This window comes from Clostridium cibarium (genome assembly GCF_014836335.1).
GTDB lineage: Bacteria > Bacillota > Clostridia > Clostridiales > Clostridiaceae > Clostridium > Clostridium cibarium.
On record NZ_JACSRA010000011.1, the window covers coordinates 1 to 57671 of the forward strand.

Here is a 57671-nt window from a genome sequence, read left to right on the forward strand (position 1 = left end):
TAAGCTAATGGTTGGCACTATCAACCCCCATATCGGACTTTCACCGACTAGTACGTGCCCATGCTGGGCACACATAATAAAGACCTGACCAAGTTAAATATGGTCAGGTCTTTTAAATATCATCAAGAACATTGTAAAATAAGCCACCTGTTATCAAACTTTTTATTCTTTAAAGCTCCCTCTTGTCACTTTCCAATCCATTTCCTAATCCTCCATTCTCGTATTAGATACTTTGCTATCTATCTCAAATGTAGCTCCGTCACTACTAGAGATAATATCTTCTGGAAGTTTAACATTTTTAGCACTTGGTCCAGTTAAATTAATTGTACTCTTTTTGGGCACCACAATCTTAACCTCTCCTACATTACTTTTAATATCATACTTATTACTTGAATCTAAGCTTTTTAAATTCAATTCAACTTCACCAACGTCAGAGATTATACTTCCTTGTTTTAAATCTCCTTTATATAATAGGTTTCCAACCTTTTCATCTAACTTTAACCTATCATAATCTCCTTCTAAATCAATATCTCCAACCTTACTTTCCATATCTAATGTAGTGATAGCATTTGGAATACTTATAGTAGCTTCAATATTTTTGCTTGTTATAAGTGATTCATCACCTTTTTCAGGACCTATTTTAAGAGTATTATCTTTAAATGTACATTTAATATTATCTAAAGCCTCCTGCAATAATTCTTCCTTACTCCCACCTACTGATTTTTTCATGCTGATTTTAATCTCATCAGAATCACTCTTTGTAATTTTTAATGCGCTACAGGTATTATCAACAATCAAGTTATCCCCATTGACCTTGTAAGTATATTCAGCACAGTCTTCTTTAGTATATGAATCCGTTTTATTAAAAGAATTTATGCTATTTTTACTGCATGAGATAAAAAAAATAGTAGATATGCTTACTATAACCCCAATTATTGCTCTATGTTTCATAAATTATCTCCTTGTTTTAAATTTATATCTTTAAAATACATTATCCCATATTTTTCAATATCAGTAAATATGTATAGACATCATAGAAATTTCTTTTATTTTTCTTATGCCCTCATCAAAATCATTTTTTCCTCCCTGTGCAGGATGTCTTACTTTCTCACAATTAACACCTAGCTTCTTAAGGCTTTCCTCTGCCTTATTTCCCATTGCAATTACCTTTTCAATATTAAACATTTCAATCATCTCAAGAAGAGGCTTTTCACCTATTAATAATTCTTTTTTTAAAGGCGTCCTATTACTTTCTTCATTTCCTTTTCTATAGGGATGAAAAGGGAAGGCATTCCATCCAAGCATCATTATGTCGTATTTTAAAAGAGTGTTCCATATTATTGTTGCCGTTGGTTCTTTAAGTAGCTTATCCTTTTCTAAAGGCAATCTATATCCCTTATCCTTCCCAAATAACTCTAGACCTTTCATATTATTCATAAGCAAATACTCACTTGTATATGGTACTCCAGTAATGAGAGAGCCCCTATATCCTGGAGCTTCCCCTACAAGTATTATTTTAGGTTTTAGCTTATGCATTTCCTTTAAATAAATTACTAAGTTATCTCTTCTTACAGAGTTCTCCTTGTACTTATATGAATATTGATTATGTACATTTGGCATAGCCTCCATAGTGGCTAGCTCTTCTACAAACTTCATTATCTTCTTAATCATTTCATCAATCCTTTTGCATTCTTCTAAGTTTAATTAATTCTTATATAGCTTTTCACACTTATTCATTAATTAAACTAAACTGTAAATTTGTTTTAACACGACTTCTATTCGTGTATAATTAAAATAAAAAACTACGGGAGGTAAAAAATGAAGATTGAGCATATTGCTATATACACTAAAGATATTGAAAGATTAAAGAAGTTTTATGTAGATTATTTCAATGGTACTGTTGGAGATAAATATTTTAACCCGACAAAAAATTTCGAGTCATACTTTATTAGTTTTGAATCTGGTGCTAGACTTGAAATTATGCATATGCCATCTATTCCTGATAATTTAAATAGTACTGAGGATCAATATATTGGTTTAATTCATATTGCTATTTCTGTAGGAAGTATTGAAAAAGTTAATGAACTTACTGATAAATTAAGAAATGCAGGGTATCAGGTAATAGATGAACCTCGCCATACTGGAGATGGTTATTATGAAAGTTGTATTTTAGATCCTGATGGAAACAGAATAGAAATAACAGAATAGTTTTACACTATTAAAAATACATCTAATTTACTAAAAACTTTATTGAAAGTTCTCATGTAAAATCTCAATACACAGCTTTAGCTTATTATTGACTAATAAAAAAATGATTAAATTATAAATTTTCTATGCCAAAACTATAATTACAGTATAAAATATACAAAAATGATATCTGATAAAATTATTAAAAAGGATAACTGTCTGTGCCTCGTATCACCATTTTCCAGATGTAGTTGCATTTGCAAAGGAAGTTAATCGTATATTAAAATCACATGGCAAGTTATATATAACTAAAATATATTATCCATTTATTGTTCGAGCAATTTGTAATCCATTTGTTCCTTTATCAAAGGCAGGAGATGTAAAATTTTATTCTTCTAAAGACATTATTAACAATTTCAAAGCATATGGCTTTAAGGAAACTAATGTAAAAATAAGTGGTCATATTCAAATTATTGAAATGATAAAGGATTAAACATTACTCAAACCCCAATATTTAACAATCACAAATTTTATCCATTAATTTTTATTTATCTAATTCCAAATAGTTTGTTTTTGAGCATAGCAAGTAAAGGATATAACTGCCTTATTCATAATTTTACTTATTTTTAAAATTTATGACACATTCTCCTCTAACTTATCTAAAAATGGAATAAGAGTAAGTTTGGGCAGATCCTTCGCTTGAAATATCTATGCCTACTATATATTCAGCCTCTCCCCCTATTTGAATATTATAGGCTGATTTTAGTTTCCTGTTTTTCATATGAATGAAAGTAGCGTCGTGATCGGTTTCTGAAAAACTATTTCATCCATCAAAAAGCGAATTCTCTTTTTATTGGCTAGTATTAAATTTATTTTCATATAGCTACTTTTCTTATTTATGTTATATCAAGCTTTTATAAAATACAACTTTAAAGGCAGAAAATATTTGGAATTAATAACCCTCAAAAATGTAAGTAATTATAATATAACTCATTAGAAGCTAATCTTATTTTAGGGGATAGTCTTTATGCATATTTACTGAAATAATTTATAAGAAATCCAAAGATACTAAAACAAATGAAGAAACGTACAAAAACTTTGTTTTTGTTACGAATATAAAATTTACTAAAAGAAATATCTTCAAAAATGTTAGAATCTTTTCGTAGAGACCTCCTAACTTCTGAAGATATATCACAATTAAATCAGCATATAAAAATACACCATTTATAACAATATAACTTTACCAAAGATTGTGATAAATTTAATCTTTAATGCTGACATATATTATTTAAGCCAAAATAATGATAACTAAAGTTATTCCTGGAAATTGTAATTTTCCCTATACTAAATCCATTCTAAAATAATGCTATGGCTTTTACTATTTACTAACTGCTCTTTAATAAATCTACTGAAATTTCTTTTTAATAATATAAATTCTTATAACTTTTATAATAAGAATAATACATTTTCTTTTTAACTTTATTACCCATTAATTACCACTCCTTACTCATTCTTTCGTTTTAATTATTATCATTTTTCATATTTTACTCTTGTAACCTTACTTCTTTAGCAATGTTAAAGTTTAATCCCTTAATAGAGAACATCAAAAACGGAAGCAAATATATTATAACTTCTGCTAAAAATAAGGTTATATTCAACTCTACCGAATAACCAATAGGTATTTTATTGTGTATATTATTAAGAAATAACTTCATTTCAAAAATCAATAAGTTTCCTAATCCACAGCCGAGAATTCCTCCTATCAATCCACCTGTTAACTGTTGAAATAACATCATCTTTCTAACGGCGCCTTTATTCATTCCTATTGACCTAAATACAGCAATATTTCTCTTTCTCTCATAGAAATTAATTATTGAATTACCTATAATAATTACAACTCCAATTATAATAGGTAATATTGAAATAACCTTTATTGTAATATACATAGCTTTAGAACTTTCAAAAGCATCGTTTAGTAAATCATTTGGTGTCTTAATAGTAGGATTGTACTTATTTAATAAACTTTTTAATTCTGCTTTATTATAATCATTATCATCAATAGTTTTAACATATAACTGATTGAAATAATTATTATCTAAATCTTCAATTAGATATTTATTGGACATTAATGCATAATTTCCATTATTAATAGCTGTTTCAAAAAAGCCTTTTACCCTATATGAGCATTCTTTATTATTTATTTTTAACACTAGCTCATCATTTTCCTCAACATCTAATTTATTTCTTAATGAATCTGATAACAATATCCATCTTTCTGAATCATTTTCTTTAATTAATTTTTTATCTACATCAAAATTTCTATAATCTAAATAGTCATCATTTACACCATCAATAGTAAATATAGATTTATCACCTCTATTTACCACATCTACATTATCTATACTTACTTGTTCATATACTGATTTTACATTACTTGACTCCTTTACCATTTTTGAAATTTTATCATCATTTTTATTAGTAGAAATAATATAATCACAATTGTAACTATCTTTTACTACTTCCACATTCTGCATTTGAATAGAAGATAATGAAGAATTAATCATTAATATTACGCCAATACTAATAGCCATTAATATACTATTACTAAAAAAGCTTTTAGTGTTTTTTATATTCTGTAATGATATATATCCTAAATTTTTAAAAGTAATTTTATATAACTTCTCAAAAATATACAATAATACCTTGGTGAATAAAGGTATTACTCCAATAAATGAAATAATTGATATTATTATGCTCACAATCAAAAATTTTATAGATACATTTGAAGGAATAAAAATAATAGTCATGAAATTGCCAACAAATATTATCATACTCAATATTGTAATTATTTTATGATGCTTTACTTTTTCATATTTCACAGCACTTGTACTTAATTCTTTTATAGATACTTTCATAGTCTTTCTAATTGAGTTTATAGAAACAACTATAGATATTACTAAAGTAAAAATCAACGCATATAAAAAATCTTTAAATCTCATATTAAAAACAGTGGATTTTAAATATTCTGGTTTCAACATATTACCTACAACATAGGTTAATATAGATCCAATACCACCGCCTATTATACTTCCTAATATTCCATAAATAGCACCTTCTAAAATAATCATCTTCTTTATATAACCTTTATTTGCGCCTACACTTCTTAAGATTCCTAAGGTCTTATATCTTTCATTAATAATAAACTTAAAGTTATTATATACAATCATAAAACACATTATTACTATTGAAATGCTGGTAACAATAAAAATCATTACCACTCCCTGCATCTTTTCATTAAATTCTTCTTTTGAAAAGGCTTCCTTAACATTCTGTTCTGGATATACTTCTTGTAGATTTGCTATGTCATTATTAATTCCATCTGTATTTTTAAGCTTTACATATATTAAATTAGATTTGCCATCACTTTTAGTAAGACTTTCAATTTTATTTCTAGGTATGAATACCTGATTATTATATGCTTGATCTGTATACATACTCTTAGGCAAAGCAGTATCATATACAGTAAAATCATATTGCTTCTCATTTATTTCCAAAGTAACTGTATCTCCAACATCATATCCATATTTGTTTGCAAAACCTTTACTTACGATAATGCTGTCATCTTTAAAATCATCTTGTGAATTATCATCAATATCTAATAATTCCATATCTTTAATGTCTTGAATTGACATTGCCCTTATAATCATCTGAGTAAACTCATCACCATATCTGTACACTCCATTTAATGCTGTAACACCTATTTGATAATCAATATTATCATAAAACTCCTGCTTTTCAAAAAATGGATTTTTAGCTCCTGCATCACTGCTAATAACAATATCGCTATTACCAGATAAAACCCTACTACTTTCTTCATAAGATTTCATAACAGTTCTTATAATTGATAAAGATGCTAAAAATAAAGCTGCTGCAAAACTAATACACATTAATGTTATTAACGTTCTGCCCTTATTTTTAAGGATATCTTTAATTATAATTTTTAGTTTTAGCATATTTCTTCAACTCCATTCATTTCTCCATCTTTTAAGAAGCAAATTTTAGTTCCATAAGAAGTTGATTCTTTAGAATGTGTTACTTGTACAATAGTCTTTTTTTCCTCCCTGTTAATTTTTCTTAGAAGTTCCATTATAGCTTTACCATTTTTACTATCCAAATTACCTATTGGTTCATCCAATAAAATAATATCAGGATTATTTATTAAGGAACGGCCAATTGCTACCCTCTGCTGTTCTCCTCCTGACAGCTCCATTGGAGTTCGATTTTTCTTATCAGATAATGATATTGCATCCAATATTTCATCAACTTTATTTTCATAATTCTTGACTTTCTTATTGTCTAAATAAATAGGTAATAGAATATTATCTTTAACTGATAAAGTAGGTACTAAATTATATGATTGAAAAACAAATCCTATATTTTTTCTCCTAATTTTACTTTTTTGATTATCATTTAATTTTGCAACATCTTTATTATCAATTATAATTTTCCCGCTACTTGGATCATCTAATATACCCATTATATATAGCAAACTGCTTTTTCCTGCTCCTGAAGGGCCCATTATTGATATAAATTCACCTTCATCTACCTTAAAATTAATATCTTTTAATATTTGATAATTTTGATTATTTTGTTTAACTTTCTTATTTAAATTTACAACTTCCAAAACTGTCTTCATTGTATTCTCCTACCTCTCATATGTCTATTTAATATAAACATCTTTTTTTGAATATCTCTATAAACACTTCTCCTAAATTTTCTATTTATACATGCAAATACTTTTACAATTAATGCTCCAATTATAGGACAAAGTATACCCAGCCATACCATAATTGTATACCTTGATACTTTTGCTGAATCATAACCAACTAAAATCATTTTATTAATATTGGGGAAAATTAATCCTAATAAACATCCTACCCCAAAAACAAATATTGCTACTCCTAAAAGCATCATTAATAAAATAAAAACCTGACATATTAAAGTGAAATATCCTCTAAATAAATTTAATATTCCTTTAGATATTGCATCTTTTATAAATTGTAAAAACTTATTCAACTTAATTTTATTTCCATTAATTAGTTCTTTATCTATGCTTTTATAATCCTTTGATATTTCATATGGATCTCCCAATGCAGCAACTACTTCATTTTCATCCTTTCCTGATTTAATAGCCAAACTAATATGCTCTTTAAATTCATCAATAACTTCTTTCCTTGTTTCTTCTGAAACCTTATTAATATCCAAAGCAATATTTAAATCATTCAAAAACTTTTTAGCATTCATTTTATACACCTCTCTTTAATATCAAATTAATATTTTTATTAAGTTCGTTCCACTCTTTTATCAGTTCTTTCAATCTAGAAATCCCATCTTCCGTTATTCTATAATATTTTCTAGTTGGTCCATAATTACTTTCAACTAAGTAGTTTTCTAAATAATTATTCAATTTTAACCTTTTTAATATGGGATATACGGTAGCTTCTGATACAGATATATATTTAATCAGTTCATTTATAAGTTCATATCCATAATAATCTTTTTCACTTAATATAGATAAAACGCAAATTTCTAAAGCTCCTTTTTTCAATTGAATATCCATTTATACCCTCCTACGCTTAGTCAGCTACTATGTATTATATAATAGCTACATAAAAATTATACCATATATTTCAATGTATGTAAATATTTTATACAAACACATAATATATAGGTATAATTCAGCATGTCCTGTAATATACAACATTTTCAGTTTCAGGGGTTGTCTTATTTCTTTTTATTCTTTTATTATATTTCGCATCACCCTAATCATTTTTATTGATATCATAACTGTTAAAATCAATTTTAAAGTATTAAAAAATTCTATACTTCCATATAATAAAAAGTATTTTATATTTTTATAAATTGAAAATATGCTATACCCAAACATTAAAATTAATGCACTTACAAAAGCTATCATAAAAATAGATAACCCTTTAATATACATATGCAAAAATTTTTTCTGCCTTTCATCTAAATTACTTTTTAAATTTTTATTTTCTTTTTTTATCCTAAACTTTGATAGTACTATATTCATAGAATACTTAAGTAAATTTTCTATTTCAAAATAATCAGCAAGAACCCAATAACCATCTAACTTTATGAAAGGAATCAAATTTGTCAGACAACAAATTCCAAATATCAAACATAAAAAAAATAAATTTCCAAACCCCAATATTATACTTATCAATGAAATTAAGGATAAGTAGATATATTGAAAATATAATCCTGCCAAATTAACAAAAACTCTCTTGTCTTTATTCAATTTCCAAACTTCATCTAAATCTATAAATAGTACAGGAGATGTAAAATAAAATCCGAAACCTATATTTCCTGGAGTAACACCAAAATATTTAGAGCAAAAGAAATGACCAAGTTCATGAATAAATACACTTAGATATAGTAATAATAATGGAATAATTATTGTACTAACTTTTTTTAATGACATAACTACATCATAAATCTTATTATTATCATAAAATTTTATAATTCCTATTAAATTAATTATCAATATAAGAGTACATGCACCTATACATATTTTTTTTTCAAACAATTTGTCTATAAATTTAAAACCAGCTATTTTCTTTGAGTCTATTAATTTAACTTTCCAAAACAAGAAACTTTTTTTTATATTTAAATTTTCATTTCCTTCAGCTATACCCATTTTATTAAATAAACTTCCATATAGCTCTATTAATTTTTTTGCAGAAATGTCTGTATTTAAAATATTAGATATATCATCATATGTATTTTTTCCATCCATAGCTTCTATAATATCTTTACACTCTTGAGTTATTTTATATTTTTTTACAGGTGTCATTAATATATAACTTTTTTCCTTCTTTTCACTTATCATAGATTCAATTGTAAAATTATTTTTTAAAATAGGTATTTTACTTTTATAACAATCCATTTTTATCTCCACTTAATATAGTTATTTCTATTGAAATGTAGTAAAGTACATTTCAATAGAAATAACATTTTTAGATTACAAATTAAAATTTATTCCCAATAACCTAAAGAACAAACTCTTCCAAATTCATCTCTTTCTTCTAATTCTTCTGCTAGTCTTTCTTCTAACTCTTCCATTTTTTCCATCTCTTTCACCTCCCCTTCTAATGTTTCCTCATTACTTTACTTGTACAATTTCTTAATATAAATGACTTATTATCTTACAAGTCCATTTTATATTGACATTAAGAAACTATTCCCAATAACCTAAAGGACAAACTCTTCCGAATTCGTCTCTTTCTTCTAGTTCTTCTGCTAGTCTTTCTTCTAACTCTTCCATTCTTTCCACTCTTCTCACCTCCTTTCAATGATTCTCCAACATTGTTTACTTAGATACTTCTTAACACCTCATCGAAAATTTCTGGATAATCGCCACATACTGCCTTATCAAATTCATTTTCAGTTCTAATATTATCTGCTGTACATCCTCCAGAACAATATAATGCATATTTACAATTTATACATTTATCCATATTAGAAACATACCTATTCTGCCATTTGATAATATTCTTATTTAATATAAAGCTATCATCCTCTATCTCTCCGTAGCAATAACTTGTACCCACTAAATCAAAGCAATTATAGATTTGTCCACTTGGATCAATCAGAATATTATTAGCATTACTGCTACAGCCTTCAGATTTAAATAATACTAATTTATTTTGATTTATATACTTGCTCATTTTACTTTTTATCTCAGAATATACTCCAACAATTTCTACAGGGTTTATACTTTTATCATTTAAACTTTTAATGTGGTTTAAAATGTCTACAACACTAGTTGAATTAGCTCTATTACATTCATTAATTGATGCAAAATAGTATCTAAAATTACTATAGCCTGTCCATCCTTTTTCCCTATAAAAATCAATTAGTTTAGGTATTTCATCCATATTATCTTTACTTATATTACTTCTAACACTAACCTTTATATTATTTTTTAATGCACATTTTATATTACTTACAATTTTATCAAATGTACCTTTTCTTCCAAGTAAATACCTGCTTTTATCGTGATATTCTTGTAACCCGTCCAAAGTAAACTGTAGGCAGTTGATTGTATCACGACCAAAAATACCCATAAATTTATCCAAGTCATAACCATTTGTTGAAATAGAAAATTTAAAGCCATACGTTTTACCTTTATTTAATATATATTTGATTATATTGCAATTCTTTGCCATTAAAGGCTCTCCTCCTAATATATATATATTAGGATCAACTCCTTTACCTAATTTATTAAGTGTTTTAAAAATTGAATCTATCGTTTCCTTGCTAATTATTTTTTCTCTATCCTTATTACAATTAGCATTACTTCTTTCAAAACAATATGGGCATCTAAAATTACAATCATAGGTTGGTAAAATTGATATAGTGTACCTTTTTAATGCATTCTTATGAAGTATATCAGCCATCCTCTTCATAATTTTCTTTTCATCTGTATCACTGCTACAAATATATCCCCTTTTAGCTAGGTATTCCTTCACTTTAAGCGGTTCTTGATTTAATAGTTTTTCATCTTTAGTTAATAGTACCTTTCCTATATTTTCATCAAAACAATCATATGATCCTGTACATCCATTAAGTATTGAATACTTTCCCTTAGAATTTACAACTATATTATATTTACTAAACTTAGTTTTCATTTTTCTCACCGTACCCTATAATTAATTTGCTTGATTTTAATAAAGAATCTATACAAAATATAGTAGTAAGAATTGAGCTTCTATATCTTAGCAACTGTTCACTGCTATCATTTTTACCTAATCCCATTTTAATAAATTCGCAACCATACCAATAGCCATTCTCATTTACTGTCTCTATTAAATAATTAGTGGCTCTTTCCAGAGAAGATTTTACTAATTCATTTAAATATCCAATATTAAGTAATGATAAAATAGAATATGAAGTTTCCAATGGATTTCCTACTCCATCTCCCCATGAACCATTCTCATTTTGTGACTCAATTAAAAAATTATGATATTTATTTATTACTTCATCATCTTTTACTAATTTAAATGTTTTTGATAAAACATATCCACAATAGTAATTTCCTACATACCAATTACTTTGCCAAGAACCATTTTCAAGCTGCTTAGAATAAACTTTTTTCAAGCACTTTTCTATTACTATTCTATATTTAACATAATCAAAATTATACAAAGCCCCTGCAAAATTTGCATTTACCTCAATCTCATTATCCATATTAAGCATATGCTCTATTCTTTTATAATCTAACTCATCTTCATAAATTATCCAGGTTTTAAAATAATCATCACCCCTATTGATTTTAAAAACTTTATCTAGAACTTTTTGTACTTCACAATTTAAGTCTGAATTATGACTTACACTGCAATTTACTCTTAGTATTTCTGAAAAAGTGTCTAAATCCGGACAATTCCCATACAGTCCCTCATTGTAAACCCAGCCACAATCGTACCTACTAGTTTTACTTTTAATTATATATTTGACTTCATTTTCAATTATTTTATCTAAATCTTTTAATTTATAATCTAATCCATTTTTCTTTATATCCAATAATAAATTAAGCAAAAGTGCTCTTTGGAAAATATCAGCTCCTAAAATTTTGCTTTCTTTATCTTTGTTTTTATTTAAATTTAACATCCAATGTTTAAGTTCAAGTAATTTATTATTATATTCACCAATAATAAAATCAATTGTGTTCTTTTTAATTGAAGATAAATTTTTTCTATTCTCTATATCTAATTTGTTTCTAAAAAAATAATTATATTCTGTTACTTTTTCCCCTTTTATCTGCATTAAATCAATCATTAATTTATTTATCTTTACTTGCAATAATCTTATATATCTCACCCATACATCATTTGTTTTTATGCATAAAATAGCATTTTCACAATAATTATTAGCAACATCTAATACATAAGTATCATACTTCTTGTTAACAATGGCTTTTAAAATAACTTTTTCATCTTTAATATCCTGAAGATTATTCTCTCTAATTACTTTATTTAATATCCATGAATATCTTCCATTTTTAAAATCATCTTTCCAATCCCTAAGATCATCGTATAATTGTAGCGCAACTGACATTGAATCTAGTGCTTTCTCAAAATCTTGTATTCCCTCTTTATTTTCTGTTAGACAGCCCATAACAGTAGGTATTATCTTTGCTAACGCCTGCTTTCCTTTTGATATAGTTTCAAACTGTTCCCAAGAATAGTTTTCTAGCTTACCAAACATATTTTCATGTTCCAATTTTACTGCTGTAACATATTCTTTATAATACTTGAAATAATAGTCCCATATTCTATTATCGCCCTTACATAACTCACTAAACTTCTTAGTAAAAATTTGATTTACCAAAGTTTTATTATGAAACAACTGTTCAGTTAATTCTATCTGTTCATCAAAAACTTTATCTGTATACAAGCAATAATCTAAGCATAAAACACTACATACACACAATTCAGATAACTTTTTTTCATCATAAAAATCAAATGATCTATTAAAAATAAAAGGGAATAAATAATATGATGACTTGCCTGCAAAATGCACTTCCTCATTTGTTATATCTTGTATACTCTTTCTTATACTTTCTAACTTTTCATATACTTCATCAATTTTCGTTTCTGCTTTTGTACCAAAGATATAATTTATTCCTTTATTCATAATATATTACCTACACTCCTTTTATTTATATCAATTTAGTCACTTAACAAATTTCTTTAATATTATAATTTAATATTTTCTTAAACCAAAAAGTAAAATCATCTGGTTTTTTCTCTACTTCTTTTAATAATTCTTTCATATTAATCCATGCAAATTCTTCTATTTCATCATCATTAACTATAACTATTCCATCATATATTCCTACAAAAATATGATCATATTCATTTTCATATAGATTATTATTTAAGCTTGTTTCATAACAAAATGTTGTTTTTTCAATAATTTCGCAATCAAATCCCAGTTCTTCCTTAAGTCTTCTATGTGCTGCATATTCAGTTGTTTCATTGATTCTAGGATGACTACAGCAGCTATTTGACCATAATCCTGGAGAATGATATTTATGTAAAGCTCTTTTTTGAATAAGCATTTCTCCTTTAGAATTGAATATAAATACCGAGAAAGCTCTATGTCTTAATCCTTTATGATGAGCTTCAATTTTCTCACATTTTCCAACAATATTATCTTTTTTATCAACCAAAATTACTTCTTCCATATCTATTCTTCCTTTTTCCACTCTTTACCATCAATATATCAAATAAGTAAATTTACATCAACCCCTTTATTTGTATATTTAGTTCTTTTTGTGCAATATTATATATTTTTACCACTTTATCGTTATAAGAATTTCATTTTATTATAACTATTAATATGCAAATATTTTTATTTACTTGTAATTTCTCTATCAATTCTTCTCATAATACTTTTTATTAAGTGAAGCCAATTTGCTGAACTTTAGATATAAAAAAAGAGCAAAAAAATCTGTTTATTATTCCAACAGATTTTTTGCTCTTTTAAAAACTACTTTTTTTGTTACTCTTATATTTATTAGTTAAATTATGCACAAAAAAGAGAATTCAATTTTAATGTTGAATTCTCTTTTTTTATCGGCTAGTATCGAATTTATTTTGATATAGCCCTTTTTTTAATAAGATTACTCCATTGCAACCTATGTGTTTTTAATGTGAAAAGATCAGATATCCTTAATGATATTATTATTTTTGCACCTGAAAATTATACCTTTTTTACAAATTCCGATTTTAAACTCATAGCTCCAAATCCATCAATCTTGCAATCAATATTATGATCTCCATCAACTAAACGTATATTTTTTACTTTTGTTCCCTTTTTTAAAGACGATGAGGCACCTTTTACTTTAAGATCCTTAATTATCATTACAGAATCACCATCATTTAAGATATTTCCATTTGCATCTTTAACAACATTTTCATTTTCATCGTTAATATCTTCTAATCCTGCAATCCATTGATGAGCGCACTCTGGACAAATTAGAAATCCTCCATCTTCATAAGTATATTCAGAATTACATTTTGGACAATTTGGTAAACTATTCATCAATATATTTCCTCCATTTGTTCTTTTAATTTTTCATCTAAAAGTTCTCTCAATTTTTAATAGGATTCTATAATAACATACTCTTCTCTTCTTAACAAACTATTCCTTACCATTTTTGCTAAAGCATCCTCTGAGCCCGCATTTTCCCAGCATATTCTGAAGAATATAAGAATACTACCATATATATTCTTCAGAATATGCTAATTTTTATTTATCAAATAACTGGCAGTTTTATTTCAAATATGGTTCTATTATTATCACTATAAGCTACTATTTCTCCATTATGTAATTCTATAATATTTTTCGTTATAGCTAGCCCTAATCCAGATCCCCCTATCTTACTATTTCTTGATTTTTCTATTCTATAAAATCTATCAAATATATAGGGCAAATCTATTGACGATATTGCTTCACCGTAATTTATTACTTGAACTACTGCCATATTCTCTTGTAATTTTGTTGTTACATCAACATAATAGCCTTCTTGTCCATACTTAATTGCATTAGTTAACAAATTTTCAAATGCCCTCACTAATTTTTCTGAATCTGCATTTACAATTAGCTTATCATCTGAAAATCTAACCCTTGACTCCATATCTGCGCTTTTAAATTGATATTCAAAATAAGCAACTACTTGCCCTAATAGATCCACTAAATTAATATGATTTTTATTTAGATTAATACTATTATTTTGCATTTTAGTAAGCTGAAATAAGTCATTTATAAGCACACTTAAACTCTTAGATTTTTCATATGCTATATTAGTATAATATCTAAGTTCAACTTCATCTTTATATTTATCACTATCGATAATTTCTAGATATCCCATTATAGAAGTTAAGGGAGTTCTTAAATCATGTGACACATTAGTTATTAATTCATTTTTAGTTTTTTGTGCTTTTCTTTCTTCCTTAGTTATTTCTTTGAGCTGTTTTGATATATTATTTATATTTTCTGATAAAGCTCTAATATCACCTTTGGCCCTAACATCTATTAACCTGTCTAAATCACCACCAGCCATTATTTCAGTTTGATTTATAATATCTACTAAGCTCTTAGTTTTTCTATATGTTATTAGAATATAAAATATGAAAAATGGGACTCCACCTAAAATTATATAAGTGAAATCTCCTAATATATCATATTTAATAACCCTCCAATATCTCCAAAAATAGCTGACACTCATCATATTAGTATTTCTATACAAATAATCTAATACAATTGCACTTATACCTATTGTGGTACATGTGAGTACCAAAGCTCCTACAAAATCAATTAATGTTGATAACCAAAATTTATATAACCTTTTATTTCTCAATTTTATAACCCACTCCCCAAACAGTATGAATTATCTCATTACCTTCCATATGTTGCTCTATCTTATCCCTAATTCTGCTCATATGCACCATAACTGTATTATTAGATTGATAATAATTTTCTTTCCATACTCTTTCAAAAATTTCTTCTGCACTAAAGACCCGTCCTCTATTTGTAGCTAATAAATATAAAATTTCAAATTCTCTTGCTGTAAAAGCTATTTCCTTATCATCTATTGTTACTTTATGTTTCACTTTATCTATAACCATTGATTCAATTCTTATTATGTCATCTAAAGCTTGCATCTTTGTATTAAAAAAATAAGCTCTTCTAAGTAATGCTCTTACCCTAACTATAAGTTCTAAATTGTTAAAGGGTTTACACAAATAATCATCAGCCCCAGTCATAATGCCCTGTATCTTATCCATATCTTCTGCTTTTGCACTTAACATAAGAATTGGTATGCTATATTTTTCTCTTACTATTTTGCAAACTTCTAATCCATCCATACCTGGCATCATTATATCCAAAACTATTAAATGAATTTTTTCATCTTCTAATATTTTTAAAGCTTCTTCTCCACAACTTGCCTTAAAAACAGTAAATCCATCATTTCTAAGATTTATTTCTAATAATTCTCTTATTTCCTTTTCATCATCAACTACAAGAATATTATTATTCATTTTCTCCTCCCACTATATAACTATTTTTTGAGATACTCCTCTAATGTAATTCTTTTATCATAAATATACTTAGCAGCAGTTTTTCCAACATATCTAATATGCCAAGGTTCATATTCTATCCCTGTTATGTTTTTCTTTCCTGCTGGATACCTTATAATAAAACCAAATTTATAACAATTCTTTGCAAGCCACTTTGCTTCTTTTGTTCCGCTAACAAAATATTTATCTTTATTAGTCATGTCAATACATAATCCAGTTTGATGTTCGCTAGATCCTGGTTTCGCTACATATGCTGCTGCAAGTTTTTTCCCCTCTTCTTTTACTCTATTATTAAGAGTTTTCTCCTGAGACTTATATGATCTATAACCTGAGTTGCCAAGTAATATTATGCCTTCATCTTTGGCTTTTCTTACTAATTCTTCTAGAGGTTTTGCTATAACTCCTGCTATATGTTTTTCCTCAGGACTTACTCCATCTGCAAATTCTATATTAGGGATAGTTAAATTAGATGGTTCATAGTCCTTACTTAACACATTCTTTTCATTTACTAATAATTGTTCTGGACTTGTATTCCCAGACACTTGGATTTCTTTATCATTTAAATTCGCCCCTTCGTTTAAGCTTGTGCAGCTTACACTGTAACAAAATGTCCAACTTATCATAATAATTAGTATAAACTTTTTTAATATCTTTTTCATATCTCTTCCTCCTATTCCAGTATCATTGTAGGAGGAAGAGTTTAAAACATTTATAAAAATTTCTTAAGAAATCTTAAGTTTTATATAATACCTAAAGTCAAGTAATTATATTCAAATATGACGTATAGTCCTATATTAACACATTCTCTTCTATTTTTTTGTTTCACATCACAATGGTCAAATTATATATAAAGGCTTAATGGCAAGTATTCCTTACCTTGCTGTAGCTTTTTGCACTTTATTCCAGTTTAAAGCAACTTAATTTGAGAATTAAGTAAATTACTGGAGTTTTTGGTATTTGTATGCAGGCACAAGGAGTGCTATTATAATACTGAAATATATTTCAAATTAACTTACGGGATGGTGGTATTAAAATGAAATCAAAATGTTTAATTAAATTAATGGCTGGACTAGTAACTACTATTTGTCTTTCTGCGCCAATTTGTGCAAGCGCTTCCACAGTTGCTACTCCTAACGTTGAACCAATTGCAGCTACTGATACAGTTACAAATCAAATAGTAAAATTTGATTCAATTAATCTTCGTACTGTTGCGTATATTCATGATGGTAATAACTATTGGCATTCACCATATGCAGTAGACGAGTATAATGCATATATATTAGTAGATAATAAAAGCTACGATAAAACTATAGTTTTACACTATATTGATGCTGATGGAGTTTGGAAAGATTCTGATAAAGCTACTTATGTTAAAACTAGAAGTGATGGAAAAGAACTTTGGACTATTCACGGCTATTTTAATGGAAAAGCTGTATTTTCTGTAAACTATAAAGAAGCTAATGCTTGGGATAATAATAATGGTGTAAATTATACAGTATAGTCTAATAATTAATCTATAATTTACTGAAAAAGAAAGGGAGTATCTAAGCTTGATTAAAATTTAATCAGGTTTAGGTACTCCTCCTTTTTGCCTTACAGATAAACTGCAAAATGCCTACTTAATAGCACCCTTTGTAACTCCATTTATTATCCACTTTTGTGCGAATAAATAAAATACTAATAGTGGCAATAAAGCTAAAAGATATGATGCAAAAGCTACATTATAGTTTGTTCCAAACTTTGATTGAAAAATAAATTGAGCTAATGGTAATGTTGCAGCATTTTGATCACTTAAAATTACTAAAGGCATCATTACATCGTTCCAAACCCAAAGTGCTGTCATTATTCCTACTGTTGCATGCATTGGTTTCATTAATGGAAATATTATTTTCCAAAATACAGTCCAAGGTGAAGCTCCATCAACATATGCAGCTTCCTCTAATGACAAAGGAATATTTTTTAAATAACCTACATAAAGCAAAGTATTCATAGAAATCCCATACACCATATAAAGAATTATCATACCTAATCTGTTGTCCAAGTTAAATGCACTTACTTGTTTTACAAGAGGTAACATTAACATAGAAAATGGTACAAACATTGCACTTACAAAAAAGTAATAAACAAATTTATAAAATTTCTTATGCATATTTCTTGCTATTGCATATGCAACTAGTGAATTTGTTACTATAGTTACTACTATCGCTCCACCAGTTATAATCAAACTATTTAAGATCACATGAAAGAAATTTGTCATTTCTATAGCTTCAGCGAAATTGCTAAAGTTCCATGTTTTAGGAAGTGATAATACATTTTGAGTCATATCAGATGGTTGTTTAAAGGCTATAACTATAGTTATATATAGAGGAAATAGTATTGTTAGTGAACAAAGAATCAATAATATTGTAACAGGCCAATTTACTTTTCCTTCCTGTTTTTTTAGTACAGACAACTTTTTAGTTTTTCTTTCAACTTTCACATCAGTATTTAATTCTTGCATTATAGCTGCACCTCTCTCTTCTCTAAAATCTTAACCTGGAATATTGATATTGCCACTATAACTATAAAGTACATTACAGAATTAGCAGATTGATATCCAAATTGATTTCCTCCAAATCCTGCATTATAAATAAGCATGGAAATTGATTCTGTTGACTGTGCAGGTCCTCCCCCAGTTAATGACATAATCTGATCAAATATCATTAAAAAGTTTTTCATACATAGGACAATATTTATTGTAAAAAAAGGTGCAATTAGTGGGAATGTGATACTTTTAAATTGTTGCCATTTACTTGCCCCATCAATTGAACTAGCTTCATATACATCATCAGGAATAGTTTTAAGTCCTGATATATAGATAATTGTATTAAATGCAATTGCTTGCCATGATGCTACTATAACAACAGCTATCCACGCTAAACTTGTATTTCCTAACATACTTTTACTAAACACATCACTATTAATAACTTGTCCTAGACTTGGAATTATAAATGAAAATATATAATTGAATATATAACCTACTATTAATCCACCTAGAATATTAGGCAAAAAATATAATCCTCTTAAAGTAGTTTTAAACTTTATCTTTGAATTTAAAGCTGTTGCAAAAACTAAACTTAATACATTTACAATTATTGTTGCCACTATGGCAAATTTAAATGTAAACATATAAGAATTAACTACCCTAGAATCAGTAAATAAATACTTATAATTTCGCAAGGCAATAAAATGAAAATCCCCAAACCCTCTAAAATTTGTAAAACTATAGATTACACCATTTATTAAAGGAATGGTATGAAATAGTATAAATACTATTATCATAGCTACTGTTATACATAGATAAAATCTATTCCTGTTTTTCATATTGAAATTCCCCCTCTATACTATTTCTCAATATAATCTCTATTTGCTTTGACCCATTCTTTTTGAAAATTGTTTAATAACTTATTTTTGTTCTTGTCTAATAAATAGGTTTGTATCATATCTGCCGCTGGTAATTCAGCTGGGTAATAATGATCTTGGAAATCTACAACTTTTAAAGATTTAAAATATTCATCTAATGCTTCGAACTTAGAATCCTTTTGTTTTACACCTTTTATTGCTGAAAATGCACATTGTTCATCTATATATTGTTGAGCGTTATCTTTTCTAAGTAAAAAATTTATAAATTTAATGCTCTCTTCTTTATTCTTAGAATCTTTAGAAATTGAAAAATATACATCTACACCTGATACTAATTTGTTCTTCTCAGTATCATTAGTTGCTGGTAATACAAACATTCCAAGATTAATATCTTTATTAACCTCTAATATGGGAGAAATGGCATAGCTACCTTGTAGATACATTGCAGATTTACCTTGTGCAAAAGCTACATTTCCATCATTATATCCAACTCCAAAGTTATCAGAATGTCCATAATCTATTAACTGAATAATTTTATCTGTAGTTTCAGAATAAAGTTCATTAAATGTAGTCTCTCCCTTATTAATCTTCTTAGAAAAATCACTATCAACCAAAGTACTTGATATTGTATTCCATGGTGGAAGTGCTGTCCAAGAATCTTTTAATGTAAAGTAAAATGGTGTAATTCCATTTTTTTTAATAATTTGTGCAATGCCCAAAAACTCATCCCAAGTTTTCGGTATAGATAAACCTAACTTTTTAAAAATATCTTTATTATATATAACTCCACTAGCATTTAATGCATATGGTATTCCATATACACCACTCTTGCTATTTAACTCAAGGTTTTTCATCATATCAGAATATATTGAATCAACCTGATCCATATCTATTTTTCCAGTTAAATCTTCTAATATATTAGCATCTACAAAATCAGCATAGCTTCTATCTGCTGAAAGGGAAATAATATCTGGAGCATCATCTTTTACGAGTTTAGTTTTTAATACTGTTGAAGCACTTGGTGGAGCGCTTACAATCACATCAATATTAGGATTTTCTTTCTCAAACTTTTCGGCTAGCTCATTATATGTGTTTACAGCTTCAATTTTATTGCTAAAAAATACTACTTGTTTCTTACTTTTATCACCTGAACATCCTGAAAACATAGTAATAAATATTGAAGTGATTAGAATCATCCCTATTAATTTTCTTTTTTTCATCGGCCCATCTCCTTTAAGTTATCACTTTTATTTATCGCAGTAATAACGTTTACAAATATGATTTTAGCTTATTTTTATATGATAATAAATGGAATCATGTAATTGAAACATGTCTAAATGTTAGGTGTAATCTAATTACATATATACATTTTCTTATGATATTGATTTTAAGCTATTCATAAGGTAAAATCGTATATATTAACATGGTAAAACATGGCTTTATGTTAATTGGGGAGGATAGCTAATGAATGTTTATTATTTAGAAAATACAAATAGAGATTTTAATGATATATATCTTTGTTATTGCGGTTTAGAACAATGTAAGCCATCACATTCCTTCGGCCCAGCCATTAGACCAAATTACTTAATTCATTACGTATTATCTGGACAAGGGTACTACTATGTAGGTTCTAAGAAATATACCATAAAGAAAAATCAAGGTTTCTTAATATGCCCTAATGTGATTACATTTTATCAAGCAGATGAAAAAGATCCTTGGCAATACCTTTGGATTGGTATAGATGGTAATAAAGTTAATCTTTATTTAAAATCTGCTGGATTAGATAGAGACAATCTTATTTTTAATTATGATAAAGATGATTCCTTAAAAGAATATATTATAGAAATACTTAAGCATCACACTCAATCATCATCTAATGCCTTTAAAATACAAGGTTTACTAAATTTATTTTTTTCAAAACTTACTGAAAATAATAAAGATATAAACCCATTAAGAAAGGAAAGAAACACTAACGAATACATTAATAAGGCTATTATTTTTATTCAAAATAATTATCATAACCCTATTAAAGTTTCAGATATTGCAAAGTTTTTATGCTTAAATAGAAGTTATCTTACCTCTATTTTTCAAAATAACTTAAATATGTCTCCTCAGAAATTTTTAATGGAATTTAGAATTATAAAAGCTGCTGAATTACTGTATAATACTGATTTACCTATATCAAATATAGCTTTTTCATGTGGATATAGCGATCCTCTGGCCTTTTCTAAAGCTTTTAAAAAAATTAAAGGTGTTAGTCCTAGAAAATATAGAGCAACAAAACAAGAACATATGGAAAAATACTTATTAGACTAATAAAAAAAAGATCCTAAAGAGTGATTGAATCTTCCCACTTTTTAAGATCTTTCTTAATTTATTAATTAACTTTTCTTAAAGTCCAAATTCTAGCTTCATAGTCTCCTTTTAGTTCTCCAATATCCAGCCCAATGTACATAAGTTCATCTCCACCAAAGACTTCACCTGTTTCAATTACTTCATAAAATGAATCCTTATTTAAAGCCTTAAGCTTCAATCTCTTTGAAAGTACATTTGCTTCAGCATACTTTTTAACATAACTTATAACCGCAATATTATAATCCTTAGATAAATGCATCCAAGCAGCTTCATTGCTATCAAATGAACTTTTTAACCTATATAAATCACCAAATTGAACAATTTTCCTAATACTTTTATAAAATTCTATTTGTGATTTAACTTCTTTCTTTTCCTCTTCAGACATTTTAGTTATGTCTAGCTCATACCCAAAAGTTCCTGCCATTGCCCCTATGGCTCTTGTATTCAGTGGAGTGGTTCTATAAACTTGATGGTTAGGAACTGCTGAAACATGACAGCCCATAGTAACACTTGGATAAACCAAAGAAGTTCCTTCTTGAATTTTTAATCTTTCTATTGCATCTGTATCATCACTTGTCCATGTTTGAGGCATATAGTATAACATTCCTCCATCAAATCTCCCCCCTCCACCAGAGCAGCTTTCAAATAATATATTAGGAAAATTAGATGTTATATTCTCTAAAATCTTATATAATCCAAGCATATACCTATGAGCAACTTCTTTTTGTTTTTTAGCTGGCAAAGCCTCAGAACCTATTTCTGTCATATTTCTATTCATATCCCATTTTACATAAGATATTGGTGCAGATTTTAATATATCTGTAATCATCTTGATTATAGCATCACAAACCTCATCCCTAGATAAATCTAAGATAAGTTGATTTCTAGCCTTTGATATTGTTCTTCCTTCAATATGAATACACCAATCTGGATGTTCTTCATAAAGTTTACTTTTAGGAGATATCATTTCTGGCTCAAACCACAACCCAAATTTCATTCCCATTTTATTAATATTCTTAGCTAATTTATTCAATCCACCCTTAATTTTTTCTTCATTTACAAACCAGTCTCCAAGGGAGCTATCATCGTTATTTCTTTCTCCAAACCATCCATCATCTAAAACAAATAACTCTACTCCAAGTTCACTAGACTCCTTTGCTATAGACTCAATTTTTTCATTATTAAAATCAAAATAAGTTGCTTCCCAATTATTAATTAGTATTGGTCTTTCCTTATCTCTAAATTTACCTCTACATAATCTTTCTCTATATAAATTATGATAAATATGAGACATACCACTTAATCCTTTTGCTGAATAAACCATCACTACTTCTGGTGCTTGAAATTCTTCCCTTGATTCTAAATTCCATGTAAAATCAAATGGATTTAAACCAATTTGAGCTCTTGCTTGATTATACATATCTACCTCAACATTTGCTAAGAAGTTACCACTATATATTAAATTGAAACCATACACTTCTCCATTATCTTCTGTTGTGTCTTTGCTTACTAAAGCTATAAATGGATTTTGAGCATGACTGCTTGCTCCCCTTCTACTTTCAACTGATTGCATTCCTAATCTTAATGGACTTCTAACAATATGTCTTTCTCTAGCCCATGCACCTGATAATTGAACCAAATCAAATTCACTATGTGTAAAATCCACGTTTGCACTTAAAACTCTTAATATATCAACATCTTTTTCACTGTTATTAATTATTTTACAGCTTCTTGTAATAGCATCATAGTTTTCAAATACAGTATAAGATAATATCACTCTTAATCCTACTAACTCATCTTTTAAAGAAACTTCAAGGGTCTTAGAATCTTTTTCAATCTCTGCATATGTTGCTGGTAATCCTTGAAGTTTCTTCTTTCCATTATATATTTTGTGCCCTTCATATCTAAAATCTGTTACTGTTGTTCCATCATCTAATTTTATTTGAATGGCTGGACTACGTAAGTCAGTATTTCCATACGATGGATACTCTTGTGGTATCATCTCAAGTTGTAAGTCATCAATATTATCTGTATCTGCTAAAAAACTACCACATTGTCTTTTTTTAAATAAATAATCTAACTTATTAGAATTAATTTTTCTTCCCCAATATAAATGAACTAAATGTCCAGTTTCTAATACTCTAAATGCATAACTTGTATTATTTGTCTTTATGTGAAACAACCTATTTTCTTTATTAAACATAACTCCCATTTTTCAAACCACCTTTTACTTGCTATAATATAACTTTTTTGAATCCTGTTATAATTATACTTTTTATAATTATCATTAACTATGATGTTTTGTTACTAATACATGTCAAAATGTTATATTCTCTAGCAGAAAATAATGATACTTTTTAAGTTATGTTGTAAAAATATTCAAAAGGCTATTTATCTAACAAACTGACTATTATATATATCACTATATAAGCCATTTTTATTAAGTAACTCATCATGACTTCCCTGCTCCACAATATTTCCCTTATCCATAACAAGAATCTTATCAGCATTTTTTATGGTAGATAATCTATGAGCTATTATAAAACTAGTTCTACCTTTCATTAAATTATCCATGGCATTCTGTATTTCCAATTCCGTCCTTGTATCTACACTTGAAGTTGCTTCATCAAGTATTAAAATTGATGGATTAGCTAAAATAGCACGAGCTATACATAAAAGTTGCTTTTGTCCTTGAGATACGGAAGAATCCTCATCATTTAAAACAGTACCATAGCCACTTGGAAGTGTCTTTATAAAGTGATCAATCTTGGCAAGCTTTGCTGCATTCTCCACTTCTGAATACTCTGCTCTATCTTTGCTATATGAAATATTTTCTTTAATAGTTCCATCAAATAACCAGGAATCTTGTAATACCATTCCAAATAAAGAACGTAAATGAGATCTTTCTAATTTAGTTATATCAACGCCATCTATCTTTATTTCCCCGTGACTTATCTCATAAAATCTCATAAGAAGATTTATCAAAGTAGTCTTTCCAGCTCCTGTAGGACCAACTATAGCAACTTTTTCACCAGCTTTTACATTTAAATTCATTCCTGTAATTAAAAGATTTTTATCATATCCAAACCTTACATCTTCAAACTCTATATTTCCTTTTGGATTTGATATTATTTTATTTTCTAGACAATCTTCTTTTTCCTCTTCCTCATCTAAAATTTCAAATACACGTTCAGCTGAAGCAATAGCTGCCTGCATTGAGTTTAAAGTATAAGCTGCCTCAGTTAAAGGTTCTGATGCTTGGTCTAAATATTGAAAGAAAGCTTGTATTATTCCTATTGATAATTTTCCTTGAATAACAAATACTGCTCCAAGGGCTGCTATTAATACATATCCCATTTGATTCATTAAACGAATTAATGGATTTATAGCATATGTAATAAATTGAGCTTTTTTTTCATCTAAATATAATTTATTATTAGATTTCTCAACAGTATTAATAAGATCATCTTCTAGGTTAAATGTCTTTACAACCATTTGCCCAGTAAAATATTCTTCTATCTGACCATTAAATACACCTAATGACTCTTGCCTATTTGTGAAATAATTAAAGCTCTTTTTCCCAACTATTAAAGTAACCACAATTCCCATAATAATAGATACAATAGCAATAAGTGCTAATACATAACTTATTGAAAACATAAGTATAACAGATCCTATGATTGTAATTACAGCTGTAATAAATTGCATTAATCCTGTTTGCAAAGTTTCAGCTAACTTCTCTAAATCATTAGATACCCTGCTTAAAACTTCACCTTTCTTATGAGTATCATAATATCTTAAAGGAAGCTTAGTTAGTTTTTTGCTTATTTTTCTCCTTATTGATAATACTAAGTTTTGAGATACAGTTGCCATTATGTATTGCTGCACGTAATTTGATAATGATGATATTACATATATAGTAATCAGTAGCACAGAAAGTCTTTTTATAATATTAAAGTCTATGTTAAATGAACCAGTAACAAATACATTTTTTATTCCTTCAACAACAGTATTTATAGCCTTACTAAAAATTAATGGTGCAGTCATTGTAAATATTAAACTTACGATAGCAAAAAATATTACCGTAATTAACTTCCATTTTTGATTGAGGAGCAATTTAAATAATCTCTTTACTGTATTTTTAGTATCTTTAGCTTTTTCTGCTGACATATCATCATTTAAGAAAGCAATATCTTTTGAATTTTCTTCCTGCATCATATTAACTCCTCCTTACTTAATTGCGTTTCCGCTATCTTCATATAAATAGGACAAGTTCTAAGAAGTTCCTTATGTGTGCCTTTTCCTACTATACTTCCTTCATCTAAGACTATGATTTGATCTGCATCCATAATTGTACTAATTCTTTGAGCGATGGTTATAACAATGGAATCCTTTAACTCATCTTTCATATCTGCCCTTACTCTAGCATCTGTTTTATAATCTAAAGCTGAAAAACTATCATCAAAAATATATATGTAACTTTTCTTAACTAAGGCTCTTGCAATACATAATCTTTGTTTTTGCCCACCTGAAAAATTACTTCCACCTTGTGCTACAAAAGAATCATAGCCTAACTTTTGATTAAAAATAAAATCATCTGCCTGTGCTATTTTTGCTGCATCTATTATTTCCCCCAAAGTTGCATCCTTCCTGCCATGTCTTAAATTATCTGCTATAGTTCCACTAAATAAAAAAGCCTTTTGAGGTACAAAACTTACCATATCTCTTAAGGTATTTTGTGAGAATTCATTTATATTAATATCACTATTAATTAAAATTTCTCCAACTTCTAAGTCATGCAGTCTTGATACTAATTTAGCTATAGTGCTTTTCCCTGAACCGGTAGCCCCTATAATTGCAGTAGTTTTACCTTTTTCACATGTAAAATTAATGTGGTTAAGAACATGTTCTTTAGCATCTTCATAGGAAAATGTAACATCTTTAAACTCTAAAGTTTCTATATTATCAGGCTTAATTATATTTGCCTCTTCATCTACTATTTCAGGTGTATATTCCAAAACTTCTAAAATACGTTTTGAGCAAGCACTAGCACGTGGGATATTAATTAGTACCATCATTGCCATTACTAAAAAAAATAGTATTATTATTGAATACTCAATAATAGCCATAATATCTCCAACTAGCATATCTCTGCTTTCTATTCTTATAGCTCCAAACCACAAAATGCTAACTGCAGAAATATTCATTATAATCATTATTATTGGCATGGCTACAGCAAATATCTTATTCATTTTTATATTAGTATTGGCATAGTTCCTAAAAGCCTCATTCATTATCTTCTTTTCATAGTTTTCACGATTAAAGGCACGTATAACTCTTATACCTGAAATAAACTGCCTAACTTTTGAATTGATTTTATCTAACTGAATCTGCAAGTTTAATGATAGATTTATAACTTTTTTACTTATAAGTACACTAAATATTAAAACAGCTATTCCTGAAAGAAAAATTATAAGCGCCATATAAGGATCTTTATGAAAGGCTAAAAACATTCCTATTATAACTATAAATGGAACAGGAATTATCATTTCTATAGCCATATTTATTGTATTTTCAATTTGATTAACATCGCTTGTACATCTTGTGATTAATGATGAAGTTGAAAAGTGTTTAAAATCCTCCACTGATAATTTTTGTGAATGTGAAAAAATTTTACTTCTAATATCTCTAGCAATTGATGTTGATACCTCTGCTGAAAAATACGTTGAAAGTATTGCAGAGATACCTGTAACAAAAGCAACAACTATCATCATTCCACCAGTTTTTAATACATATGATATATCTCCTTTTATTACTCCATTATTTACTATATCTGCAACTAGTGTAGGAATATATAATATACCTATGGTTTTCATTACTATAATTACTATTAGTGAAATTAAGAGTACTTTATTTACTTTAAAATGTTTGAACAACTTTAGCATAATATTCTCCTTTAGCCATATTTTATTTCTAGAACTCATCATAAACTATCCAGTAACTTGACAGTCAATGATTTTATAAATAAAATATCTGAAAGAAGAAAAATTTATAGAGGTTGATGATTATGAGTAATTTTATAAATTTGAAAAAGTATATATCTATAGGTGCTTTTTCTAAATTGTCTGGAATAAGTAGAAAAAATTTAATATATTACAATGACATAGGTATCTTAAAGCCTGCATTGGTTAAGGAAAATGGTTATAGATATTATTCATATAATCAATTAGATGAGGTAAGTATAATTCTATCCTTGAAAGATTTGGATGTTCCTTTAAAAGACATAAAAACTTATTTAGATAATATATCTGAAAATAATCTTCTTGAATTAATTAGTAATCAAAAAAAGAAAATACTTGAAGAGCTTAATAGGTTAAATCAAATGAATTATATTATAGAACAGAGAACTAAAAACGTTAATATGATATCTAATATTAATTGTAATGATATATTTTTAGAAAACTGCACAGAAGAAGTTTTATTTTTAGGCCCTGATCATATTTTTTCTAATTCTGATGATGATCTTGAGGAAGACTTTGCTAACTTTCTTGATTATTGTTATAGTAAAAAAATTCTATATGGATATCCCGTAGGTGTATATTCTAAATATAATGCTGCCTTTTCTGACACTCCTTTTTCCTACAATTATTTTTACAAATTACCTTCTGACATGGATTATATAGAAAAAACCATAAAACCTTGTGGACTTTATGTTATAGCATATGATAATAGCTACTTAGCTGATGACTTCAAGATTTTTCAAAGGATAGATGATTATATAATTAAAAACAATCTTTCTGTATGCGGAGACGTTTATGTAGAAAATATATCAGATGAGATTATTACTAAAAGTCCAAATAAATATTTATCAAAAATTTCTGTGCAGGTAAAAAAATAGTTGAGCAAATAATAATTTTTTAGTGCTATATTTTAGGAATCTGATAAAAACTATCATTTACATCTTCAAATATTAATGTATAATTTAAATATATGTAAACAAGCTATAATTGTAGTTTTGTTTTGAAAGGAGATAATTTTATGTCAGTATATATGATTACATATTTTGTCAGTGACACTTGTGGATGTGGTCACGATCATGATCACAAGCATGATCATGAACATATTGAATCTAGTGAAAATAATATAATTGCAAAGATAAAATCTGTAGGAGCTTGGGCTAACTTTATGCCTGAAGGATACCTTGTTAAAAGTACTTTATCAGCTCAGGAAATATTAGAAGAACTTAAAGCTGTAGCAAATAAAGGAGATATATTATTTGTAACTAAAACAGATGCAGATTCATGTGCTTCCACACATCAAGCAGTTATAGAATGGATTTCAAGATAATTAGATAATGCTTTTTATAATTAATACTATGTAAAAAGTGAATTCATTAATTTGAATTCACTTTTTTATGCTTATTTATATATTATCTTTTTTCTTTTCCTGTACTATCACCGTACATAAGATTTTCAACTTCAGCTACTGTTGAAAGATTAGCGTCTCCAATCATGCTGTATTTTAAACATGAACCAGCTGTTGCAAATTCTATAATATCTTGAGTTGAATACCCTGATGTTATTGCATATATAAGTGATGCTGCAAAGGCATCTCCTCCACCTATATTATCTATAACATGTATATCATACTTCTTAGAGTTATAGAAAGTCTTTCCATCATAAAGAACGGCTGTCCAATCTACATCCTCTGCTGTAAATCTGTTTCTTAATATTATTGTAGCATATTTAAGCTTGAACTTTTCCACAAATTCTTTAAGTATTTCATTGCAATCTGCTCCTTCATCTTCAGGTACACCCATTGCCATTTGTGCTTCTTCAACACTTCCTAAAGCTATATCACAATACTCTAAAAGTTCTCTAATAACTTTACTAAATCTATCTTTATTCCATAAAGTCTCTCTGTAATTTAAATCTATACTTATTGTTAATCCTTTTTTCTTAGCTGCTTTTACAGCATCAAATGTAATTTTTGCACATTCATCTGAAAGTGCTGGAGTTATTCCTGAAAAATGGAACCATTCTGCTCCTTCAAATATTTTATCCCAATTAAAATCTTCTCTTTTAGCTTCTGCCATCGAAGAACCTTTTCTGTCAAAAACAAACTTAGTTGGTCTTTGAGATTCTCCATATTCAGAGAAATAAATACCTATTCTTTCTCCGCCTCTTACTACGTCCTTTGTATCAACTCCATATTTTCTTAATTCGTTTATTGCACATTGTGCTATATCATTCTCTGGAAGCTTTGTTACATAACTTGTTTCCTTTCCAAAGTTAGCAAGTGAAACTGATACATTTGCCTCACTTCCACCATAAAATGCATTGAACTCTTTAGATTGAGAAAACCTATCATAGCCTAATGGCGAAAGCCTAAGCATTATTTCTCCTAGTGTAACTATTTTCCCCATGTTTTTCACCTCTTGTAATAATTTAGTTAATGTTACCTTATCTTTAACTAATGTTTTCACTCTATGTAACATGTTGTCAAAATGGCCCATGTTATAATTGAATTATATGCCAAATGCCCATAAAATTCAAAGTATGGTAAAGTCTATTTCTATCAAATAGTATCAATATTCTACTTCTTCATACTTTTTAGGACATATTCCTTATTTTTGTAAACCAAATCTATACCCAATACAACTTCTAATCATTTTTAACTAATAAAATAACAAAAAGCATTTTCTAAAATCTTAGAAAATGCTTTTTGCATACTTTTATGTATGACAGCTATAATTTACTGCCTCTTCAATCAAATATTCACTTTTTCTATGTAGTGACAATTAACGTCTATATGATTTAAGAATAATAATAATCTTTCATAAAGTGGGTGAACTTTATCACCGAACTTTCCTTCTAGACTTTCGCCAATATCTCTTACAGTTTTATTGCCATCAATCTGCAAAAACACAAAGCTTCCATATTCATCTAAATCAATTTTCTTATACTCTGGAATTTTAAATTTAAGTTTTCTAAAGAACCTCTGGATCTTATAATCTTGTTTTATAAGTATAGTTACCATATTCTCTTTATCTACTTCATACTCTAAACTATTAGATATTTTATATATTATGTTTAAAACATCTTCATTATTTTCCAGCATTTTTTGCCTTACTTCTTAATATTGGTATTATAGTAGCTATTATTAGAACTACCAATATTACAGCTGCCATTCCATTAGTTGCTGCAAATCCACTTGGTCCAGCTCCTTTAATAACACCTGTTACTTGGAATATTATACCTACAAGTCCTATTATAGAACCACCAGCAACAAGTCCAGAAGATAAACTTATACCATTAGAAACTTTAGCTTCTTTTTCTTTTTCAGATTTACAAGTTTTTTCTATAACCACTCTAACTAACGCACCTACTAATATTATAGAAGATGTAGCTATTGGTAAATAGAATCCTATAGCAACTGTCATTATAGGAAGACCTAATAAGAATAAAACAACTCCTATAATACATCCAGCAATAACCATAACCCAAGGTAATTTACCTGACATTATACCAGCAGTTAATGTTGACATTAAATTAGCTTGTGGAAGTGCAAATGGAACATTATCACCAGTAATTACAAGTTGGTTTGAAAGTAGTAATATAGTTCCAACAACTACTACAACACCAACAACACCAGCTATAGCATAATATTTTTCCATTTCCTTTTTGTCACCACCAATTATGAAGGTAACCTTTTGTGATTGTGAGTAACCACCAGCTATAGCTATGGCAGTAACTATAAACGTACCAAATAAAAGTAATGATTTGTTGCTTTCAGGATTTTGCCATCCCATTACAACGAATAATAGCGTTACAACAACTATAGAAGCTATAGTCATACCTGATACAGGAAGGTTTGAAGTTCCTATAGTACCAGTTAGACGTCCAGAAACTATAACAAATAATAATGATAAGAAAAATGATAAAATAGAAACAACTATTGCCATTAATATATTACCATTAGATGATATGAAACCACCTATAAATCCTATTACTATACCACCAAGTAATATTATGTTTTCAACAGATGAACCCTTACCACTATTTGAAGTCTTAGCACTAAGAGTTTCTTTTATTGAAGATATTATAGTAGGTATAAGCTTTATAGCACCTATTACCCCACCTGAAAGCATCATTCCAGCTCCTATGTATTTTACGTAGCTACCAGCAATATCTTTAACCTGCATAGCATTTATAGCAACATCAGGGTTATTCCATACTGCTGAGCCTTCTTTTCCAAACTCTGAAAAATACCCTATTAAAGGTATAATTGCAAAGTTAGATAATATAGAACCAGCAAACATAGTTAATGAAACATCTAGACCAACTATGAAACCAATTCCTAATAATAGTGGATTAACTTCAACTTCAAATTTCCATTTATAGAAACTTTCATTTACATAGCTTATAACATTGTTAACTAAATTCAAAAACGAGCCAGTTATAGCAGTTATAACACCACCAATTCCAAAACCTATTCCCATGTACTTCATTGATTCTCCTGCACCTTCTGAAGCAACAAGTGTTTCAGATATAGCTAAAGACTCTGGGTACATAAGCTTACCATGTTCTTCAACGATTAAGTAATTGTAAACAAGAGAAGCTATTCCAATACCAAATAAAACTCCACCTGTACCAACAAGAAAACCTTCTAAGAAAGTGACTTTAGAACCTATTAATAGAATTGCCGGTAATACGAATATCACACCACTAGCAACAGATTCTCCTCCACTTGCCATACCTTGAACTAAATTTTTCCCAAGAATGCCTTTTTTCTTAGCAAATGCAGCTATAAATCCAGATCCAATAATAGATCCTGGTATACCTGCAGCAACTGTAAGTCCTGATTTCATACCTGAATAGGCAGTTGATGCTGCAAATAATACAGCTAAAATAATTCCGATTATTAATACTACAGCGTTCCCCCCAGATTTAGAACCACTTGAAACGTAGGGAACGTAATTTTTACCAGTCACACCGCCATATGCATCTTTAGATAACTTATGATCCATAAGTTTTTCCTCCTTTAATATTTAATCGTTATAATTATATCACAATTTTTGTATAATACTGTCTTTTTTCTTTCTAAATTTATAGTGCTTAAGACAAAATATTATAATTTAATGAATATACATACATCTTATAGATAATTTAATGAATATACACACATTTTATAGACAATTTATCTAAATTATCACATAATGTACTCTTCAATATTTTCAAAAATTCATCTTATATCTATTATTCTTTCTAGAAATCACTTTTTTATCTACCAAACTACTTAGCCACCTTTTCCAAACTCTTATATTTCATAGATGTCAAAGAAATTATTTCTTCAAATGATACTCCTTTTTTCATCCCCTTATATTCTTTTCTTTCTAACACTAAAAAATGATTGCTTGTAAAAAGCACCATTCTCAGTGCTTTCAAATATTCTCTGACTTACCTAAATTAATTATTTTCTGAATTTTCAAGATAATCATTGTGTTTTCCATTTTTTTCCTGTATACTTATGTTAACTTAATATAAGGAGGTAAGATTATGGGAAGATTAGTACATTTAAAAGCTTTTACAAATGACGTTAAATTAGCACAGGATTCTATTGAAAATTACAAACAAGAATTTACTACTCTAGTTAATTACGCCACTCAAATTAAAGGGTATATATTCCCACTGCCACATGACATTAATGCATGGCCAGGAGGAGCAGCAGCTTATCAAGCCGCCCAGACAACTTGGGCTGATATAGGTGGTACTCTCGAAGGATGGTCAATTAGTACCTTAAAAAATATTATAAAGATACCTGAAGCATTAACAGGTGACAATAATACTATTATTTTACCAGCTCTTAACGCATGTATTTCCTCATGTGATGATCTTATTTCAGATCCAAATGATCAACTCTATATAAGAAGTCTTAAACGTAAGATTAATTTGCTTATAGATTCTTTCGATATGTATTCAGATATGACTGAAGGCCTTATTAAAAGTTTAAACGATGAAGCCACCGTTTTTGACAAGGATGCAGGTAAAATGATTGTCCTATCAGATCAAGCTCTAGATGCAATTGGAAACGACAATAAAAGAATTACAGAATTAAATAATCAAATCTCTAAACTAAATTCAGACATTAAGTCAGCAGCTGTAGCTATTGCTGGAGGTTCTTTAGTTGCTGTAGCTGGTTTGGGTATTTGCATTGTAGGAATTATCTTAGCTCCAGCAACCGGAGGTGTATCATTAGGATTATTAATTCCAGGCCTAGTGATTACAGCCGGCGGTGCAGTATGTATTGCTTTAAATTCAATGACTATCTCTCAAGACAAAAAATTAATTGACGCACTTAACACTCAGATTAATTCCATAGAAGGAGATATAACATTACTAACACAAATGAGTGATAAGCTTAAAGGATTTGCAGGTCAAGTAGATTCTCTTAAAAACACTCTTAGTGTTATAACTAAACCATGGTCATCTGCTTGTGATTACTTTAAAAGCACTCTAGAAACATTAAACACAATAGAAGATGCCACATCTGAAGATTGGACAAATGTAAAAAATGAACTTAATGATATCTTAACTCATTGGAATACTCTTATTGATACTGTTGGAAAAATCCAAGTACAATTTGATGTATACAAAACTAATTTATCACTTGGAATGAGCCAAGATGAAGTAATGAAGGCTATTAATGATTCTTCAGCAAATAAAGTAGATATAATAACCTACTTAATTTCATAAGAATTATTAATTAAAGTAATAAATTTTCATTTTTCAAAAGGTTTTAACGCCTAATTCAAGCAAAATCTTCTGCTTGAATTAGGTATCTTATTTACTAAACATATTTATAATAATCTAGACTATTATAATGGAGGTGAAAATAGTGAATAATGAAACATCACTTGAAAGATTTCCAGAAGACTCAATTGATGAATATAAAAATGAACTTTATATTCTTATTAATTACTCAACCCAAATAAAGAACTTTACATGGCCAAAATTAAACTACTTTGATATATGGACAGGAGGAATATGCCAGTACGAAAACATAAAGATATATTGGGCTGATATGAGCAATGAATTTATTGATTGGTTAATGAGTGTTTTAAAAAGGACTATAGAAATAGAGAAAATCTTAATTAACGATAACACTACCATCCCCCCACTACTTCGCTCTTCTATATCAATATGTAATACTCTTATTACTAACGATCCAACTGATGGTTACTATATAAAACTGCTTATGAGGAATCGTGAATTATTATACAATTCTTTTTGTATATATGCCCGCCTTTCTTTAAAGCTTTTTGAAAAATTGAATGCAAATACTCGGGAATTTGATTGCAGCATATCTGAAATAATGTATGATGATGATTCTATTAACTATGCAATAAAAATAGAAAAAGGTAAAATTAAGAATTTAGACAAACATTTTTCTCAAACAAATACAGCTATTGAAAAAGAATTGTCTTCTACTGAAAATAGTAAACGTATTGAAGATCTTAAAACACTAGAATCAATAAAAATAACTCTTGAAAGTTTCAATAGTGAAATCAATCCCATAAAAGACAATTTTAAAATAATAATTAATCTGTGGTCATTTGCTTTTGATTACTTTAAAAGCACTATAGAAACATTAAGGTCAATATATTCTACCACGACCCAAGATTGGGCAATTGTAATAAATAAACTTAATGATATTTTAATTTCCTGGAATGCTCTTATTGATATTATGAATAAAATTCAAATCCAATTTTCTAATATTTTATAATTACATTTAGTGAGTTTTCTACATCACCAGCGGTTTCTATTGCCAGCTTAAGCTCTTCCCATGGAAATTCATGGGTTATAATAGACTCAATATCCCATCTTTTACTCTCCATAATGGCCATAACATCTTTTACGTCTTCTGGCATATATCCACCACTTCCAATAAGTGCATGTTGCGCAAATGTCATGGATAGAATATCTACTGGCCTCTTACCTGCCAAAACTCCAACAAGCACCATTCTACATTCGATTTTCCCCATTTCCTGAAATAAATCTAAAATAGAAGCTGCCCCAGCTGCATCAACGTAAATATCTACATTAGCTGTTTCCCCACTTAAAGATAGTGCTTCTCCAAAACATTCTATAGCTTTAACTTTAAGATTTTCCTTGCTATTATTACAAACTTCAAAACCTAATTCTTTAGCCTTTTTTAATCTAAAATCAGAAAAATCGCATATCATTACCTTGTCACAGCCAAAATATTTTAACGCAATAGCAACTGCAATCCCTATTGTTCCTGCTCCAAATACAATGGCATTTTCACCTTTCTTAGGAAGTGCTCTACGTGCTGCACGGCAGCCTACTGTAAAAGGTTCAATTAAGGATGCTTCTCTTGAAGAAATTCTACTACTAACCATATAAACCTGCTTATTAAGTTCCGCGTTAGGAATCAATATATATTCTGAAAAACCACCTATTGTCCCTGCTCTTTTGGTATCTCCTTTTGCTAAACGTGGATATGGATATACTCTATCTAAAACCTTAATATCTTTTACATTTTTCCCTACATCTACGACTTCTGATACCATCTCATGCCCGAACTCCCCTCCAACAGTAATTTTATGACCTGTGCCAGGGCCATGAAAATAAACTGCTACATCTGTACCACAAATGCTAGAGTATATGTTTTTTATAACAATATCATTATCACCAGCTTTTGGTGTATCCATATCTATTAAACCAATACTTTTTTGACCGTTGTATATAGCTGCTCTCATTATTAATTTCTCCTTTAACTCAACACTTGTCTGTTTAATTTAAATATAGTATAATATGTGAAATTTAGAGATACAACCATCATTTTTTTAATAAGTGTTGGAATAATAATAAAGAGGGATACTTATGAATACAATGGCTAATAAAAGGTTTCAAGAAAATGAAAAGAAAATACAGGAAAGTTTTATATCTTTATTAAACACTTATGATGTTAATCAGATTACTGTGCGTGCCATTTGTGAAAAAGCTAAAATTAACCGTTCCACCTTTTATGCACATTATCAAGATGTATATGACTTGCTAGATAGGCTTGAAATCGCCATGAACAACAAAATTGTAGCTCAATACAAAGGTAGAGAAATAGATGAAATATTTTTTATATCAGATGAATTTTTTATTCCATTCTTAGATTTTATCAGTAAAAATCAAATTTTTTATAAAGCTTGTCTGCAAAAGCGTAAAAGTTTCCCAATCAGTCAAGGGTTTGAAGCTCTTTGGAATATAGTCATTAAACCAATTAGTCTTAAACATGGAATTACATCAGAGGATGAAATGATGTATTACTTTGTCTTTTTTCAAGCTGGAATCACTATGGTGTTAAAACGTTGGGTTGACAATGGCTGCATTGAAACACCTTCAGAAATTTCTAGCTATATTATGAACTGTTTATCTAGATTTCGTTAATACTTATTGTTAGTATCCTAAACAGCATATGCTTAATTTACTCAATCCATTCTTATGCTCTTATTTTGTCATGGTGCCTTCTAACACGGCTTTACTATTAACATCAATACAGAAGTTTTTACCCATAGAAGTATTTACTCTCAAATATCCATTATTATCTTTAACCATAATATTTTGTGCAAAAGAGTCTTGGCACTTTGTTAGACTTTGCACATCCCACAAAAATTCACCATCATAATTATAAATCAAGATATTATCCATTTTTGTATCTTTGTTTATATGCTTATCATTATTTTCTTCAAACTTTACCTTAATTGCAAAGCATCTATCAAATTCAAGTATTTTATCAACTAAACCATCTATAATTATCTTTGAATTTTTGCCCTTATTGCCAAAATCAAGCTCAGTAATTTGTTTTTTATTATTTAGAGTAGCTCTTATCAACCCTTTAAAACTATGTTCCTCTGAATCGCTTATCTCCTCAAATTCCATATTTTCTTTATTGAAATCCCAATGCTTTATATAAAACCACCTATTCATATGTTCACAAAAGCTACTTATATATTCTTCTAATTTCTTATAAGGGAAAATTACATTTAAAGATCTTATAGTATACTCAAAAAAGTGTTTTCTCCCATCATAGTCTACTTTGTAATTCCATTTCTTTTCAAACTTCTTTCTATTTATACACTCATACTCAACAGATACACTCCATAAAATCCTCTCTAAGAAGGCAAATCTTGCTTCTTCATAATCTTTTTCTAAGATATCAACTACAAAGCTACCTCTATCTCCAAAATCTATTTTAAAATAACCTTTCTTTTCACTATAGCCACAGGAATGCTGATAATATTTACTTTCAAGATTATCATCTACATAATTAAACAACTTATCAGGTATATTTATTTTTTTACAATCATCAATTATTTCTTTTTTAAAACTATTCCATTTTTCCTCTTCCATAGCACTCATCTTATAAGAAGCCAACTCTTCATTCAAATCCATATACCCCCACTTCATTCAATTTAAACTTAAAGTTTTTCATAAAATAGTAATTCCACATACTTTAATTATATCCTCCTTATGGTAATTATTAAAATATACTTAAAGCCAACACAAGGATAATATAGTAAAATATACTTATATATTTAATACAAGGTGGTAAATGGATGAAAATTAAAAAACAAGAATATAGTATAGCTAAAATAGTATTAATATCAATATTCTTAAACTTATTACAAGTAGCCCTCATAACAGTTTTTATATATTACATATACAAAAATCATTATATGTATGAAAGTGACTTTATTATTTACCTTATAGCCATATGTATAGCTGTTAACAGCATAGTTACAGGAATAATATTTTATAATCTTCTATTTAAAAAAGGAAGTAATAACTTAGTAGATACTATAAAATATCTTGAGTCCTTTAATAAAACCTTAAGGACTCAAAGACATGATTACTTAAATCATATTCAAGTTATTTATTCCTTAATGGAACTAGAAGAATTTGATGAGGCAAGAAAATATATGGAGCCTGTTTACAGAGATATAGTAAAAGTTAGCAAAGCTTTAAAAACTTCAAAACCAGCTGTAAATGCTATGCTTCAAGCAAAATCACAGATGGCTGAAAAAAAGAATATAGAGATGGAGTTAGAAATAAAGAGTGATTTAGATAATCTAACTATGGAACCATGGGAGTTTTGCAGAGTTATAGGGAATATCATAGATAACGCTATTTATTCTTTAAGTACAAAGCCAGAGAATAAATATATACTTGTCGAGTTTGCTGAAGATTTACAAAATATTAAAATCAATATATCAAATAATGGAGATAGTATCCCTAAAGAAATTATGGGTAAAATCTTTCATGAGGGATTTACTACAAAAGGAAGCAAAGGTGACGGTATGGGACTTGCTATAGTAAAGGAAATAGTTGAAGACTTTTCTGGTAAAGTAACAGTTTCATCAGATGATAAAAGAACATCCTTTGAAGTGATTATACCCAAAAACCCTAAAAAGGACATTTAAATTATAAAAATGTATAACTTAGAAGTTTTGTATTACTAATTTTGTTTTTAGGATTATTATAATTCTATAGTAAGGAGGGATTAAAAAATATGAGCACATTTTTACCAGACCTATCAGTTCTAACTATTATTCTCTTACTCATAGGATTTGCCTTGGTACTTTTAGAAATTCATATACCAGGTTTCGGAGTTCCAGGAATTCTTGGAGCTATATGCTTAATTCTGGCGGTGGTACTAACAGCTCAAAATTTTGCTCAGGGTTTAGTGATGGCCTTAGGTATAGCAACTGTACTTGGAACTATGCTAGTCATAACACTAACCTTCTTCTCAAAGGGTAAGTTATTTAAACCTTTAATACTGTCAGAGGAGCAAAAAAAAGAACATGGATATATAAGTTCTTCAGATTTAAATTATTTACTAGGGAAAAAAGGAATTGCAATTACAGATTTAAGACCGTCAGGTTCTGTAGATATAGATGGTGTTAAATTTGATGTAATTTCAGATGGAGAATATATTTCTTCCGGTACTAAGGTTGAAATATTTAAAGTTAGCGGAGTGAAATTATTAGTAAAAAAAATAAATTAATTTAAAGGAGATATTATTTATGGATTTATTCGCTTGGAAAATTATTATTACAACATTTATAGTGATAGGTTTAATTATCACATTTTTCAATTTTGTCCCTATAGGACTTTGGATATCATCTCTAGCTGCAAATGTTAAAGTTAGTATATTCAATTTAATAGGAATGAAATTAAGAAGAGTTGTACCTGCTAAAATAGTACTTCCACTTATTAAATCTACAAAAGCTGGCATGGATCTTACTGTTAATCAATTGGAAGCTCACTATTTAGCTGGTGGTAATGTAGATAATGTAGTAAATGCATTAATTGGAGCTCATAGAGCAAATATAGACTTACAATTTGAAAAAGCAGCTGCTATTGACTTAGCTGGTAGAGATGTTTTAGAAGCAGTTAAAATGAGTGTTAATCCTAAGGTTATTGAAACACCTAACGTTTCAGCTGTTGCAAAGGATGGTATAGAACTTCTAGTTAAGGCAAGGGTTACAGTTAGAGCTAATCTTGAAAGATTAGTTGGTGGTGCAGGTGAAGCAACTATTCTTGCAAGAGTTGGTGAAGGTATAGTAACTACAGTTGGTTCTTCTCTAAGTCATAAAATAGTATTAGAAAATCCTGATGCTATTTCTAAAACTGTATTAAGCAAAGGTCTAGATGCAGGTACAGCCTTTGAAATTCTATCCATAGATATAGCTGACGTTGATGTAGGAAGAAATATAGGAGCACAACTACAAACTTTACAAGCAGAAGCTGATAAGAATATTGCACAAGCTAAAGCAGAGGAAAGAAGAGCTATGGCTATAGCTAAGGAGCATGAAATGAAGGCTGCAGTTGTAGAAGCTGAAGCCGAAGTGCCAAAGGCAATGGCATATGCTCTTAAAGAAGGAAAACTTGGAATAATGGATTACTATGATATGCAAAACGTTATTGCAGATACAAGCATGAGAAGCTCAATTTCTAATGCAGGTAACAAAAATCAACCTCTAACTACTGACGATAAAAAAAATAAAAAATAATCTCCTAGGAGAGTGAATAATATGAGGAATAATAGCTATAATATATTTAAGTCTGCCCAGAATACTCTTGATAGACTTGCCCTAAGAAAAGATAATTTAGGAAATTATTCTATTGGATTTTCAAAAAGTCCTGTATCAAACCAAAATAAAATTGATGTAAAAACTGATAGTAGCATTATATCTACTCCTGAAGTTTCACCTATAAATGACAATATATCTTTTGAGAAGAAGGTAGCTCCCATTTCAGAGAATGAAGGAATCATAGATTCTATTGCTAATGAAATAACGCCAGTTAGACTTCAGCAAGCTATTATACTTTCAGAAATAGTTGGAAAACCACGAAGTAAAACCAGAAGGAAAAGAAGATTTTAAGAATTAGGAGAATTTTTTTATGAATTTAAAAGTGCTTATAGTTGATGATGAACAAGGAATTAGAACCGTAATAAAAAAAGTGCTAGGCAAATCTGGTGGTTTTCAAGTTGTTGGAGAAACAGATAATGGTGAAGAAGCTATAGAAATATTTAAAGAATGTCATCCTGAAGTTGTGTTCTTTGATATTGAAATATCAGGATGTAGTGGCATTGATTGTGCTAAGATATTAACAGATATAGATCCAGATATTATAATAATCTTTGCAACTGCTCATGAAGAATATATGTCTGATGCATTTCAATTATATGCCTTCGACTATTTAGTAAAACCATTTAAAGTGGAGAGACTGCTACAAACCTTAGATAGGATAAAAAAGCTAAATAAACCCAGTTACGAAAATGGCATAGACAAGATAATAAAACTTGAAAAAGGCCTAGATAAGCTTATGATAAAAAATAAAGAAGGTATAAGTTTTCTTGATACAAAGGAAATAGTTCTAGTTCAAAGAGAAGAAAGTACTACTGTTATATATACTAAAACTGAGAACTATGCTACCTCTATTTCCTTATCAGATATAGAAAAAAAGCTTGATAATACCCTATTCTTTAGAAGCCATAAGTCATATATTATAAATTTGTCCTTAATCAAAAAAATCTATCCTTATGGAAGATGGACCTATGTGGTTAAACTCAATAATACAGAAAAAGATGCTCTATTGACTCACGAAAAATATGAAGAAATAAAAAAACTTTTTAGTTTATGATTAAAGCCGTCCTAATGGGCGGCTTTTCTAAAATGTTATCCATGAATTTAATATTTCCACCTGTAATGACCATGAATTGGAGTTTGAAACCAGCTTAACTTAGCCTCTGCTGCACATGGATGCCAATTATGAATAACATAAGGAATCCCATCATTATCTCTTTTATCTGAAATAATGCCAATATGCTGATATCCTTCAGTAAAAACAATTATATCTCCTGGCTGCCACTCTTTTAAGTTGTTAATGTCATCTTCCTTAAATTCTGTAGTTAGCTGAATACCATTCTTTTTAAAGAACGTGTCTAAATTCAAAACTCGTCTAAAATCAATATTAGAATCTGGTTTTCCGTTTACAGCTTTATATTCAGACATATTTTTTCTAATATCTTTATCTACGAGATCTTTAATCATTACATTCATACCTTTAAAACCTCTCCATATTACATCAGTACAAACGCCTTCACCATCTGGTGGATATCCTCCCACATAATAAGCATCCTTATATGTAGTTTTCTGCTCCACTTCTTTCCTAGCAGAGTTAACTATATCTATGGGATCAGCTATTCCATTTTCATTTTTATCAACCTTTGAACTTTCATCTGGAATCTCTGTTTTGTTAATTTGCAACTTATCACTAATTTCTTCTATAGTATTCTCTAATTTATTATTTGATTTATTATATTTTAGTACTGCTGCTGTAGCTATTGAACTTATAGCTATTAAACTCACTAAAATGACAATTACTTTTCTTTTTTTCACACTTTTCCCCCATCTAACCAATCATATATTTTTTTATAGTCAGACATCCATTCTATCTATGTCGTATCTATATATTACTATATATGTTCATCTATGTAAATCAAATCAAAAACCATTATAGTTACTTACTTAATAACTTAGTTACATATAACACATTGATTCAGCTACTAAAAAATAATGAATCAGCCTACTTAAATTTCGGCTGATTCATTTCATCTTCTCACTACATTATTACTTATTTTATGTTTATATAATTCTCTCATTTTATGTGTTTCTATATCTGCTAATCTGGTAGGCATAGGAATATGGCTTTCTTTATCTACTAATTTACTTACAATTTGTGTTGAAGTTCCTAAATCTATATGATTACCTACTGATATAAAAATAGGTTTTACATTTTTATGTGTTCTTAATACACGCCCATAAATATCATTATGTATTACTATATCTGTATATGCACCTTCTATATTTTCAGGCATAACAAAATCTACATTATCAATTTTATAATAACTTTTTGCAACTCCTATAGTTGGTTTATTTAAGAAAAATGATGCGTGAGTAGCTATTCCCATATGATTAAAATGTAAATATCCATTACCATCTAAGATAAATATATCTGGTTCTAGTACTAACTTTTTTGAAGCTTCAATAACTAAGGGCAACTCTCTAAATGCTAAAAATCCTGGTATATACGGAACCTTTATCTCTCCTACGCTATTAACTTTTTCAACTATCTCTTTAGTATTATAATCAATAACAACTATACAACATGTACCGTATTGCTCATTTTCATTTTCCCAATAAGCCAAATCAACACCTGCAACTAATTTAATATTATTTTTGTTAAATGTATTTCTTAACATTATTTTTTTCTTTAACTCATTTTGTATCTCAACGAACTCTGACTTCTCATAAATATTGAAATTATGAACTTCTTTTATTTCCATACTACTCTCTTCCTATAGCTTTTTTATACCATTCTTCTTGACTATTTCTAAGCCTTATGTCATCTTCAGTTGGTTCTAATTTCTCATCTATTAATACTCCTTCTTCATTCCATTTCTTGAAAGTTAAACACACTCCATACTCATGATTACCTTCTAATTCTAGAATACCATTTCTATACCAAACTTTCTCAATTCCATAAATTCTTCCTCTTTGCATATACTGCATACTTTTTATTTTTCCATCATTATAAAATTCGATAAAATCACCATGTGAAAAACCATTTTTATAATAACAATAATATCTTAAGTTTCCATTTGGATAAGTTTCATAGGTTAACCCTGTAAATGGCTCTCCACCTTCTTCTTCTGGATTATCTAAAATTCTATCACTACAATATTCATCCCATAAATCTTCAAAATCAACTCCATTATTTAAAACATATTCTTTTGTTAATATTTCAATTTTCATACTTTAATACCTCCGGAAAATAATTTGCTCCATCTGTTATAAATTCGCAATGTGGGCACCTCGGCATAGGTAACCCTTTGGGTTTTAGTTTTTTTCCAGACCTTACTACATATATCATAAAATCATTTAATTTAGCATTAGGATTAGCTAATAATGCTTCATTTAATGCATATACTTCTGCATGTGAACCTGATCCTAATGTCTTATTAGAATAACTATCTAATATATTTTTAGGCATATTATCTAATCTTTCTTTAATTAAAGGATGAAGTTCTCCTGGAACTTTTCCTTTAATATTATTTATTCCAAAATAATATTTTCCTGTACTAGTGTCTAGAACTCCAGCAACTGCTGGACCTAATTCTCTCTTAGAGATTCCTGATTTATATAATCTTTCCACCTCATCGTTAACAGCACCACGCAAATTAATTCTATTATTAATTTGATCAGAAGTTAACGTACCATATTTATTTCTTAAGTAGTCAAGTCTGCTTATTTCAGGATTACTTACACTTTCAGCACCAGTACCACCCTTAACCTTCTTAAGTAGTACCATCTGTGCTATAAGTCCAGCCGTATAACCAGTACAATAAGCTAATCCCTTTTCATCCTTTGCATCAGATACTTGTTGTGCTATTCCTTCAACTATAGTGGAAGGATCATCAAGGACAGCTTTTATCATTTCGTTATCCTTATAAAAGTCTTCTTCCGCTCCCTTAAGCCAGTCTGGAGTGTCCCCTGTTACCTTAGATATTACAACAGCTACGGCTCCTACGGCATATACAAAAACGTCTTTAACTAGTCCAACTAGTCCTTTAATTAAATCTTCTACTGACTTAATCACTCCGTCTACAAAGTTTCCTACCATTTGAGAAAAATCTATAATTCCATCAACTATTCTTTCCCATGTAGTTACATACCTCGTATATGTTTCATGGGCTCTGCTGGCATAATTATTGTCCATCTCTTCATAAGGAACTACCTTGCTATTAAATAGATTATTCATATAATCTATTTCGGAATCAAATCCACTCTTATATGAATTAATTATATCCCAAATTTCCTCTATTTTTCTATAATTTCTTTCTTGATTTTCTTTTTCTTCTTTACTGTCCGAGAAACTTGGAAAACTTCTATATGTTGAAACATTATACCTTATAATTCCTATTCCAGTACAGTCACCTATTATTGACTGCATATTCCACCATATATCATCTCTGTCTACTCTCATAAGTCCTTGATAACTCATTGGATGTATTATTCCTGTCATTTCATCATGGAAACCACTAAAAAGTTTATATAAATCTTCTAATTCTCCCTTGCAGGCACTTATATCACCTTTTAAGTCTTCATGCTTGCTTATTAGTGCCGCTACAGCTTCTCCGCTGTTTTCGCTCTCAAGCCTGCTATTTATATTATTTAATGATTCTTCCATGGTTTCAATTGCTGATTTATATGTAGCTATCTTATCTCTTAGATCTCCTATTATCGCGTAATTTACCTTGATATCACTTATCACATTCCATTCCCCCTAAGTTACTTAACATAATGTACAGCGGAATGAAAAAAGGACACAACATCTCTTTCTAAAATAAAATGTTTATCTTCCACTTTATCCTTCAATAGATGCTCGTCCTGTATATAATAAGTCTTTGTTTCTTTATTATTTAACTTAAGCATACTATATCTCCATTCATCTTAATTTTATTCTATGATAAATTTAATATCGTTTGCTTAATTATAATTCCCTAGGTTTTCCCAATCCCTTTACCTATTCTACTATTATATCTCAATTTTGTAAACATATTTAATTACCTTTAATAAACACTTTATTTATAAAACTTTTCCTATAAAAATAAAAAAGTGGATTCCACCGAATCCACTTCTTTGTTTGATAGAAATAATATATTAGAAATTTACTAATTCTTATAATAAATCATAAAGTTCAAATAAATCGCTAATATCTATTTGTCCATCCTTATTAACATCTGCATTTTTCTCATCTATCTTAACATTAGGGTTTAATAAGTATTTCTTTAATGATATACAATCTGCCATTGTTATAGCATGATCTCCATCTACATCACCTAAAAGATATTCAAAATTATTCATTTTGTAAACTTTAGATACTGTTAGATTTACACCTTGATCTCCTACTAAGATACTTTGAAGTCCTGGCAAAACTTGTCCATAACTATCGTAGTCTGCAAGAGCCTTTTTATATCCATTTACCATATCTTCAAGAGTAAAGTATGCAATATTTCCAGTTCCCTTTGATTGAGTTATTGAAGGATTTATTGCTACCCAATTTGTACCCTTTAAGTTTCCTGACAAAATTAATTGAGGAGCCTTTTCACTTGTGTATTCTACAGCTATAGCATATTTATTTGCAAATTCAGTATTTACAAAATCTAAACCATAATAAAATGTAAGTGCTTGTCCCCAATTTGAAGAAGTTGCTTTACCATTGAAAAGTACATTTTCATCATACTTAGAATTATCTATTGGATTATTCCAACCATCTAACATTGCTTGTAGGATTTCTGGATATACAAATTTAAGAGTTTTTCTATCGAAAATTCCCATTGAATCACTTACATTAGCTTTAAAGTAATTATTATCCCACCATAAACATGGTATTTTATAGCTGCTTGCTACTTGTAGATAGTATTTAGCAAAGTTAACTCTATCTTGTAAATTTGATTTATCAGTAGCACCAAACTCACCCATAACAACAGGAATTCCCTTTTGCTTAAATGTTTTATCTAATAATCTAAAAATCTTATCTATATATGATTTATCAGAATCACTAAATGTAGTTGGAGCACCAGCAGCAGTATTCATAGCAAAGTTATAAGGTATATAAGCATGGGCAGATACTGCTACATGATCATCCTTTGGTACTTCCATAGCAGAAACTTTAGCATAATCTGCTGCTGCACAATAAGTAGGCATCATTACAAGTCTCTTCTCATTATTTCCTCCAGTTCCACGCATTACAGAAAGTATTTTTGCATTATATTCATTTACCACATTATAATATTCTGTCTTACCTGTCCAGTCATCCCCATTTCTTGGTTCGTTTATTGTTTCAAAGATTAATTTATCACTATAATCCTTGAAATGGTTAGCAATTTGCTTCCATATAGCACTTCCTTCATTAATAACGTTAGCTTTATTTTCTTCATTCATCTGACCTTGTATTTTATTGTGATGAATATTTACAATAGCATACATATCATTAGCAAGTGCATAGTTTACAACTGTTTCAACACGAGACATATATGCTGGATCAATAGTATATTTATCATCAGTATAATGCTCGTCCCATCTTACTGGAATACGAAGAGTGTTAAAACCAGCTTTTTTTAACTCGTCAATCATTTTTCTTGTTGTTACAGGATTATTCCAGCCTGTTTCTCCGCCAGTAGCTTCCAAAGTATTTCCTAAGTTCCAACCAACTTTCATGTCCTTTACTAAATCCATAGCAGAAATGTCACGCATCTCTGTTGGATGATGATAATCAGCAGGGAATTCTGGTTCTGGTGCTACTGCTTTAATATATTGATAGTCTGATAATGTAATATCTGCTGTAACACTAGTAACCTTATGTAGATAATTTGTTTTCTCTGTTGCATCTTTTGGTAAATAATCATTTAATAGAATTTGTTTTGTATTTCCATTTATGCCCCAAGAAACTTTTGTTGCTAAAAATGATTCTGAATAATCTTTATTTAAATTAACTACAATATCCTTATAACCATCAGCCTTAACTGTAATGGTACCAACATGGAATTTTAATATGTTTGAATCTCCATCACCGAGATTACCATCAGCAATATTTATCCCAAAGTTTGCAGTACTGTTTGACTTTGCAAATGAATCAGTAGTACCAATAGCCTTAAGATTTGTTATATCCTTATATGCTAAAGTAGCAGTATCTCCCATATCCATCCAAGTCCAGTCATCACTAGTATTTTGGGCAAATGCACTAGCATAAATTTTAGTTGTTTCTCCCTTTGTTGTATAGATTTCTGTTCCTGTTGTTGGTTTAGCTGATCCTGCTTTAGTATACTCATATTCTGATAAATTAATATCAGCTGTAACACTAGTAATTTTGTGAAGATAAGTTGTTTTCTCTGTTCCGTCTTTTGGCAAATAATCGTTAAGTAAAATTTGTGTATTAGTTCCAGTAAGACCCCAACTAACCTTCTCTGCAGCATATGCTTCTGAGTAATCTTTATTTAACTTAATTACAATATCATCATACCCATCTGCTTTAATTGTAACTGTCCCTACATGGAATTTTAATGTGCTTTTATCTCCAGCAGCAAGGTTTCCATCTGAAATATTTATACCAAAGTTTGCAGTACTATTTGCCTTTGCAAGTGCACTAGTAGCAGCATCCCCTTTGAAATTTGTCACACCTTGGTATAAAAGACCAGCAGCATTTCCTATATCCATCCACGCCCAGTCATCACTAGTATTTTGTGCAAAGGCACCAGCATAAATCTTTGTAGTCTCTCCTTTTGTATATATATCTTTCCCTGTTGTTGGTGTTACTGGCGCTTTTTTAGTATATTGATATTCTGCTAAAGTAATATCTGCTTTAACCCCAGTAATTTTGTGAAGATAATCTACTTTTGCTGTTGCATCTTTTGGTAAATAATCATTAAGTAAAATTTGTGTGGTATTTCCACTAATACCCCAACTAGTCTTCTCTGCAGCATATGATTCTGAATAATCTTTATTTAAATTAATTACAACATCATCATACCCATCTGCTTTAATTGTAACTGTCCCTACATGGAATTTTAATGTGCTTTTATCTCCATCAGCAATATTTCCATCAGCAATATTTATACCAAAGTTTGCAGTACTATTAGATTTTGCAAATGCACTATTTGCATCAATAGCATTTAAATTAGTCACATTCTGATACAAAAGGCCAATAGTATCTCCCATACTCATCCAAGCCCAATCATCAGTGTTTTGTGTAAATGCACTAGCATAAATCTTAGTTGTCTCTCCTTTTGTTGTATAAATAGATTCTGTGGCAGCATGTACTTTTAATGAAGTATTGCTAAGGACACAGGTGAATAACATCACTAAAGCTACCAATAATGATGATATTCGTTTTTTCTTTTTCATAATAAATCATTCCTTTCATATATTTTAATAATTATATAAGGTATATGCTTTACTCTACCATAACATATCTTTTTTATGAACTTATTCGTCGTAAACGTTCATTATAGCTACTTAATTTATATATTTTTTACTACAAGAATAAAAAGCTGCACAAATTGTACAGCTTTTTTTGATAAATATTTATTTTCCTATATAAGGATTTCCATCAGTATCTGTAAATATTGATACACTATCAATTGCACCTAGTGCACCATCACGATTTGTATTAAAGTAAAGCTTACCGCTATTGTCAAAATCTATACCTTCTATTTCAAATTTCTCTCCATAAGCTTTAGGTCCGCTTGTAATTCTAAAAAACAAATCATTTTTTATATTTGACCTCACTGAGTTGTTTACGGTATTATCATTTAAGTTATATGCCAATACTATGCTGACATTTGAAGGCAGCTTACTGTTACCTTCACTTGGTTTGGCAAGAGGTATATATATTTTATTGTTGTAATAACAAATACCTTGTCCAATATAATTTGTAAAATCAATATCCTTATCACCTTGAGTAATTACATCTGATGAAGTTAATTTGTAGTTTAATGAAAAACCTCGAGTACAATTTAAAGTGTTATTAGAATCATCAAATGTACCTATATAACAATATGGGCCTACTTTTACAATAAACTCCTGTTTACCATTTACAGTTTTATAATATGTTATACCAGAGAATCCTTTGTTCAAAATAGTTCCATTGTACTTTACTGTATATGCTTTACTGAATGTATAGCCACTAGAATTTGCATTTAATTTTATAATTTTATTTTCGTATTTCCCTTCTATTGGAGCAATATAAAGTGATGTTGTAGTGCCAGAATTTACTGCTGTTATATCATTAGCATGACCTAGATCAGAACCTTTAAATCTTGCACCACTGTTGTTTTTAAGTTGGGCAAAGCCACCGCCATCTCCAATTTTTTTATAGAGCAAAATGACATCTTTGGTTTTATTATTTAATTTTGCTGAATAAATTGTATTGGTAACTCTGTCAATGCACATACCTTCCATTGCTGTATAACCAGTAACATTATTCAAGCTTCCAGTTGCATAATCTCTATACTTGTTGAAGTAACCAGTTTGTTCAAATGCAAATGCCGTAGTAGGAATTAGAAATACAAGTAATGATGTTGTAATTAATAATTTTTTAAGTTTTTTTAACATTATTTTCCCCCCCCCTTATAATTGTTAGTCATATTATAGAATATATTTACATATATGTAAATCTCCAATACTTATCATACCTATTTTTGCTTTCATTATAAATTCCAATCATTTTATCAAAATCACAATATAGATTTATAATTCATATGTTAAATTGTAATAATCAAAAGGAAATATATAAATGGCATTACTTTTATCTGCACTATTATTTAGTTTATCCTCTAATTTAGATAATGTAGTTGTTGGTATTGCATATGGAATAAAAAAGATACGGATACCAATAATTGCAAATCTTGTAATAGCATTCATAACATCTACAGGTACATTTTTATCTATGTATCTTGGATTATATATCTCGAAATTTTTACCAAACTATATATCAAATATTTTGGGTGCTGGAGCTATTATTATGTTGGGAGGATATTTTATAATTCAAAGTATAATAAAACTTATATATGCTAGAAATTCAAAAGATCTTGCATTAAAGGATATTACTGATATGATTGAATATGCGGAAAAATCAGATTTAGATAAATCTGGTGATATAAGCATAAAAGAAGCTATTTTTGTGGCATTCTCACTTACATTTAACAACTTAGGTACTGGAGTAGCTGCAAGTATAACAGGGGTTAGTATTCAATTTACTGTTATAGCCACATTTATTATAAGTATTCTTACAATTGTTTTTGGTGAAACTATAGGAAATCATGTATTAGGAAATTTATTAGGTAAATATGCCCCATTAATTTCAGGAATATTGTTAATAACTCTCGGTATTATTGAATTCATCAATTAGATATATACCTAATTTAGCTAAATTATATTTTTACGAAGTTCAAAAAAGGAGCTGTTGCATATTGCAACAACTCCTTAATTTTAATGTGTTATAGATACTTCTCCTTCACCACCTATAATTAAAGTTTCTCCTTTTTTTATAGGTCCAACTTTTAAATACTCATTTATATTATTAAGTTTTACAAACAATATTTGAGTATTAGTAGAGTCAAGTATTGTAACAGTAGCAGATTTATTTGGTGTTACAAGTCTAATATTACGATAATTCCCTTCATGTTCAGGCGAAACGGCATAAATACCTTGTTTAAAAGTATTTGCTATTGGTACTTGATTCGCTTCAGAAACTTCACCAAACATAAATAGAAAAATAAATAGAAAAATTAAAAATTTCTTTGTTTGCATATAATTCACCTCTTGTTATAAGTATTTTCTATCTATGTCTTTTTTATAAAAATAACATAGTTAAAATGAAATTAAAGAAACTTAACTAATTTCGCTAAATTTGACTTTAGTGAAGAAAATAAAAAGCAATGGCTTTTTATTATACCTTTAACATTATTAATATAAATTTACCATTGACTTTAATAATGTTAAAGGTATAATAATTATTATTAAAGTTAATATTAAAGGAAGTGGAGAAATGAATATTGATAAAATACCAGAATGGATACTTGCTATGGAGCAGGAGGATATAGCATTTGTAAAAAACTTTGTGTTAAATTCAGGTTCATTAAAGGAAATTGCCAAAGTATATGATGTGTCTTATCCTACAGTGAGATTAAGATTAGATAAGATTATTCAAAAGATACAACTGTATGAAAATCAAAAGCAGGAACCTTTTAGTGGGTTTATTAAAACATTAGCAGTCGAATCAAAGATAGACTTGGAAACAGCCAAAATTATTATTGAAAAATATGAAGAGTCAAAAGGAGAAAGATAGTAATGAGTTCTATATTAATAACAATTTTTATAGTAGCAGTACAAAATTATTTAAGTACAAGAAGATATTGGGCACTTGGAGGAATCATACCTATATTATATTTTATGTTTGCTATTTGGTTTAAAGTTTATAAAGCACCAACATTTCGAACAAGCTTACTTATAATATTAGGAGTTACATTACTGTGGATTTGGGAAAACGGGAGAAAACAATATAAAAAGAAGATTAATAAAGAAATAGATAAAATGAAATCTAAAGATATTTAGGGAAATTGCGTAAACCAGTAAATAATGGAACTCTTAAAAAGAAGAGTTTTTATTATATCACAGTATTGAATTTCGCTAAATGCTATTTTTCCGAAATTTAAAAAAATAACTGTTTTAAGCCATTTGTAGAATATCAAAATAAGATTTTTAGTTTAATATTTCTAAATTTTTATGGTAAAAAATAAGATTTCGTGTTACCCTACACAAAATCTTATCTAACCTTCTATTGCATCTTTTGCCCATTGTATATCTTGTTTTATATCAATACTAGGATAATTTTCTTGTTTCTTCAAGATCTCCACTTAGCATTTCAACAATCTCATTCCAATATTCATCAAGATTAGGGGATGCACTATATTGATTCATAGATTCTATATACTTTAGATTATTACATATTCTATTTTTATCAATCATTCTTACTACCTCCTAACATTCTTTGTGTTTCATCAGGGAATATAATTGTTATTTCACTGCTATCCCAAGCTTCAGGAAACCATGCTTGGCTAGTTCCTTCTTGTCTTATTTTCATTTTAAATACTATATTTATAATTTTGGGGAGAATCCTTTGTTCAAAATAGTGCAATTGTACTTTACTATATATACTTTACTGAATGTATAACCACTAGCGTTTACATTTAATTTTATAATTTTATTTTCGTATTTACCTCCTATTGGAGCAATATAAAGTGATGTTGTAGTGTCAGAACTTACTGCAGTTAAATCATTAGCATGACCGAGATCAGAACCTTTAACTCTTGCACCACTGTTGTTTTTAAGTTGGGCAAAGCCACCGCCATCTCCAATTTTTTTATAGAGCAAAATGACATCTTTGGTTTTATTATTTAATTTTGCTGAATAAATTGTATTGTATTGGTACCTCTGTCAATGCACATACCTTCCATTGCTGTATAACCAGTAACATTATTCAAACTTCCAGTTGCATAATCTGTATACTTGTTGAAGTAACCCGTTTGTTCAAATGCAAATGCCGTAGTAAGAATTAGAAATACAAGTAATGATGTTGTAATTAATAATTTCTTAAACTATCTTCCTTAAAAGTCAAATCTTCTTTGATTAAATTATTTAATTCACTTACTTATCCCACTGTATAAAATATGTATTGATACACCTACCTTTTAAAAAACAGTTTTTATATTAAAAGTAATTCTATAAAGCTAATAAAACGCCCTTAAAACTAGGCTGAATTAACTTAAAAGTTTTTTTAATTATTTAGTATAATTTAAAAAGCTTAAATTAATTGTTTACATTTTACATATTTTGCAATATAATGAAACTGTAAATTATATAAATAAAGGAGAGGATAAAATGAAAAATCTAAAAATCAAATTATTATCTTTAAGTGTTTTGGGCATTACTCTAATTTCTTCGACACCTATTTGGGCTGCTACTAATAATACTACTATTTCTGCTAATAAAGTACTTGCTACTGCTACTATTAACTATCCAGAGGCAACATGTGTAGACTTTTATGAATCTTCTGGTATAGTGGAAGTATATGGTACAAATCAATCTAAATATGTAGCCTCTATTTATGACTACATAGGCGATGAATACACTAATCAAGGCGGCTCAGTAGTTGGATTACAATTGGCACTAAATCATTATTTGCATAGAAACTTAGCTACTGATGGCTATTTTGGAGAGCTTACACGTTCAGCCTTAAAAACTTTTCAAGGAAATCATGGTTTAAATCCTGATGGAATTTGTGGTCCAAGTACATGGAGAGCATTAGCTACAGAAATCCTATAATTTTTATGGTAAAAAATAAGATTTCGTGTTACCTACACGAAATCTTATTTAACCTTCTATTGCATCTTTTAATCATTGTATATCTTGATTAATCTTATTTTGAATAAGAAAAATACTTTTTCCCCCAATGAAGTGCTACATTTACCAAGCTTATCATTACTGGCACCTCTATTAATGGTCCAACTACTGCAGCAAAGGCTATCCTTGATTCAATTCCAAATACAGCTACTGCAACAGCTATAGCTAATTCAAAATTATTACTTGCAGCTGTAAATGCTAAGGTTGTAGTTTGATGATAGTTTACCCCTGACTTATAACTTATATAGAAAGATGCAGAAAACATAACTATAAAATAGATTATAAGTGGTACAGCTACCTTTACGACATCTAAAGGAAGTTCTACAATGTATTTTCCTTTAAACATAAACATTACTACAATAGTAAACAATAATGCTATTAAAGCTAATGGACTAATTTTAGGCACAAACTTTTTCACATACCATTCTGTCCCCTTTATAGGTTCTAATAATAGCCTTGTAAGCATTCCAAGCAAAAATGGAATACCAAGATAAATGGCAACTGAAGTTGCTACTTCCCCCATAGAAATATGGACTTCATATCCTGTAAGCCCAAATATAGGTGGTAATACTGTGATAAACAAATATGCAAATACAGAATAAAATACTACTTGAAATATAGAGTTAAAGGCAACTAATGCTGCTGCATCCTCACTATCTCCATCTGCTAAACTGTTCCAAAGGATTACCATAGCTATACATCTTGCAAGTCCTATAAGAATAAGTCCTGTCATTAATTCTGAATCAGATCTTAAAAATACAAATGCTAAGATGAACATTAAAATTGGCCCTATAAACCAATTTTGCACTAAAGATAACCCAAGCACTTTAGGATTTTTAAATACCTTGCCAAGCTCCTTATAATTTACTTTTGCAAGTGGTGGATACATCATAACTATAAGGCCTATAGCTATTGGTATTGATGTCGTTCCAATTGCTAATTTTGCAAGGCTCGTTGAAAGTGAAGGTGCTCCCCATCCTAATAATATTCCAAGTGCCATGGCTGCAAATATCCAGAGAGTTAGGTATCTATCTAGAAATGATAGTCTTGATGCCTTATTTCCCACAATAATTCCTCCTATTCATTTTATAATTTAATTTCATTGCTCTTAATTCTTTTTGCCAAATCCTTAATTTTTTCTTCTATTTCCTTTGCTGTATTTATAAATTCTTCGCGACTTTTTCCTGTTGGATCATCTAATCCCCAATCTTCTACATGCTTAGCTGGTAAATATGGACATACAACATTACATCCCATCTTTACAACTATATCTACTTCTGGAATATCATCTAAAAGTTTAGACTTTTGTGTTTCATTCATATCCACATTATATAAATCCTTAATTATTCTAACAGCATCTTGATTAATTTGTGGTTTTGTCTCTGTTCCTGCTGAATAGCTTTCAAAAACCTCAGCTCCATAAAGCTTTCCTAATGCCTCTGCCATTTGTGATCTACATGAATTATGAACGCATATAAATGCTACTTTTGTTTTCATACTCTTATCTCTCCTTTTTATATCTCGTGTACTTCTTTGCAAATACAATCATCTGTTTCTGTTATTAAATTCATTAAAAACAAAGTTAACTTATTACAGTTATTAATCTTTAAATAATAATAATTCCAAAGACCTTCTTTTCTAGCTCCTACAAGGTTGCAATCAATTAATACCTTCATATGATGAGAAAGTGTTGGTTGAGTAAACTTAAAATGCTCTAATAAATCACAAGCACACTTTTCTCCACATGATAATATATCAATTATTTTTAGTCTGTTTGGATCAGATAGTGCTTTGATAAGCTTTGCATTTTTTTCATAATCCATATTCATACCACGCCCTACATATAGACATATATCTATATATAATATAAATCACTATCCACATATAGTCAATATAGACTATACTACAAATATTTTTTCTCTCTATATAAACATATATCTATATATACTATTCAAAAACGAAATTATTATTACATGATATATAATTTATTTACAAACTATTACTTATAAATTCTAAAAACACAATTATATTTATAATTTGTTTTTAATAGTAACAGTTATAACAATAAAATAATATATTAAATAAAAACACTTATATTAAGAGGACATAATGGAATTCAAGGGATGGGACGGTTTTGAAGATTTATTAAAGGCCTGTGGATATACTAATTCTAATAAAGATAATAATTCAAAGAAAGATTGTAAGAATAATTCAACCAATATGGGATGTAACGATATACTTAACGGATTTCAATCCTTAAATCCTGAATTATTTATTGTAATAGGAGAAATACTTGGGAACATAGTTGCTGGAAGTATTCCTTTCAATGTTCAAAACGCCATAGGAAACTGGCTTCAATTAGTTGGTCAAGTAATTGAAACATATAATGCTCAGCAGCAATATTTTCAAGGAGGACCAGGTCGTTATTTTAACCCTATCTATTATAATGTGAATAATCCATTTTGCAGTTCTAATTCTACTAGTTCAACTCAAAATACTAGTTCTAGCGATAATAATAAAAAAATTAAGGCTCTAGAAGATCGTATAAATCAACTAACCGATGAAATAGAAAAATTGAAAAATAAAATAAACAAATAAAATTCAAAAAAGAAAAACGATTTAGATTGCTTAAATCTAAATCGCTTTTTCATAAAAGTCTTTATGAACTCTTTTATTATTTCTACAAACTTATAAAATTCCCATTCTGCTCTAGATTATTCTAGATTAAACTTTATTTTGTTCCATATTCCTTTACATTGAAATATATTATTTTATCAAATTGTATATAATCTTTATCTGATTGACTTGAATCGGATTTTGTTTTGTTATCAAATATATAATATGCTTTTCCTACACCTTCAGATCTTGAATTGTACCAATCCATAAATGCATTAAATTCATTTTCAGATAAATCATATTCTTTTATAGTGTTATATGGTAATACTATT

At 28.7% G+C, this 57671-nt stretch carries 58 protein-coding genes and 1 pseudogene (1 of these 59 running past the window's edge); 18 read left to right on the forward strand and 41 right to left on the reverse strand.

Translation table 11 applies throughout. From position 1 onward, the window contains the following. Positions 1-204: 204 nt before the first annotated feature. Positions 205-951 (reverse strand): hypothetical protein, encoded by a 747-nt coding sequence (locus tag H9661_RS08440; RefSeq protein WP_191768229.1) that lies wholly within the window; start codon positions 949-951, stop codon positions 205-207. A 60-nt stretch (positions 952-1011) separates the two neighbouring features. Beyond that, a complete protein-coding gene (locus H9661_RS08445; protein ID WP_191768231.1) occupies positions 1012-1671 on the reverse strand; it encodes a uracil-DNA glycosylase in 660 nt (219 codons plus the stop codon). A gap of 147 nt (positions 1672-1818) precedes the next feature. On the opposite strand from H9661_RS08445, the gene H9661_RS08450 reads away from it, so the two are divergent. Next, complete coding sequence (locus H9661_RS08450) at positions 1819-2208, forward strand: VOC family protein (protein WP_191768234.1); 390 nt, start codon at positions 1819-1821, stop codon at positions 2206-2208. A 615-nt stretch (positions 2209-2823) separates the two neighbouring features. On the opposite strand, the pseudogene H9661_RS08455 reads toward H9661_RS08450, so the two are convergent. From H9661_RS08455 to H9661_RS08515, 13 genes and pseudogenes are all read right to left on the reverse strand, one after another. After that, positions 2824-3010, reverse strand: a pseudogene (locus tag H9661_RS08455) (IS5/IS1182 family transposase); the annotation flags it as partial. Between the two features lie 721 nt (positions 3011-3731). Continuing rightward, a complete protein-coding gene (locus H9661_RS08460; RefSeq protein ID WP_191768236.1) occupies positions 3732-6200 on the reverse strand; it encodes an FtsX-like permease family protein in 2469 nt (822 codons plus the stop codon). Next, positions 6194-6883 carry an ABC transporter ATP-binding protein gene (locus tag H9661_RS08465; RefSeq protein WP_191768238.1) on the reverse strand — a complete coding sequence of 230 codons (690 nt, stop codon included), beginning with the start codon at positions 6881-6883 and terminating at the stop codon, positions 6194-6196. Before H9661_RS08465 ends, H9661_RS08460 begins: the two co-directional genes overlap by 7 nt. After that, positions 6880-7491, reverse strand: coding sequence for a DUF1700 domain-containing protein (locus H9661_RS08470; RefSeq protein WP_191768240.1), 612 nt, complete (start codon positions 7489-7491; stop codon positions 6880-6882). The genes H9661_RS08465 and H9661_RS08470 overlap by 4 nt, the downstream gene beginning before the upstream one ends. A gap of 1 nt (position 7492) precedes the next feature. Then, complete coding sequence (locus H9661_RS08475) at positions 7493-7807, reverse strand: PadR family transcriptional regulator (protein ID WP_191768242.1); 315 nt, start codon at positions 7805-7807, stop codon at positions 7493-7495. A gap of 174 nt (positions 7808-7981) precedes the next feature. Beyond that, entirely contained in the window at positions 7982-9157 is a 1176-nt protein-coding gene (locus tag H9661_RS08480; RefSeq protein ID WP_191768244.1) for a hypothetical protein, read from the reverse strand. A gap of 427 nt (positions 9158-9584) precedes the next feature. Beyond that, positions 9585-10901, reverse strand: a complete 1317-nt coding sequence (locus tag H9661_RS08485) for a radical SAM/SPASM domain-containing protein (protein WP_191768246.1) — start codon at positions 10899-10901, stop codon at positions 9585-9587. Beyond that, the gene (locus tag H9661_RS08490) at positions 10891-12906 is read right to left on the reverse strand and encodes a hypothetical protein (protein WP_191768248.1); all 2016 of its coding nucleotides are present in this window, start codon (positions 12904-12906) and stop codon (positions 10891-10893) included. The genes H9661_RS08485 and H9661_RS08490 overlap by 11 nt, the downstream gene beginning before the upstream one ends. Positions 12907-12949: 43 nt before the next feature. Beyond that, complete coding sequence (gene idi, locus H9661_RS08495; protein ID WP_191768250.1) at positions 12950-13459, reverse strand: isopentenyl-diphosphate Delta-isomerase; 510 nt, start codon at positions 13457-13459, stop codon at positions 12950-12952. A 518-nt stretch (positions 13460-13977) separates the two neighbouring features. Continuing rightward, a complete protein-coding gene (locus H9661_RS08500) occupies positions 13978-14319 on the reverse strand; it encodes a zinc ribbon domain-containing protein YjdM (RefSeq protein WP_143317844.1) in 342 nt (113 codons plus the stop codon). A gap of 214 nt (positions 14320-14533) precedes the next feature. Then, positions 14534-15637, reverse strand: coding sequence for a sensor histidine kinase (locus H9661_RS08505; RefSeq protein WP_191768252.1), 1104 nt, complete (start codon positions 15635-15637; stop codon positions 14534-14536). Beyond that, entirely contained in the window at positions 15627-16319 is a 693-nt protein-coding gene (locus H9661_RS08510) for a response regulator transcription factor (RefSeq protein WP_143317846.1), read from the reverse strand. The genes H9661_RS08505 and H9661_RS08510 overlap by 11 nt, the downstream gene beginning before the upstream one ends. A 20-nt stretch (positions 16320-16339) precedes the next feature. Beyond that, positions 16340-17017 (reverse strand): M15 family metallopeptidase, encoded by a 678-nt coding sequence (locus H9661_RS08515; protein WP_143317847.1) that lies wholly within the window; start codon positions 17015-17017, stop codon positions 16340-16342. 374 nt (positions 17018-17391) lie between these two features. On the opposite strand from H9661_RS08515, the gene H9661_RS08520 reads away from it, so the two are divergent. Further along, complete coding sequence (locus H9661_RS08520; RefSeq protein ID WP_143317848.1) at positions 17392-17859, forward strand: hypothetical protein; 468 nt, start codon at positions 17392-17394, stop codon at positions 17857-17859. Positions 17860-17973: 114 nt separating this feature from the next. On the opposite strand, the gene H9661_RS08525 is transcribed toward H9661_RS08520, so the two are convergent. The 3 genes from H9661_RS08525 to H9661_RS08535 are packed head-to-tail and all read right to left on the reverse strand — an operon-like array spanning position 17974 to position 20980. Then, positions 17974-18858: a carbohydrate ABC transporter permease gene (locus H9661_RS08525; RefSeq protein WP_143317849.1), complete on the reverse strand. Its 885-nt coding sequence runs from the start codon at positions 18856-18858 to the stop codon at positions 17974-17976. Further along, complete coding sequence (locus H9661_RS08530; RefSeq protein WP_191768254.1) at positions 18858-19721, reverse strand: carbohydrate ABC transporter permease; 864 nt, start codon at positions 19719-19721, stop codon at positions 18858-18860. Before H9661_RS08530 ends, H9661_RS08525 begins: the two co-directional genes overlap by 1 nt. Positions 19722-19741: 20 nt before the next feature. Then, a complete protein-coding gene (locus tag H9661_RS08535) occupies positions 19742-20980 on the reverse strand; it encodes an ABC transporter substrate-binding protein (RefSeq protein WP_243129638.1) in 1239 nt (412 codons plus the stop codon). 244 nt (positions 20981-21224) lie between these two features. On the opposite strand from H9661_RS08535, the gene H9661_RS08540 reads away from it, so the two are divergent. Next, positions 21225-22076 carry an AraC family transcriptional regulator gene (locus H9661_RS08540; RefSeq protein ID WP_191768256.1) on the forward strand — a complete coding sequence of 284 codons (852 nt, stop codon included), beginning with the start codon at positions 21225-21227 and terminating at the stop codon, positions 22074-22076. A 61-nt stretch (positions 22077-22137) separates the two neighbouring features. Here H9661_RS08540 and H9661_RS08545 read toward each other — a convergent pair whose 3' ends face one another. The 3 genes from H9661_RS08545 to H9661_RS08555 form a co-directional block, all read right to left on the reverse strand. Further along, positions 22138-24327 (reverse strand): alpha-galactosidase, encoded by a 2190-nt coding sequence (locus tag H9661_RS08545; RefSeq protein ID WP_143317852.1) that lies wholly within the window; start codon positions 24325-24327, stop codon positions 22138-22140. A gap of 179 nt (positions 24328-24506) precedes the next feature. Next, a complete protein-coding gene (locus tag H9661_RS08550) occupies positions 24507-26330 on the reverse strand; it encodes an ABC transporter ATP-binding protein (RefSeq protein ID WP_191768402.1) in 1824 nt (607 codons plus the stop codon). Then, positions 26330-28060 carry an ABC transporter ATP-binding protein gene (locus H9661_RS08555; RefSeq protein WP_191768258.1) on the reverse strand — a complete coding sequence of 577 codons (1731 nt, stop codon included), beginning with the start codon at positions 28058-28060 and terminating at the stop codon, positions 26330-26332. The genes H9661_RS08550 and H9661_RS08555 overlap by 1 nt, the downstream gene beginning before the upstream one ends. 122 nt (positions 28061-28182) lie before the next feature. On the opposite strand from H9661_RS08555, the gene H9661_RS08560 reads away from it, so the two are divergent. Both H9661_RS08560 and H9661_RS08565 read left to right on the forward strand, forming a co-directional pair. Next, entirely contained in the window at positions 28183-29013 is an 831-nt protein-coding gene (locus H9661_RS08560; protein ID WP_191768260.1) for a MerR family transcriptional regulator, read from the forward strand. Between the two features lie 140 nt (positions 29014-29153). Beyond that, positions 29154-29462, forward strand: a complete 309-nt coding sequence (locus H9661_RS08565; protein WP_191768262.1) for a hypothetical protein — start codon at positions 29154-29156, stop codon at positions 29460-29462. An 82-nt stretch (positions 29463-29544) separates the two neighbouring features. Here H9661_RS08565 and H9661_RS08570 read toward each other — a convergent pair whose 3' ends face one another. The 3 genes from H9661_RS08570 to H9661_RS08580 all read right to left on the reverse strand — a co-directional run bounded on the left by H9661_RS08570 (position 29545) and on the right by H9661_RS08580 (position 33144). Further along, a complete protein-coding gene (locus H9661_RS08570) occupies positions 29545-30540 on the reverse strand; it encodes a sugar kinase (RefSeq protein ID WP_191768265.1) in 996 nt (331 codons plus the stop codon). A 344-nt stretch (positions 30541-30884) separates the two neighbouring features. Continuing rightward, complete coding sequence (locus H9661_RS08575) at positions 30885-31235, reverse strand: PqqD family peptide modification chaperone (RefSeq protein WP_143317856.1); 351 nt, start codon at positions 31233-31235, stop codon at positions 30885-30887. Then, positions 31222-33144: an OPT family oligopeptide transporter gene (locus tag H9661_RS08580; protein WP_143317857.1), complete on the reverse strand. Its 1923-nt coding sequence runs from the start codon at positions 33142-33144 to the stop codon at positions 31222-31224. Before H9661_RS08580 ends, H9661_RS08575 begins: the two co-directional genes overlap by 14 nt. 529 nt (positions 33145-33673) lie before the next feature. Between H9661_RS08580 and H9661_RS08585 the strand changes: the two genes are divergently transcribed. Both H9661_RS08585 and H9661_RS08590 read left to right on the forward strand, forming a co-directional pair. Continuing rightward, positions 33674-34870, forward strand: a complete 1197-nt coding sequence (locus tag H9661_RS08585) for a hypothetical protein (protein WP_191768267.1) — start codon at positions 33674-33676, stop codon at positions 34868-34870. A gap of 142 nt (positions 34871-35012) precedes the next feature. Further along, positions 35013-35900: a hypothetical protein gene (locus tag H9661_RS08590; protein WP_191768269.1), complete on the forward strand. Its 888-nt coding sequence runs from the start codon at positions 35013-35015 to the stop codon at positions 35898-35900. On the opposite strand, the gene H9661_RS08595 is transcribed toward H9661_RS08590, so the two are convergent. Continuing rightward, positions 35887-36897, reverse strand: a complete 1011-nt coding sequence (locus H9661_RS08595; protein ID WP_143317860.1) for a zinc-dependent alcohol dehydrogenase — start codon at positions 36895-36897, stop codon at positions 35887-35889. The two genes, H9661_RS08590 and H9661_RS08595, sit on opposite strands and share 14 nt — an antisense overlap. A gap of 124 nt (positions 36898-37021) precedes the next feature. On the opposite strand from H9661_RS08595, the gene H9661_RS08600 reads away from it, so the two are divergent. Beyond that, positions 37022-37579: a TetR/AcrR family transcriptional regulator gene (locus H9661_RS08600; RefSeq protein WP_143317861.1), complete on the forward strand. Its 558-nt coding sequence runs from the start codon at positions 37022-37024 to the stop codon at positions 37577-37579. A gap of 60 nt (positions 37580-37639) precedes the next feature. Here H9661_RS08600 and H9661_RS08605 read toward each other — a convergent pair whose 3' ends face one another. Next, positions 37640-38578, reverse strand: coding sequence for a hypothetical protein (locus H9661_RS08605; protein WP_143317862.1), 939 nt, complete (start codon positions 38576-38578; stop codon positions 37640-37642). A 170-nt stretch (positions 38579-38748) separates the two neighbouring features. Here H9661_RS08605 and H9661_RS08610 point away from each other — a divergent pair, with 170 nt between their 5' ends. The 5 genes from H9661_RS08610 (at position 38749) to H9661_RS08630 (ending at position 42340) form a co-directional block, all read left to right on the forward strand. Further along, positions 38749-39612, forward strand: coding sequence for a sensor histidine kinase (locus H9661_RS08610; RefSeq protein ID WP_143317863.1), 864 nt, complete (start codon positions 38749-38751; stop codon positions 39610-39612). Positions 39613-39701: 89 nt separating this feature from the next. After that, positions 39702-40196: an NfeD family protein gene (locus H9661_RS08615; RefSeq protein ID WP_143317864.1), complete on the forward strand. Its 495-nt coding sequence runs from the start codon at positions 39702-39704 to the stop codon at positions 40194-40196. Between the two features lie 19 nt (positions 40197-40215). Further along, a complete protein-coding gene (gene floA / locus H9661_RS08620; RefSeq protein ID WP_191768271.1) occupies positions 40216-41205 on the forward strand; it encodes a flotillin-like protein FloA in 990 nt (329 codons plus the stop codon). A 21-nt stretch (positions 41206-41226) separates the two neighbouring features. Further along, the gene (locus tag H9661_RS08625) at positions 41227-41577 is read left to right on the forward strand and encodes a hypothetical protein (RefSeq protein ID WP_191768406.1); all 351 of its coding nucleotides are present in this window, start codon (positions 41227-41229) and stop codon (positions 41575-41577) included. A gap of 19 nt (positions 41578-41596) precedes the next feature. After that, positions 41597-42340 carry a LytR/AlgR family response regulator transcription factor gene (locus H9661_RS08630; protein WP_191768273.1) on the forward strand — a complete coding sequence of 248 codons (744 nt, stop codon included), beginning with the start codon at positions 41597-41599 and terminating at the stop codon, positions 42338-42340. Positions 42341-42387: 47 nt separating this feature from the next. Here the strand turns inward: H9661_RS08630 and H9661_RS08635 are convergent, their stop codons facing one another. From H9661_RS08635 to H9661_RS08665, 7 genes are all read right to left on the reverse strand, one after another. Continuing rightward, the gene (locus H9661_RS08635; RefSeq protein WP_143317867.1) at positions 42388-43098 is read right to left on the reverse strand and encodes a DUF1287 domain-containing protein; all 711 of its coding nucleotides are present in this window, start codon (positions 43096-43098) and stop codon (positions 42388-42390) included. Positions 43099-43310: 212 nt separating this feature from the next. Next, positions 43311-44045 (reverse strand): endonuclease V, encoded by a 735-nt coding sequence (locus H9661_RS08640; protein ID WP_143317868.1) that lies wholly within the window; start codon positions 44043-44045, stop codon positions 43311-43313. A gap of 1 nt (position 44046) precedes the next feature. Continuing rightward, the gene (locus H9661_RS08645; protein ID WP_143317869.1) at positions 44047-44514 is read right to left on the reverse strand and encodes a toxin-antitoxin system YwqK family antitoxin; all 468 of its coding nucleotides are present in this window, start codon (positions 44512-44514) and stop codon (positions 44047-44049) included. Further along, entirely contained in the window at positions 44504-46033 is a 1530-nt protein-coding gene (locus H9661_RS20015; protein ID WP_207729658.1) for a YwqJ-related putative deaminase, read from the reverse strand. Before H9661_RS20015 ends, H9661_RS08645 begins: the two co-directional genes overlap by 11 nt. A gap of 17 nt (positions 46034-46050) precedes the next feature. After that, entirely contained in the window at positions 46051-46194 is a 144-nt protein-coding gene (locus H9661_RS08655) for a hypothetical protein (RefSeq protein ID WP_185966859.1), read from the reverse strand. 246 nt (positions 46195-46440) lie between these two features. Further along, a complete protein-coding gene (locus H9661_RS08660; protein ID WP_191768275.1) occupies positions 46441-49665 on the reverse strand; it encodes a cellulase family glycosylhydrolase in 3225 nt (1074 codons plus the stop codon). Positions 49666-49845: 180 nt separating this feature from the next. Further along, positions 49846-50874, reverse strand: a complete 1029-nt coding sequence (locus tag H9661_RS08665; RefSeq protein WP_191768277.1) for a hypothetical protein — start codon at positions 50872-50874, stop codon at positions 49846-49848. A 181-nt stretch (positions 50875-51055) separates the two neighbouring features. Between H9661_RS08665 and H9661_RS08670 the strand changes: the two genes are divergently transcribed. Continuing rightward, positions 51056-51670 carry a manganese efflux pump gene (locus H9661_RS08670; RefSeq protein WP_191768280.1) on the forward strand — a complete coding sequence of 205 codons (615 nt, stop codon included), beginning with the start codon at positions 51056-51058 and terminating at the stop codon, positions 51668-51670. Between the two features lie 80 nt (positions 51671-51750). On the opposite strand, the gene H9661_RS08675 is transcribed toward H9661_RS08670, so the two are convergent. Continuing rightward, positions 51751-52071: a hypothetical protein gene (locus H9661_RS08675; protein ID WP_143317872.1), complete on the reverse strand. Its 321-nt coding sequence runs from the start codon at positions 52069-52071 to the stop codon at positions 51751-51753. A gap of 238 nt (positions 52072-52309) precedes the next feature. On the opposite strand from H9661_RS08675, the gene H9661_RS08680 reads away from it, so the two are divergent. Together H9661_RS08680 and H9661_RS08685 are read left to right on the forward strand one after the other, a co-directional pair. Continuing rightward, positions 52310-52609 (forward strand): DUF2089 family protein, encoded by a 300-nt coding sequence (locus tag H9661_RS08680; protein ID WP_191768282.1) that lies wholly within the window; start codon positions 52310-52312, stop codon positions 52607-52609. A 2-nt stretch (positions 52610-52611) separates the two neighbouring features. Next, positions 52612-52875, forward strand: coding sequence for a hypothetical protein (locus tag H9661_RS08685; RefSeq protein ID WP_191768284.1), 264 nt, complete (start codon positions 52612-52614; stop codon positions 52873-52875). A 267-nt stretch (positions 52876-53142) separates the two neighbouring features. Here the strand turns inward: H9661_RS08685 and H9661_RS08690 are convergent, their stop codons facing one another. Genes H9661_RS08690 through H9661_RS08695 form a run of 3 tightly spaced genes read right to left on the reverse strand, consistent with a single transcriptional unit; the run spans position 53143 to position 53694 of the window. Then, positions 53143-53289 (reverse strand): hypothetical protein, encoded by a 147-nt coding sequence (locus tag H9661_RS08690; protein ID WP_185966861.1) that lies wholly within the window; start codon positions 53287-53289, stop codon positions 53143-53145. Then, the gene (locus H9661_RS19860; protein WP_279290152.1) at positions 53282-53404 is read right to left on the reverse strand and encodes a hypothetical protein; all 123 of its coding nucleotides are present in this window, start codon (positions 53402-53404) and stop codon (positions 53282-53284) included. The genes H9661_RS08690 and H9661_RS19860 overlap by 8 nt, the downstream gene beginning before the upstream one ends. 14 nt (positions 53405-53418) lie before the next feature. After that, positions 53419-53694 carry a hypothetical protein gene (locus tag H9661_RS08695; RefSeq protein ID WP_143317876.1) on the reverse strand — a complete coding sequence of 92 codons (276 nt, stop codon included), beginning with the start codon at positions 53692-53694 and terminating at the stop codon, positions 53419-53421. A 507-nt stretch (positions 53695-54201) separates the two neighbouring features. Here H9661_RS08695 and H9661_RS08700 point away from each other — a divergent pair. Further along, positions 54202-54645, forward strand: a complete 444-nt coding sequence (locus tag H9661_RS08700) for a peptidoglycan-binding domain-containing protein (RefSeq protein ID WP_191768286.1) — start codon at positions 54202-54204, stop codon at positions 54643-54645. Positions 54646-54739: 94 nt separating this feature from the next. Here the strand turns inward: H9661_RS08700 and arsB are convergent, their stop codons facing one another. The 3 genes from arsB to H9661_RS08715 are packed head-to-tail and all read right to left on the reverse strand — an operon-like array spanning position 54740 to position 56546. Beyond that, a complete protein-coding gene (arsB, locus tag H9661_RS08705) occupies positions 54740-55789 on the reverse strand; it encodes an ACR3 family arsenite efflux transporter (RefSeq protein ID WP_191768288.1) in 1050 nt (349 codons plus the stop codon). A 20-nt stretch (positions 55790-55809) separates the two neighbouring features. Next, complete coding sequence (locus H9661_RS08710; RefSeq protein WP_143317879.1) at positions 55810-56220, reverse strand: arsenate reductase ArsC; 411 nt, start codon at positions 56218-56220, stop codon at positions 55810-55812. 17 nt (positions 56221-56237) lie between these two features. Beyond that, positions 56238-56546 carry an ArsR/SmtB family transcription factor gene (locus H9661_RS08715; RefSeq protein WP_191768291.1) on the reverse strand — a complete coding sequence of 103 codons (309 nt, stop codon included), beginning with the start codon at positions 56544-56546 and terminating at the stop codon, positions 56238-56240. A gap of 286 nt (positions 56547-56832) precedes the next feature. On the opposite strand from H9661_RS08715, the gene H9661_RS08720 reads away from it, so the two are divergent. Beyond that, on the forward strand, positions 56833-57321 hold the full coding sequence (locus tag H9661_RS08720; protein WP_191768293.1) for a hypothetical protein: 489 nt from the start codon (positions 56833-56835) through the stop codon (positions 57319-57321). A gap of 133 nt (positions 57322-57454) precedes the next feature. On the opposite strand, the gene H9661_RS08725 is transcribed toward H9661_RS08720, so the two are convergent. After that, positions 57455-57671: the 3' end of an Ig-like domain-containing protein gene (locus H9661_RS08725; protein ID WP_191768296.1), read on the reverse strand. Its footprint extends 824 nt past the window's final position; only the last 217 of its 1041 coding nucleotides appear in the window; the start codon falls outside the window, past its right edge; the stop codon is at positions 57455-57457.

Excerpts from the sequence above, each read along its gene's own strand:
- H9661_RS08555 (WP_191768258.1), bottom strand. The coding sequence starts at position 28,060 with ATGCTAAAGTTGTTCAAACATTTTAAAGTAAATAAAGTACTCTTAATT.
- H9661_RS19860 (WP_279290152.1), bottom strand. The coding sequence starts at position 53,404 with ATGAAAATAAGACAAGAAGGAACTAGCCAAGCATGGTTTCCTGAAGCT.
- H9661_RS08685 (WP_191768284.1), top strand. The coding sequence starts at position 52,612 with ATGAGTTCTATATTAATAACAATTTTTATAGTAGCAGTACAAAATTAT.
- H9661_RS08460 (WP_191768236.1), bottom strand. The coding sequence starts at position 6,200 with ATGCTAAAACTAAAAATTATAATTAAAGATATCCTTAAAAATAAGGGC.
- H9661_RS08530 (WP_191768254.1), bottom strand. The coding sequence starts at position 19,721 with ATGAAAAACAGGAATAGATTTTATCTATGTATAACAGTAGCTATGATA.
- H9661_RS08515 (WP_143317847.1), bottom strand. The coding sequence starts at position 17,017 with ATGAAAAAGATATTAAAAAAGTTTATACTAATTATTATGATAAGTTGG.
- H9661_RS08640 (WP_143317868.1), bottom strand. The coding sequence starts at position 44,045 with ATGGAAATAAAAGAAGTTCATAATTTCAATATTTATGAGAAGTCAGAG.
- H9661_RS08450 (WP_191768234.1), top strand. The coding sequence starts at position 1,819 with ATGAAGATTGAGCATATTGCTATATACACTAAAGATATTGAAAGATTA.
- H9661_RS08470 (WP_191768240.1), bottom strand. The coding sequence starts at position 7,491 with ATGAATGCTAAAAAGTTTTTGAATGATTTAAATATTGCTTTGGATATT.
- H9661_RS08550 (WP_191768402.1), bottom strand. The coding sequence starts at position 26,330 with ATGCAGGAAGAAAATTCAAAAGATATTGCTTTCTTAAATGATGATATG.
- H9661_RS08545 (WP_143317852.1), bottom strand. The coding sequence starts at position 24,327 with ATGGGAGTTATGTTTAATAAAGAAAATAGGTTGTTTCACATAAAGACA.
- H9661_RS08690 (WP_185966861.1), bottom strand. The coding sequence starts at position 53,289 with ATGATTGATAAAAATAGAATATGTAATAATCTAAAGTATATAGAATCT.
- H9661_RS08600 (WP_143317861.1), top strand. The coding sequence starts at position 37,022 with ATGAATACAATGGCTAATAAAAGGTTTCAAGAAAATGAAAAGAAAATA.
- H9661_RS08715 (WP_191768291.1), bottom strand. The coding sequence starts at position 56,546 with ATGGATTATGAAAAAAATGCAAAGCTTATCAAAGCACTATCTGATCCA.
- H9661_RS08710 (WP_143317879.1), bottom strand. The coding sequence starts at position 56,220 with ATGAAAACAAAAGTAGCATTTATATGCGTTCATAATTCATGTAGATCA.
- H9661_RS08645 (WP_143317869.1), bottom strand. The coding sequence starts at position 44,514 with ATGAAAATTGAAATATTAACAAAAGAATATGTTTTAAATAATGGAGTT.
- H9661_RS08540 (WP_191768256.1), top strand. The coding sequence starts at position 21,225 with ATGAATGTTTATTATTTAGAAAATACAAATAGAGATTTTAATGATATA.
- H9661_RS08720 (WP_191768293.1), top strand. The coding sequence starts at position 56,833 with ATGGAATTCAAGGGATGGGACGGTTTTGAAGATTTATTAAAGGCCTGT.
- H9661_RS08675 (WP_143317872.1), bottom strand. The coding sequence starts at position 52,071 with ATGCAAACAAAGAAATTTTTAATTTTTCTATTTATTTTTCTATTTATG.
- H9661_RS08580 (WP_143317857.1), bottom strand. The coding sequence starts at position 33,144 with ATGGATCATAAGTTATCTAAAGATGCATATGGCGGTGTGACTGGTAAA.
- H9661_RS08670 (WP_191768280.1), top strand. The coding sequence starts at position 51,056 with ATGGCATTACTTTTATCTGCACTATTATTTAGTTTATCCTCTAATTTA.
- H9661_RS08700 (WP_191768286.1), top strand. The coding sequence starts at position 54,202 with ATGAAAAATCTAAAAATCAAATTATTATCTTTAAGTGTTTTGGGCATT.
- H9661_RS08625 (WP_191768406.1), top strand. The coding sequence starts at position 41,227 with ATGAGGAATAATAGCTATAATATATTTAAGTCTGCCCAGAATACTCTT.
- H9661_RS08525 (WP_143317849.1), bottom strand. The coding sequence starts at position 18,858 with ATGCAAGAATTAAATACTGATGTGAAAGTTGAAAGAAAAACTAAAAAG.
- H9661_RS08535 (WP_243129638.1), bottom strand. The coding sequence starts at position 20,980 with ATGAAAAAAAGAAAATTAATAGGGATGATTCTAATCACTTCAATATTT.
- idi (WP_191768250.1), bottom strand. The coding sequence starts at position 13,459 with ATGGAAGAAGTAATTTTGGTTGATAAAAAAGATAATATTGTTGGAAAA.
- H9661_RS08680 (WP_191768282.1), top strand. The coding sequence starts at position 52,310 with ATGAATATTGATAAAATACCAGAATGGATACTTGCTATGGAGCAGGAG.
- H9661_RS08440 (WP_191768229.1), bottom strand. The coding sequence starts at position 951 with ATGAAACATAGAGCAATAATTGGGGTTATAGTAAGCATATCTACTATT.
- H9661_RS08660 (WP_191768275.1), bottom strand. The coding sequence starts at position 49,665 with ATGAAAAAGAAAAAACGAATATCATCATTATTGGTAGCTTTAGTGATG.
- H9661_RS08665 (WP_191768277.1), bottom strand. The coding sequence starts at position 50,874 with ATGTTAAAAAAACTTAAAAAATTATTAATTACAACATCATTACTTGTA.
- H9661_RS08610 (WP_143317863.1), top strand. The coding sequence starts at position 38,749 with ATGAAAATTAAAAAACAAGAATATAGTATAGCTAAAATAGTATTAATA.
- H9661_RS08480 (WP_191768244.1), bottom strand. The coding sequence starts at position 9,157 with ATGGATTGTTATAAAAGTAAAATACCTATTTTAAAAAATAATTTTACA.
- H9661_RS08575 (WP_143317856.1), bottom strand. The coding sequence starts at position 31,235 with ATGCTGGAAAATAATGAAGATGTTTTAAACATAATATATAAAATATCT.
- H9661_RS08475 (WP_191768242.1), bottom strand. The coding sequence starts at position 7,807 with ATGGATATTCAATTGAAAAAAGGAGCTTTAGAAATTTGCGTTTTATCT.
- H9661_RS08490 (WP_191768248.1), bottom strand. The coding sequence starts at position 12,906 with ATGAATAAAGGAATAAATTATATCTTTGGTACAAAAGCAGAAACGAAA.
- H9661_RS08465 (WP_191768238.1), bottom strand. The coding sequence starts at position 6,883 with ATGAAGACAGTTTTGGAAGTTGTAAATTTAAATAAGAAAGTTAAACAA.
- H9661_RS08560 (WP_191768260.1), top strand. The coding sequence starts at position 28,183 with ATGAGTAATTTTATAAATTTGAAAAAGTATATATCTATAGGTGCTTTT.
- H9661_RS08570 (WP_191768265.1), bottom strand. The coding sequence starts at position 30,540 with ATGGGGAAAATAGTTACACTAGGAGAAATAATGCTTAGGCTTTCGCCA.
- H9661_RS08565 (WP_191768262.1), top strand. The coding sequence starts at position 29,154 with ATGTCAGTATATATGATTACATATTTTGTCAGTGACACTTGTGGATGT.
- H9661_RS08655 (WP_185966859.1), bottom strand. The coding sequence starts at position 46,194 with ATGCTTAAGTTAAATAATAAAGAAACAAAGACTTATTATATACAGGAC.
- H9661_RS08595 (WP_143317860.1), bottom strand. The coding sequence starts at position 36,897 with ATGAGAGCAGCTATATACAACGGTCAAAAAAGTATTGGTTTAATAGAT.
- H9661_RS08585 (WP_191768267.1), top strand. The coding sequence starts at position 33,674 with ATGGGAAGATTAGTACATTTAAAAGCTTTTACAAATGACGTTAAATTA.
- H9661_RS08445 (WP_191768231.1), bottom strand. The coding sequence starts at position 1,671 with ATGATTAAGAAGATAATGAAGTTTGTAGAAGAGCTAGCCACTATGGAG.
- H9661_RS08500 (WP_143317844.1), bottom strand. The coding sequence starts at position 14,319 with ATGAATAGTTTACCAAATTGTCCAAAATGTAATTCTGAATATACTTAT.
- floA (WP_191768271.1), top strand. The coding sequence starts at position 40,216 with ATGGATTTATTCGCTTGGAAAATTATTATTACAACATTTATAGTGATA.
- H9661_RS08485 (WP_191768246.1), bottom strand. The coding sequence starts at position 10,901 with ATGAAAACTAAGTTTAGTAAATATAATATAGTTGTAAATTCTAAGGGA.
- H9661_RS08520 (WP_143317848.1), top strand. The coding sequence starts at position 17,392 with ATGAAATCAAAATGTTTAATTAAATTAATGGCTGGACTAGTAACTACT.
- H9661_RS08510 (WP_143317846.1), bottom strand. The coding sequence starts at position 16,319 with ATGAATAATAATATTCTTGTAGTTGATGATGAAAAGGAAATAAGAGAA.
- H9661_RS08630 (WP_191768273.1), top strand. The coding sequence starts at position 41,597 with ATGAATTTAAAAGTGCTTATAGTTGATGATGAACAAGGAATTAGAACC.
- H9661_RS08615 (WP_143317864.1), top strand. The coding sequence starts at position 39,702 with ATGAGCACATTTTTACCAGACCTATCAGTTCTAACTATTATTCTCTTA.